Origin of the sequence: Pedobacter boryungensis (genome assembly GCF_013204825.1) — a bacterium.
Lineage (GTDB): Bacteria > Bacteroidota > Bacteroidia > Sphingobacteriales > Sphingobacteriaceae > Pedobacter > Pedobacter boryungensis.
Genome location: NZ_JABMKV010000005.1, coordinates 1 through 57,671 on the forward strand (window position 1 = coordinate 1; position 57,671 = coordinate 57,671).

Consider the following 57,671-nt stretch of genomic DNA (forward strand, 5'->3'; position numbering starts at 1 on the left):
TTAAGCCCGCCAGAGCCGATGGTACTGCAGTAACATGTGGGAGAGTAGGTCGGTGCCAGATCCTAAAGAAGCCCTGTAGCTAACGCTGCAGGGCTTTCTTGTTTTATTAAAATCCAATAATAAATAACTCTTACTCACACTTCCTTGGCTATCAATCGATGTAATTCAAATAGCTATGTTTTTGTTAAATTTTTGTTAAAATCTATCAAGTAACAATCATAAAAATTTTAAAACTGTATTATTGTAAATTACGTTAATCTTAAAAAAGCATTATGGCCATGAAATTGAAGATTAGTTTATTTTTTGTATTTTTTATCTCGATAAGTGCTGGCGTTTTTGCTCAAGATAAAAATGTTATACTTCCACCAAATTGGTTTAATCTTGACTTAGTATCTAATGGATATTTTGGTATAAGCACTGATAAAGCATATAGTGAATTACTAAAAGATAAAAAACCTAAGCAGAAAATTATAGTTGCAGTAATAGATGGTGGTACGGATATTAACCATGAAGATTTAAAAGATGTTTTATGGACGAATACAAAAGAAATTCCAGGTAATGGAATTGATGATGATGGTAATGGTTATATAGATGATATCCACGGCTGGAATTTTTTAGGCTCAAAGAAAGGTAATCTTGCATACGATAATTTGGAATTAGTACGTATTAAAAGAAAATTTGAACCTAAATACAGGTCTACCATTATGACAACTGTGTTAGATAGTATAGAAAAGAAGGAATATGCACTTTACAAAAGAGTACAAGCAGATTTTGGAAAGAAATATGAAGATGCAAGTTCAACTTTTCCTATATATATTCTAATTAAAAAGGTTATGGATTCTGTGGCATTGATTAATAAAAAAGATATACCGTCCTTAGAAGATATAGAAAAGTATAAAGCCGATGATGAGACAGAAGAATATGTAAAGAAAATAATTAGGAAAGGCAGTAAGGATGAAGGAAGTATTGAGAAATTTTATACTGCTATTAAGAAGGGATATGAAGAATTAGAAGTTATGTTAAAATATAACTTAAATGTGAATTATGACCAACGTGCTGAATTAGTGGGTGATGATTATTCAAATTCCGAACAACGTATTTATGGAAACGCAGATGTTATAGGACCAAAGGCTGATCATGGAACTCATGTTTCTGGAATTATCGGTGCCAATAGAAGTAATGGGCTTGGGATTTTGGGTGTCGCAAATAATGTAAGTATTATGACGATTAGGGTTGTACCCGAGGGTGATGAACGGGATAAGGATGTAGCAAATGGAATTCGTTATGCTGTTGATAATGGTGCAAGAGTAATAAACATGAGCTTTGGTAAAAGTTATAAGTGGGATAAGAAAGCTGTAGATGAAGCAGTAAAATATGCAGAATCTAAAGGCGTATTACTAGTGCATGCAGCGGGTAATAACAATAAAAATAACGACATTGAAGATAACTACCCTAATAAATATTATGATAGTCCGGAAGCTATAGCCTATGCTAATGCTAATCAAAAAACCGATATTTCGAAGTTTATACCACCGAAATCAGATGGGATTATGAATGGACAGATGAGTAGGAGACAAGACCCATTTTTGAAACCAAAACCATTAGATTCTGCGAAATTTAATTTACCGCACGCAAATAATTGGATTGAAGTAGGTGCTAGTTCTTATAAAGATGATGATAATTTAAAAGCATCTTTTTCTAATTATGGTAAAAATAATGTTGATGTATTTGCACCAGGTTTTATGATTAACTCTACTGTACCTGGATCAAAATATGAAGAATATGATGGTACAAGTATGGCAGCTCCGGTGGTTTCAGGCCTTGCAGCTTTAGTTTTGAGCTATTATCCAGAACTAAATCCAACGCAGTTGAGAGATATTATTATTAAATCTGTCACAAAAGTTGATCATAAGATTAAATATAAAAATGAAAGAGATGAAAACATTAGAGTTCCATTTTCGGAGATTTGCGTAAGTGGAGGTATTGTTAATGCATACAATGCGTTAAAATTGGCAGCTTCTTATCAACTTTCAAAATAGCTATAAAAAAGTCTAATTAAACCCTTGATTAAATAATCAGGGGTTTTTTGTTTATATCATTTTAGGTATAATTGGTAACAATTTAGTGATTTATTTAAAACGAATTTTGTAAAAAGGCCCTTTACGAGAGGAAGATCAGCTTTTTATAATTTTATTCATGTTGTTATAAAGAAAGGTTAGAATTTGACATTAAGCCATCGTTCTATTTTAAAGTCTATTCCATAACACTCAAACTAAATCCATTAGTGAATATGAAAAAAGTCTATTTAAGTTTATCAATTGGATTTTTAACTTTCAGTTGTTTTGCACAAAAAATGCCTGATGTGCAAATGTCGAATATGAATGCTCCAGCTATTATTAAAATAGATGGAAAAACATCAGAATGGAATAATTCTTTTGCAGCTGAAAATAAAAGAACAGAATTATTTTATAGCATAGCTAATGATGATAAGAATTTGTACTTAGCTGTTAAGGCATCTACTGTAGCAGCTAGTAATAAAATTATGATTGGCGGAATAACATTTCTTATAAATAAAGAGGGAAAGAAAAAAGAAAAGGATGCAATAACTATAACATATCCTTTAATTGTTCGTGCAAATAGAGTACAAGGTGGAAGAGGTGGGCAAGGACAAAATAGACAAGTTGGTGGCCAAGGTGGCTTTCAAAATAGGTTGCAACAAAGTACGCAACAACGCGATTCCATTGCATTGGTTTTGCATAAAAGTCAATTAGCAACTGTAAAAGAAATAAAAATATCAGGGTTTAATGCCATAACAGATTCATTGATCTCAATTTACAACGAATATGGAATTAAAGCAGTGGCATCATTTGATCAAAAAGGGATGTATAATTGTGAATTCGCTATTCCTTTAAATCTACTTGGTTTATCTGTTAATGATAATAAAGAATTTGCTTATCAAATAAAGGTCAATGGATTTACTAATACAAATTTAGGTGGTAACGGTGGAGGTAGTTTTGGCGGCAATGGTGGGGGATTTGGTGGAAGAGGTGGTGGTTTTGGAGGTGGGAATAATGGAAGTAGCGGGCAAGATTTGATGAGTGCTACCGATTTTTGGGGTAAATACAGTCTTGCAAAATAATCTAATTTATAAGCTCTTAACCATCTATTATGGCTCATTTTTATCAATGCCGTTCCTTTGTTATTCTATTTTTAAGATTAACTCTTTTGATTTTTTTAACAATTTGTAGCACTAATTCATATGCTCAAACACCTAAAAAAACAAATACACCACCACCTCCAGTATTAATTCGTGAAATTAGCGGAATAGTTAAAGATACCACAGATGTTGGATTGCCAAGCGCCACTGTACGTTTAACTTCTGATAAAGATACATTGGTAATAAGCACTAATCCTGATGGGATTTTTGTATTTAAAAATGTAAAATCAGCTACTTACACTTTAACTATAAATATGTTAGGTTATAGTCCTTTGGTTGGTAAATACAAGCAAAATGATGCAATACCTAGGATTGTTATGGATCCGATTATTTTAAAACCTCAATCCAATACTTTAAATGCGGTTGTAATTAATGGAACGCCTTCTATTACTTATAAAACTGATACTGTAGAATATAAAGCGAGCGATTATATTGTAAGAGAAAATGCTACGGTTGATGAATTATTGAAAAAGATGGAAGGCATGGAGGTTGGTACAGATGGTACACTTGTACATCAAGGAACTGCTGTAACAAAAGCTAAAATTAATGGTAAAACGTATTTAGGAGGAGATGTATCTACGGCTATTCAGAATTTACCAGCAGAAATTGTAGAAAAAATTCAGGTGGTAGATGATTATGGAGATCAGGCAGCTAGAACAGGAATTAAAGATGGTGATCCGGAAAAAATTTTAAATATCGTTACACGTGCTGATAAATCTGTTGGTAATACAGCTAATATCGCTGCTGGTGCTGGGAATAATGAAAGATATGAAGGTTCTGTATTTGCAACAAGATTAAATGCAAACCAAACAATAGGTGTTAATGCTAGAATTAATAATACTGTAAACGGAGTAGCAAATAGCGGAAACAACGGTGGTGGTAATGGTGGTAATAACGGAGGTGGTGGAAGAGGCGGTAATGGTGGTGGTGGAAACTCATCAGATGGAAGTGGAGGAACTACAAATAATGGGAATACTGCTTTTTCTTATCGTGACCAGTTAAGTAAAAAAGTTAAAATTAATACTAATTATAGGTATAATTTTAGTGATGTCAATTCGCTGAATAGTAGCATCTCTCAAATTCCAAGTTTATTGGGCAAAACGTTCTCAACAAATGATGGATCAAATGATAACAATACAAAATCACACAATTTGAGTTTTGAATTAGAAGCCGATTTGGATAGTGCAAATTTTTTAAGAGTTAGTCCAACATTTAATTATTCATCTACAGTTTCAGGTAGCCAATCGTTCAATACTCAAAAGTTTATTGCAACAAATCCAACATCAACAAACCAGTCATTTCGCCAAGATCAGACTGGTAAAAATACAAGCGCAAATACAAGGCCTAATTACGGAGTTACAGTTTTTTATCAGCATATCTTTAAAAAGCCAAGAAGAAATATATCTCTACAAGTTAGTTTAAACAATAATGATCAAGAAGCAGAGCAGGAGCGCAATTCACGTATACTTTATTATGATGGATTATCTGATGTTGTGCTTAAAGATTCATTGGTACACCGAATGGTTGATAGGGATAATTTAACAAAAAATTATAGAGGAAGTTTGACTTTTGCTGAACCATTAACTGCAAATACACAATTGGAGTTTAATGGGCAAATTAATTACAATGGTTACGATAACACCGCTATAACGAGTAATATTTTTGCAAATGGAGATAAGCAAATCGTAGACTCATTAAGTAATATATATGATTACTCTTTTACACAAACACGCTTGGCTTTAAATTACCGTTATGGTGTTTCAAATGCTTCTAAAATTAGGTTTTCATTAGGTTTAACTGCAGTTCCGGGAGTGCTTAGTGGTACTAAAGCAAGTTTAGGGACATCAACTCATAGAACCAGCTTTAACCTAATTCCTATTGCCCGTTTCCAATATTTGTGGTCTAGACAACATAGTATCCAAATCAATTATTCTGGGAATGCTTCTGAACCTACTTTTGATCAGATCCAACCTGTTAGAGATGTGTCAAATCCACAAAATCCTATAGTTGGTAATCCAAATCTTAAAGTAACATTTAATCACTCTATCAACACTAATTATAATAACTACATCGCTAATTCTAAGTTAAATTATTCGGTAAATGCCAATGCTACATTTATAGAAAATTCTGTGGTAAGAAATGTAGTGCAAATTATTGATGCCTATAATAGTAAGAAAAATGAAACTCGTTATGTAAATATTAATGGTGTGTATCGTATAAATGGAAATTATTCTATTAGTAAACAACTTGATAACCGTAAATACAATCTTACATTAAATGGTAATGCAAGCTATAATCATGGTGTTTCAATGAGTGATAACAAGGAAAATATTACGACAACTTGGCGATTTAATGAACGCTTTGGGCCAAGAATTAATCCAACTGAATGGTTAGAGGTTAATCCTTTTGTTTCGTATGATTATACAAAGTCGAATAATACTTTGGCTAGTTCAATTGATAGTAAAACAAATACACTGGCATTTAATATTGATGGAAAAATTTACATGTGGCAAAGCTTAATTTTCGGATATAGCGCCAGTAAAAACTATGTGAGCGGAATAAATGCAAATATCACAAATAATCCTTTAGTAATTAATGGATATTTAGAAAAGGAATTCTGGAAACGTAAAGCGAAATTTACTCTTCAAGTATTTGATATCTTAAATCAAAACAATTTTGTGAATAGAAATATTTTAGATAATGGTGGTATTATAGATACAAAATCAAACTCACTTAGCAGATACTTTATGCTTCGTTTCAGTGTACGTTTACAAAAATGGAGTGGGATTAAACCTCGTAATGGAAGGCAAATGATGAGAAGAGGAGATGGAAGTTTTAATTAAAATCTAAATTTCTTGAAAAGATTTAATAGTGCTGTTTTAAATAATTTCCAATCTTCTCTTATTCCTGTATATATAACTTAATACAATAGTCTTTTAGAGGGTATATTTTTCTATTATTTGTCTTGTTATATTCGAATATGTACCTTTTAGGAGCTATGGTGCAATCTTTTCTCTATTTTAAGTTTTAATATATATTAATCCTATCAGCCTAAAAGATGATTGGATGGAACTTTGTGTTGCTCTAATTTTGGATGTGATAAGTTATTGATCATATCATTTATGAAATTAGAATTAGAATATACATGTCTTAAGGTTAAGGATGTTGAGGAAGCGGTAATATTTCTTAAGAGTATATTAGACCTTGAGTTAGAAAATGTAAACGATCTTCAAAAAACTATATTGGTTACTAATAGTAATCATAAAATTGAATTGCAGGAATGTATTGATCACATTGAAAATCAGCAAGTTTTGTTGTTAACTAAAGATTGCATCCAAGATTTCTATACGTTAAAAAGTAGAGGCGTCTATTTCGTTACAACGCCTGATTATACAAGTTTAGGTTTAATGGCTGAATTTTTAGATTTATATGGGAATAGTTATCGATTGCTAGAAGAACGCAATTATAAACTTAATTGAAATGAGAGTTTATAAAGAATTAATTAATAAAAATCTAATTGTAAGTCATACAACATATAAGGGTGAAATAGATATTAGTGAAGAAAACTATAGCTTTAAAATCATATTTAATGGTTATCAAGATTTTTTAATTGGCAATCGTGAAATTAGGCTTTATCCAGATAGTTTTGTATTGTTAGCTCCAGGTACTAAATGTATAAGTAGAGTAGATTTGAATGAACAAATTAAAACTCTTTCAATTTCGTTAACCCAAAATTTTGTAGAAGATTTTTTGAGATCAAGTCATATGAATTCAAATTCTCTAAACACTTATAAAAAACAGCAAAATCAGCTACCCATCCAAACAATTTATCCTCTTAAAGGTGATATGTGGTTCACTATAATTAATTTAAAAAATCAACTTATAAGAAGTGAATGTAGTGAGCAATTGGTTAATGAATACCTTTCGCATTTATTAATTAACTATTATAGACTTTACTACCAAGAAGTTCAGCAGAAATTTGATAATCTAAATTTTGTTAGAAGTACTACAAAAAGTGAGATATTTAATAGGCTAATATTAGCAAAGGAATATATCAGCAATAATTATAATAGAAAATTTAAAATTGAAGATGTGGCTGTTGCGTCCTGTTTATCGACAACACATTTAATGCGAACTTTTAAGCTTGCATATGGATTGTCTACGTATGAATATTTAACACAGGTTCGCCTTAGTAGATCACAAGCCTTATTAAGGACTGGAAAATATTCAATAAATGAAATTGTGATGCTTGTAGGTTTTGAATCAGTAAGTTCGTTTATTAGCTTGTTTAAAGCATCATTCAATCATACTCCTTTAAAATTCAAAAAGCTTTTACAACAAAAATCATCAGCATAAAAGCATTAGTATAATTTTTCCTTAAATAGAATATTGAGAATGGTGTTCTGGAAATATTTTAGATAAATAAAGCCACTTACCTTTGATTATTGAATTCGCATAATTTTTAGTACAGGTTATATCACGGATTCAATGTTAGTTAGTTATTTAATAGCAGTAAGCTTCCAGGATTGGGGTTTACTGCTTTTTTGTTTATAGGATTCCATTATAAATGGTTTTTAAATAAACATATATTATTAACCCAATCGAAATTTTAACTCCTTGAAATAGATTATTTAGTAAATGGTGTTCTACGAACATTTTACATTTTGCTTTCTGCCTAATTTGCTAAATGGACAGAAATTCATCTGTCTTTAAAAACTAAAATCTAAGCTATGAAACAAAAATTACTATTGTTAATGGTAATGTCTTGTTGGTTATTTAATGTGGCTTTAGCTCAGCAAATAACCATTAAAGGTAAAATTACCGATTCGGAGGGTGCTCCAATTCCTGGAGCAAATGTTAAAGTGCAAAACACACAAAAATTTGCAGTATCAGATTCAGAAGGTGGTTACGTTATTAATGTACCTAATGGATCTACTGCTTTAGAATTTTCATTTATTGGTTATGTTTCTCAAACCAAAACTATTGGTACGTCACGTACAATTGATGTTGTATTAGTTGGAGATTCTAAGAGCTTAGATGTGGTTGTGGTTACGGCGGTTGGAATAGAAAAGAATAAAGCTTCTTTAGGTTACTCCGCAGTTATTATAAAAAACGAAGATTTAACTAACGGTAAACAAACCAATTTAATCAATGGTCTTACGGGTAAAACACCTGGTGTGCAAATTGGGCGCTCAAGTGGAGGTGTAAATACTGCTACACGTATTACAATGCGTGGTACTAGATCTCTACAAGGGGAAGGACAGCCATTATTTGTGATTGACGGTATGCCAATTGATAATTCTGCTTCACAACCTTCATCAACTTCGGCTAATCAAGTAGATGTTGGTAATCGCATAGGTGATATTAATCCTGATGATATTGAATCGGTTACTATACTTAAGGGAGCTAATGCAGCTGCATTATATGGCTCTCAAGGGGTTAATGGTGCTATTGTAATCACAACAAAGACAGGTAAGGATGCTGCAATGCGTAACAAAAAGTTAGAAATTAATGTGGTTTCTACTTTTCAAATGGATAAAGTGCAAAAACTTCCAGAACTACAAAATGAGTTCGGTTCAGGTTACGAAAATGGTACTGGAAATCCAGCAATTTATGATGAGATTGAGAATACTAATTGGGGGCCTAAGTTTGATGGTAAAATGGTTCAATCTGGACCAACTTTGGCAAATGGACATACATTAATGATTCCTTATAGTGCAGTTTCTGACAATGCTAAAAACTTTTTCAATACAGGTACTAATATCCAAAATTCAATTTCATTTCAAGGTGGTAATGAAAAAGGATCATTTTACGCGTCACTTTCTGATAATCAAGTTAAAGGAGTTGTTCCAGAAGACAAGTTTAGAAGAAATACTTTTAAGTTTTCTGGTTCAACTAAATTAGCTAACAATTTTAATGTAAATGCAAATGTTAGTTATAATAAAAACCTAACAAACACATCATTTGTAGGTACCGGAAATAATAGTGTAATTAGTGATGTTTTAAATGTAAGTCGTCAAATAAATCTCGCAAATTTTAAAGATTGGAAAAATTATGAGTTTGCTACCACTCAAGGGTTTTTTAATGGGTACCAGCCAAATCCTTATTATGCAATAGCTAATAATAGATTTTCAGATAATTTGGACAGGTTTTTAGGGAGCTTGCAAATGGGCTATGCTCCAACAAATTGGCTTAATGTAACTTGGCGTTTAGGAACAGACTATACTTCTACGAGAAGAAAACAAACTTTTGAAAAAACTGTTTTCGGAACTGGTCAACGGCCAACTGCAACTCCAGGAGCGATCATAGAAGATGCATTTTCTAACAGAATTATGAATTCAGATTTATTATTAACTTTCAAAAAAGATCTTTCTAAGGATTTTAATGCAACTTTAATTTTGTTAAATAACATTCGTCAAACGGATACACGTAATTTAACGGCTTCTGCAAGTGCAATATCCACTCCAGGCTTTTTTAATCTTTCTAATCGTGTTGGTGAGTTGGGCGGTTCAGAAACCATCAATAAAAAACGCTTAATTGGATGGGCAGGTGATTTGACTGTTGGCTACAAAGAATACCTATTTTTAAATGGAACTTTAAGGAATGATATTTCATCAACTCTTCCTAAAGATAACAACTCATATTTTTATCCATCTACAAGTATAAGTTTTATTCCAACTGAGGCTTTTTCAGCACTTAAAAATAATAAAATTCTTTCTTATGCTAAGTTAAGAGCAAGTTTTGCTAAAGTTGGTTCTGATGCTAACGCTTATAGTTTAGTGCCTACATTTGGTGCTGCTGCTGGCTTTCCATTTGGTTCCTTAGCCGCATTTACATTGTCAAATACCACACCTAATCCTACACTTAAACCAGAGTTTACCACTTCTTATGAAATAGGAACTGAATTATCATTCTTAAAGGATAAAGTCGGAATAGATTTTACGTACTATAGCACTAGTACAGATGGACAAATTATAAATATTGGTATTCCAGCTGCTTCTGGATTTACTGCTGCAACAGTTAATGCAGGAGTAGTTACAAATAAAGGGATTGAGGTTGCTTTAAAAGGAAATCCGTTTAGAAACCGTGATGGTTTTTCTTGGAACTTCACTGTGAGCTATACACACAACGTTAATGTAGTAAAATCTTTATATCAAGATTCGAAACAATTATCACTCGGTACTGGAGATCCAGTTCCTACTGCTATTGTAGGTCAGCCAATATCTTTATTAGGTACAGCTTATTTACGTGATCCACAGGGAAGAATTGTAGTTGATGCTGTCTCTGGCTATATTAAATTAGATCCTAAATTAAAAAATTTAGGCCAAGTAAATCCAAAGCATATTTTAGGATTTAATAATACATTTTCTTATAAATCATTCTCGTTATCTACAACATTTGATTACAGAACTGGTAATGTGATTTATTCAGGAACTAAAAATACTCTAACCTTTACAGGATCTTCTTTAGAAACAACTAAATATGGTCGTGAAGCTTTTGTGTATCCAAACTCAGTAATTGAAACTTCACCAGGAGTTTTTACGCCTAATACAACAGTAAAAACCCGTAGTGGTAATTTTGATTTTTGGTACGGTAATTTTAATAGTTTTGCAGAATCTAGTATAGTTGATGCTGCTTTTCTAAAATTAAGAGATGCATCTTTTAGTTATCAATTACCAGCTAAATTGTTAAATAAAACACCATTTGGTAAAGTAAGTTTGGCAGTATCAGCGGCTAACATTTTACTTTGGACTCCAAAATCTAATGTTTACATCGACCCTGAAGCTAATATTTTTGGCACAAATAATTCACAAGGGAGAGAGTTTACTTCAATTCCCTCTACAAAAACATTTGGTTTAACATTAAATGCTACATTTTAGTATTAATAAATAATTTAATAATATGAAGATTAAATATATAAAAGGAATAGCCATGTTATCGCTTATGTTTGCGGTAACAGGTTGTGAAAAGAATTTTTTGGATATCAACAGCAATCCCAATATCCCTACAACAACAACTCCAGAACTTGTTCTACCTGCTGCTCTAACTAATACAGGAGCGGCTGTGAATAATAATTTAAATGTACTTGGAAACTTGTTGACAGGAAATTGGGGTCAATCTCCTGATTTCTTATTTTATCAACCCCAAGAAACATATCAATTAACCCCCAATACATATGATGCTGTTTGGACTTCTATATACGCAGGTGGTTTAAATGATTATAAATATGTAGAAAATCAAGCAATTACAACAGGAAAGAAAAATGCTATTGCAATTTCTAAAATTATGCAGGCATATAATTTTCAATTACTTGTGGATACTTGGGGTGATATTCCATTTTCTGATGCTTTAAAAGGTGCCGCAGGAACCACACCTAAATATGATAAGGCTGAAGATGTTTATGATGGAATTTTGGCGATGATTGATGCTGGTATTGCAAGTATAAATACTGCAGCAGGAGCAGATAATCCATCAGCATCAAGTGATATTATGTTTGGAGGATCAAATGTTACCACTGCAATGGCTAAATGGTTAAGATTTGCTAATACTTTAAAATTACGTGTTTTATTAAGGCAATCCCTAATTCCTTCTCGCGCTACTAAAGTAGCAGCAGGTTTTGCAAGTTTAGCAGGTCAGTCCTTTTTAAATGCAGGAGAGAATGCAGGAGTTAATCCGGGCTATATTAATCAAGCAGGTAAATATAATCCATTATATGGTCAAATAGGGTTTAATGTGGCTGGTGCTGAAACTTCTAACTATCAGGCAACTAGAGCTAATAAGTATGCAGTAGATTTTTTATTAGCAAATGCAGATCCTAGGATTAGTTTGTTGTACAGGGCAGCTGTAAAACCAGTAGATCCTTTAGCAACTTATGTTGGTGTATATCCAGGAACAACCGCAACACCTACAACAAAAAAAGACAATTATTCTGCAGTCGGTGCTGGTGTCTTACCCTCAAGTGCGAATAGTGGTTTTTCTAAGTCAGCTTATTTATTAACAGCTGCAGAAGGGTTCTTTTTGCAAGCAGAAGCTTATTTAAAGGGATATCTTCCTGGCGGTGCTGCTGCAGCCCAAACAGCTTATCAAACAGGTATTGAAGAATCATTTAAACTATTAGGTTCTACAGCAGCTGCAGCAAATACCTATTATACAAGCTCAACTCAACCATTAGTTAACTGGGTAGCTGCTACTACAGCAGGAAGTCAATTTGAAGCCATTATTACTCAGAAGTGGATTGCCAATAATGGATTTAATGGTAACGAAGCTTGGGCTGAATATCGTCGTACTGGCTTCCCAACTAATATTCCTATTGGGTTAAATAATTCTAGTGGTGGTAAATTACCATTGCGTATGCCTTATCCACAGAATGAAATGTCAACAAATGGACCTAATGTGCCTGTAATTAATATATTTACAGATAAAATTTTCTGGGAGAAGTAAAAGTGCTCAATAATTAAAAAGCCTGAAATCTGTTAAGATTTCAGGCTTTTTATTAAAAATATGATTTAGATTTTCATAGCCACGGGCTGGAAGTTTATTGTTTTATAACATATATATTGTGCATTTGTAATTAATATAAAAACAAATTAATGGAATTATGTATGATTTCTATACCAGTAAAAATCTTTCTAAAGTTGCCATTAAATTACTTCCTATATGCATTGCCATTGGGGTGTAAATAGATTTAGTATAATATCTAGCATAGCCATATAAACAAGCATCAACAAAAACCTGACAAATGCCTACATTAGATTCTAAAGTATTCTCATAAGTAAAGCTATGTGAAAGTACAAAGCTAATAGCTTGTACAAATATAGCCACATGAATATTTAGTTTTTTGTTCAGCTTGCTTAAAAGAATACCTCTAAATACAAGTTCTTCAGCAATGGGTGCTAATATTACTGCGCCCGTAATTCTAATAATAGAAATTAGAAGTTCGTGTCTCCATGGATTGATATTAACTAATCCACTGCCAAAAAGAAGATATTCCGTGATCACAGCAAACATTATGAAACCTAAAACAATAAAAATTGCTGTGCTGATTTTTGTAGGTTTTTGAAGAAGAAAATCTTCAGATTGCACTTTCCCTCTTTTTTTAAGTATAAACATCAAAGCAATAATTCCAATAAAGGGTAACACTCTAATTAGAGCGCTTTTTAATTCAGTATCCATTATATTATTTAATTAGGAAATATTACATTCTATTATCGCCATTCGTATACAACGGCTTTTATAATTTGCTTACAAGCAATTTCAGTTAAATCAAAACGTTCTTTTAATAAATTCAAAGTAATCTCTTCTCCTAAACACAAATCATACTTGCTCCAATTTTTATAATCGGCGGCAACTTTCCATATATTTTTAAAAAGTGTTAATGCATCATTTTCTAAATGATGAGAAATATAAGATTCGAATTTCCATGGCATATGCCAAGTTTGAAAGGTTAAAACAGTTTCTTCTATTTTTTTAAGAGCTGATTTATGATTCATTTGCTAGTCCTTAAAGGTGATATTGTCATTTAATTCTGCTTTTAAAATTCAAATTCATTCCTTGATTTCAATTATTCCTAATAAAAATTAATTATAAAGCTTAGGAATTAGCTTAAATCAAGCACTTTAATATCTATCTATTGAATTCGACGCTTTAAAAAGCTTTTACTATTCTTTTTGTCTAAGTTATTGTTAAAAAGAATGTTAGATATACTCTTTTAGGATGAAACCACACTACGAAATCTTAGCTAATTAAGTGAGCAAATGGAATTGTAGATAAAAATTTAAACCACTAAAATCAAATGCATATATTTTATTCTTTGGTTTTTTTCTTCTGCATGTTTTGATTTCTTCTTGTAGGAAAATTACTTCGCATTTAAGTCGGGAGGCTTTGCGTTGAAGGAAAAGTCTTTTGATTTAAAGGAATTTGATATTTCTAATCGAGAGATATACCAAAATCTAAATTCTTTGACCTATTATGCCCTGTTTGTACTGTTTTTATATTAATTTAATAAAATTACGCTATTAAATCCTTTGCGTACCAACCTATTTAATTGTTTTAGTGAATTTTTAGAAATTATGAGCAGGAACAATACATTCTTTTTAACTCAAAAACCGCTAATAACTGATTATTAGCGGTTTTGTAATTTGTAGCGGGAACGAGAGTTGAACTCGTGACCTCAGGGTTATGAATCCTGCGCTCTAACCAACTGAGCTACCCCGCCAAATTAAAATAATAGCAAATGTTGAATACTATTTTTTAAAGAGTTGCAAATATAGAATAAATTACTTTTCTTTAGAAACAAATAATAAAAAATAGTCCATTATTTTTAGAACAGAGGTGTTTAAGGATGTCAGAAAAGAAAAAATTTACATTAGAATATGAGTTGAGATCATCTCCCCGTATATTATTCAGTTTTATTAGTGAACCAAATGGCTTATCGCAATGGTTTGCTGATGATGTGATTTTTAGAGATCAGGTTTACACTTTTACTTGGGATGATGAGGTGCAGAAAGCAAAACTCCTTAGCATAAAGGAAAATAAATTAGTGAAATTTAAATGGCTTGACGATGATCCTCATTGCTATTTCGAAATGGAAATTGTACAAGATGAGTTAACTAATGACGTGGCTTTATCTATTACAGATTTTGCTACTGATGAGACTCGTGCAGAGAGAACACAAATTTGGGACAATCAAATCACTTACCTGCTTAGTGTAATTGGTGCCTAAATTTTCGTCGGCTTTGCCTATCTTTGCATATTGAAAAAGATACATTTATTACTCATAAAGGCATTCATTAGACCATTCATTGTCACTTTTTTTGTGGTGATGTTTATTCTATTAATGTTTTTCCTGTTTAAGTATGTAGATGACTTAATAGGAAAAGGGTTTGAATGGTATACCATTGCAGAAGTAATGATGTATGCTTCCGCTTCAAACGTAGCAATGGCATTACCACTTTCTATTTTGCTTTCTTCTATCATGACGTTTGGTAGCTTGGGTGAAAACTACGAACTTGTAGCTATTAAATCTGCTGGAGTATCTTTACAAAAGGCAATGCGGCCATTATTTGTATTAATCATTGGTCTTTCGATTGCATCGTTTTTATTTTCTGATTATATGCTTCCTAAAGCCAATTTAAAATATGGCTCTTTGCTTTGGGATATGCGTAATAAAAAGCTTTCCTTTTTAATTAAACCAGGAGTTTTTAATAATAGCATACCTAATTATGCTATGAGAGTTGAACGTAAAGGCGAAGGAGCAGTAGACTCCTTATACGGTATTATGATTTATGACCACACAGGAGGTAATGGAATTCCAAAAATTATTATGGCACAAAAAGGAAGAATGGCCAAAACCAGTGATGGTAAATACTTAGTGCTAAAATTAGTTGATGGCGTTAGGTATGAAGAAACTAACGGGAGCGGAAGTTCCTCGTATAATCCTCGTCAGGCTTTTAACAGAATGCGTTTTAAGCAAACTGAAGTGAAATTTGATTTTTCTAGTTTTAAAGGTTTAAGTCGTACTCAGGAAGAAAGTTTCAAAAACAATGCACCGATGCTTAATTTGAAAGAACTTTCTCATCGAGAAGATTCTTTAAGTAAATCATTAGACAGTGTAAATAAAAGCACAAAAGTTAATGCAGGGAGTTATTTTAAACAAAATAATTACCAAAAGGGATATAGTAAGATGAAAGCACCGGCAACTATTATCACAGGTTCTATATTGAATGTTATTCCAAAAAATCAACGGTTACAAGCTTTGCAAAATGGACTTGAACAGGCTGAAACTATTAAGCAGGTTGTGAGCAATCGTATTTTAGAACATAGTCTTCGTGAAAAGGAAATTATAAAAGCACGTATTGAATATCAAAGGAAATATACCTTAGCTGTTTCATGCTTACTTTTGTTTTTTATAGGCGCACCCTTAGGGGCAATCATAAGAAAAGGTGGACTAGGTTTGCCTGTTGTGATTGCGGTTGTGTTTTTCTTAATCTATCACATTATTTCTACAGTAGCAGAGAAATCTGCAAAGGAAGGTTCATTAGATCCTATTTTTGGCATGTGGACGGCTATATTAATTTTAACTCCTTTAGGTATATTTTTAACTTATAAAGCAACTGTAGATTCTGCTTTATTTGACATCGACTACTATAAGCAGCTTCTTGCCAACCTTTTTAAGCGTAAAAGCCATAAAAATTAGATTAAGAACATTTTTTCTAGTTCGTATTCCTTTACTTATTGATGATATTTTATGCGAAATTATTGCTAACAAAGGTTGTAACTTTGCAAAGTGAAACTATAAGGGAATAATTGCCCTAAATAGGTTATTGATACATATAAAATGAAAATAAAATTAAATACAATAGACGAAGCTCTTGAGGATATCAAAGCTGGTAAAATAATTATAGTGGTGGATGATGAGGATCGTGAAAATGAAGGGGACTTTATCACGGCGGCCAGAAATGTAACACCAGAAGTAATTAATTTTATGTCTAAGTATGGAAGAGGATTAATCTGTGCTCCATTAATTGAAGATCTTTGTAACGATTTGAAATTAGACTTAATGGTGCAAAATAATACAGTTTTACATCAAACACCATTCACCGTATCGGTTGATTTAATTGGGCATGGATGTACTACAGGTATCTCTACACACGATAGAGCTAAAACTGTGCAAGCGTTAATCAATCCAGATACTAAACCAGAAGATTTAGGTCGACCAGGTCATATTTTTCCTTTAAAGGCAAGAAGAGAAGGGGTGTTGAGAAGAACCGGTCATACAGAAGCTACTATAGATATCGCTAGGCTTGCAGGTTTTGAACCAGCAGGAGTTTTGGTGGAGATCATGAATGAAGATGGTACTATGGCTCGTTTGCCTGATTTAGTACATATCGCTGCTCAGCATGAGCTTAAAATCATTTCAATTAAAGACCTTATTGCTTATCGCCTTGCAGCAGAAAGCTTAATTAAAGAAGAAGTTACCGTAAATCTACCAACTCAATGGGGAGATTTTAAAATGACTGCTTATACTCAGCTTAGTAATAATGCTACGCACTTAGCTATTAGCAAAGGAGAGTGGGCGGCTGATGAACCTATTCTTGCTAGAATTCACAGTTCATGTGTTACCGGTGATATTTTTGGTTCTTGTCGTTGTGATTGCGGACCTCAATTGCATGCTGCTTTTCAGATGATTGAAAAAGAAGGGAAAGGAATTGTTGTGTATATGAACCAAGAGGGAAGAGGAATTGGCTTGATTAATAAATTGCGATCTTATAATTTGCAGGATGCTGGTTTTGATACCGTTGAAGCTAATATAGAGTTGGGCTTTAAGGGCGATGAACGCGATTATGGTGTTGGTGCACAAATATTAAGGGCACAAGGTGTAAGTAAAATGAAATTGTTATCTAATAATCCAACAAAACGAGCAGGGTTAATTGGTTACGGTTTAGAAATTGTAGAGAATATACCAATTGAGATTGAGAGTAATAAACATAATGAGACCTATTTAAAAACTAAACGTGATAAAATGGGTCACCACATTATGAAAGGTTAGGCAAATAGATGGGGCATATAAATAAAAATCCAAAGCTTATTTTCGCTTTGGATTTTTTTTGCTTTCGTTCATAATCGCTTCTTTATCAAGCTTCTCTTTTGCTTTCTGCGCTTCTTTTTTCTTCTGATCTCTACGATATTTACCGCTTATTTTTTGTAGAAATTCTTTAAATGAATCAAATTGTTGACTATAAATTAATCCTAAAGAAGTAACGTTAGCATTTGGATCTACACCTGGATTAGCGAATATGCTTTGTTGTGTTGGTGGTTTGTTAGCTAATTTACCCACTAATGTTCCATCTTTTTTAATTAAACCTAGAATTTCTACCTCTTTACCAACATTGTCTTTGAAAAGACCAATTGAATAATCAGTAGAGCTTTTTGTGTTGTCTACAATTCCAGCGTTTACTATAATTCTATCATTAAAAAATTTAAACGAGGCACTTGCTTCATTAAATGATTGAACGTTGATATCAACAAAATTTAAATTCAGTGAAGAAAGTAGGTTATTAAATTGATTAAAAATCAATTCTGTAGCAGTACTTGTTCCTACCGAACTTAATTGCTGACCTATATTTGCTTTACCAGTTCCAGGTGCAAAACGACGTTGAATAATTAAGCTTAATGCTTGTGTATTCAAATTGTCTCCATCATTAAAATAAGCTTGTAATTCATCTTTAACTGCCGGATTTGTAGGGAAGAAGATGTCTAGTTTAATATCTGGTTTCAATAGAAGTCCTGATAAACCCATCTCAACTTCAGTTTGTACTCGTTCGCTTGCATTGCTACTTGCATCTCGATTAGCTGCAGTATACAAATCACTCAAACTAGCCCGTAAAGCATATATTGCTTTTAAGTTAATTTGAGCATTACTTGGATTTCCTGTCCAGCGTATGGTACCACCTTGGCGAATATCCAAACGTTTGTTAATTACTTCCTGTGCAGTAAAATCAAAGGTTCCAGTTTCTATAATATAGTCGCCTTTCATTTCGAAATCGCCTATGCTATTGATATTTAGTTCTAACTCTGCATTACCTTTTCCACTTAATTTACCCAATATGGTATAGATATTCGCGGTACTATTCGGGTCAACTTTAAGTTTAAAGTTCATGGTTAAACCATCGAAACTTGTTTTTCTCTGAATAACTTGGGTAGTATCTTTACTTACAAAGGTGATAAAATCCTTTTCAGAAACTGTTTCAGAGCTATTTAATGGTAAATTAAATACTGTTCCTTTTTCTGTTTTTGCGTCAATATCGATAAACATTTTATTGGTTGGACCTTTGAACGAGAAATTGCCTGTAGCATAAGCCTTTCCATAATAAACAGAATTATCTTTTGATGTGGTATTTAGTGCCATGAAATTAGTAGCAACTAAATCTACCTGTATATTTGGATTGTCAATATTATTTAAATCAACAGTGCCATTTGCTATAGCTTCATTACCATCTACATCTTGTAATACCAAATCATTTATGGCAATTACACTATTATTTACTTCAACTTTGTCATTTAAAGTATAGGCAGTTTTAAGATAGTTAACAGTTACCTCGCCTTTATCAAATGATACATCTCCATTTATTGCGGGTTTATTAAAAGAACCTTTTACTGTTAAATCTGCAGAAATATTTCCTTTTAAATTGGAAACTAGTTTCTTAACAAAAGGCTCTAGAACTGTTAATTTACTCTCGTCTAGCTTAATATTGAGATCGATCTGTTTTTCTTTTAAGTCTAAATTTCCAGTTAATTTAAAAGTCTCTTTATCATCTGTTATAATTTGAGTATAGATGTTGGCAAGGTTAATACTTCTGTTGTAAGAAGAAGTATCGGTTAACTTACCAATATACGTGTCGTTAAAATTAAGAGAATCGATTTGTATGCTATCCGAAATTCGAGGTGAGTTAAGAATGTTGTATAGCTTTGTTTTACCATTGATGTGACCTGCCATCTTCAAGCCCAAGGTTTTTACAAATGGATTTAATGTTTTAAGACTGAAATTTTCAAAACCCACAACTAGTAAATCTTTTGGATCATTCGACACAATCCCGTCTACTTTTAATAGTTGTTTATCCTTACTTAAGGAGAAATTATTAATCTCAGTTTTGCCATTGTTGAAACTGATTCTAACTTTTTCTTGTATCATCCAATCTTCATTGTTGATTTTTAAATTGGATGGTAAAACACTGATTTTAGCTGTGGTATCTCCAGCAAATTCAATCAATCCGTTTAAATCCAATTGATTGGCATCGTCGGCATTAGATAGTTTTACGTTTAGAGAAAGGCTATCATTTCGCAGAACATTAGAAATGTTCACGTTTTTGATATATAGACTATCGTTCAGGTCAACCCTGTCCGAGGTGATAATCGCTTGTAATTGTTTTGAAGTAGTGTTTTCGTCGATAATAATATTGCTCGCTTTAATTCCTTTATAAATTAAGGTTTTTATACTTCCATTTAACGTTGCTATATTATTTCTCGAATCAAAAGATCCGATAAGCAAAGCCTGATCTTCAATTTGTAAACCTGGCACTAAAAGTTCGGCAATTGGTTCAAATCGTTTAATCTTTAAGTTAAAATTGAAAATTTGCGTATTGTATTTTATAATGTCTGTTTTTATAGATGGCACATAGGTTTTAGCAATTGCTTTATAGTAAGAAACAATTGTATTTAGATCATATTGACCTTTTATACTAGCATCTAAAATATCAGATTTAATTGTTAAGCTTCTATCTATTCCAATGCCATTTGCACTTAATTGAACAGAATCAATATTGTAAATACCTTTTTTATTATTTAATCTTATTTGCTGGATTAATAGATTTCCTTGAATGTTATCTAAATTATTGCCTGAAAAGTTAGTGCTAAATGTAGCATCTACTTTAAGTGAATCTTTATATAATTTTAACGTTTTAAGTCGAGCATTTTTTATAGATGCATTAAAATTGAAAACAGGTAATTTAGGATTTAGGTTTACGCCACCATCGAAGACTAATTGAACATTTTTATCATTTATTTTAAGATTTCCATCAAAATATTTTTTATCGAATGTGCCATTAATAGTTACGTTTCTATACCGATAACCATTGAAATCGATATATGTTACTTCACCTTTTAATTGTTCTGTTAGTCCTTTTATTTCTATTCCCTTACCTTTTACATATAGTGCAGAGGTAATTTTTCCTAAACTTTTTTCATTTAGCAACTCACCCAAATTAAAATCAAAAGTTTTAACATTTCCAGAATAAGAAGGAACATCGTTCTTATCTATCTTCATGTTAACATCAGATTTAAATCTCCCTAGCTTTGTTTTAAATTCGCCATAGGCGATGAAATCATTCTGAAAACCTGTAAATGATCCGTTGAAGTTAATATTGCCAAATTTATTCACGATTACTGGAATAGATTTCATTTGTTTTCCTGTAATGTCTGTCAAAATTCCTTCTAAATCCTTTTTGTTAGTGCCGGCCATTTCAATCTTCATATCCATAAAAGTTTGTTCCCAATCTGGCAAACCCTTTAGTGTGAAATCTCCTTTAATATAAGTGGCTTTTCCTGCTTTTAATGATAGTTTTTTTGCTCGAAGGTCATTTACATACCCTGAAATTTGTCCATCAATATCGATGTCTAATTTCATCTTTTTTAAAGCCGGAGTAAAATACGAAATGTCGTTAGAGGAAATATGGCTATCTTTAAAGTTAGCTTTCATACGCACTTTATTTACGTAATCGTTAAAGTCTCTAAACCTGCCAAACTTCATTTGGAAATAATTACTTAGCCGCGTTTGATTGGTAACCAGCATTAGATTTTTAAGTTCTATTGCATTCGTATCAATAGAGGTAAGTGCCGTTAAATTTTTAAGATAGAAACCGCTTTTTTCCCTAAAAGTTAAGTTTTTGATGTTAGCTTGAATGACATGCTCTTTTGTATTAAGTTTTTCAAAAATGCCATTTAGTTTACTCAAGCTAATGTCATCAAAATTAATTCCCTTAATCAATGTGTCTTTCTTTAGGTTTTTATACTTAAAAGCAACATTATTTAATATAATTCTATCGAATAGAAATTGAAATTTCTTTCTCTTAGGTCTGTTTTTTGGAGCAGGGCTATCAAAGTAGTCTATTATAAAATCAAGGTTTGATGACCCATCTTGATGATCTTTTAAAAAGAATGATCCATTATTTATCTGGACTGTGTTTACGTCTAAAATTCTTTCTTTTAAGGATAATTTGTTTAGATCTACTAAAAACTTCGGAAAATTAGCTAATGTATCTTTTTGTCTATCTAGGACAACCAAGTTTTCTAATACGACAGATTTAAAAGGTTTTACGTATAATCCGCCGATAGAAACTGTAGTCTTGAGCTCTTTAGAAAGATAAGCAGCAGCTTTTTTTGCAACAAATGTTTGTACAGGTTTAAACTGAAGAGAAAATATGACAATAGCAAGCAATAATATTATTGATGCAACAACCCAAAGCAGTATTTTTAATAGTTTTTTAATAATTTTGTAGCTTAATAATAATAAACGTGTCTATAATACTTGCCATTGAATCTTCTTGTGATGAAACATCAGTTGCCGTTTGTAACAACGGCAAAATTACTGCCAATGTTATTGCAAACCAAACAATTCATGAAAATTATGGAGGGGTAATACCAGAATTAGCATCAAGAGTTCATCAACAAAATATAGTACCTGCTGTTCAACAAGCGTTGTCAATTGCTAAAGTTAACAAAAATGACTTAAACGGAGTTGCTTTTACACAAGGTCCGGGTCTATTAGGGTCTTTATTGGTGGGTGTATCATTTGCTAAATCATTTGCCTTAGCACTAAATTTACCTTTAATTTCTGTAAACCATATGCAAGCGCATATATTGGCTCATTTTATAGATGATCCGAAACCGAAATTTCCTTTTTTATGTTTAACCGTTTCTGGTGGCCATACACAAATAGTATTGGTAAAAGATTATTTTGACATGGAAATTGTAGGTGAAACGTTAGATGATGCAGCAGGTGAAGCATTTGACAAAACAGCCAAAATTTTAAACTTGCCTTATCCAGGAGGACCATTAATTGATAAACATGCTCAGCAAGGAAATCCTTTAGCATTTAAATTTCCTGAACCACAAATACAAGGACTTAATTATAGCTTTAGTGGATTTAAAACTGCAATTTTGTATTTTATAAGAGACAGTCAAAAAGAGAACCCTTTATTTGTTGAAGAAAATTTAGCAGACATTTGTGCTTCTGTTCAATATAGCATTATAAATATATTATTGAACAAATTGAAAAAGTCTGCTAAACAATATAATATTAAAGAAATTGCAATTGCCGGTGGGGTTTCAGCAAATTCTGGATTAAGGAATTCGTTATCCCAATTGAAAGATAGTTTAGGCTGGAACGTATACATTCCGGCTTTTCAATATTGTACGGATAATGCGGGAATGATTGCTATTGCTGGTTACCAGAAATTTTTAGCTGGCGATTTTGTAAAACAGGATGTTTCGCCAATGGCGAGAATGAATTTTTAATAATTAAAATATGGGAACAACGAGTTATATCTTTTTTGGTTTATTACTAATTCCATTAATCATTTTTTTAATCTGGGCAATTAAGCAAGATAAAAGAAGAAATTATCTGGGTTTATTCTTTTTAGTGGTAGGGGTAATTATTGCTATTTATACCATTTTAAGGTTAGATAAAGATTTTATGGAAAATAATACGCAAGTTGTTCCAAAATCATCAAGCTTTAAATAAATAAAAAAGGAGAATTTTTCAATTCTCCTTTTTTATTATGATGATTTAGTTTTTGAGCTTATAGTTTCTCTTCTAACTTTTCGCCTGTTACCTCAACTCTTATTTTTGCTTCAATCTCATCAGATAACTCTGGATTATCTAGTAATAATTGCTTAACTGCATCTCTTCCCTGACCTAGTTTAGTTTCTCCATAAGAGAACCAAGATCCAGCTTTTTTAATAATATTGAAATCTACACCTAAGTCGATAATTTCTCCTGTTTTAGAAATACCTTCGCCAAACATAATGTCAAATTCAGCTATACGGAAAGGAGGCGCCACTTTATTTTTAACGATTTTCACTTTAACTCTATTTCCAGAAACCTCATCAGAATCTTTAATTTGTGAAGTTCTACGGATATCTAAACGTACTGATGCATAGAATTTTAAAGCGTTACCACCAGTTGTAGTTTCCGGGTTACCGAACATTACGCCAATTTTTTCACGTAATTGATTGATGAAGATACAGCAACATCCAGTTTTAGCAATTGTTCCAGTTAATTTACGTAAAGCCTGGCTCATTAAACGAGCTTGTAAACCCATTCTGCTATCGCCCATTTCACCTTCAATCTCTGCTTTTGGTACTAAGGCTGCAACCGAGTCAATTACGATTACATCAATTGCACCAGAACGGATTAAATTATCAGCAATTTCTAATGCTTGTTCACCATTATCTGGTTGCGAAATCAAAAGATTATCTACATCTACCCCTAATTTTTTAGCGTAACCTTTATCAAATGCATGCTCTGCATCAATAAATGCTGCAATGCCTCCTTTTTTCTGTGCTTCTGCAATAATATGTGTGGCTAAAGTGGTTTTACCTGATGATTCTGGTCCATAAATCTCTATTACACGACCTTTTGGAACGCCACCAATGCCTAAGGCAATGTCTAAACTAATAGAGCCTGTAGAAATCGAATCGATTGCTTCGACAGCAGCATCACCTAGTTTCATAACGGAACCTTTACCGTATGATTTTTCTAATTTATCTAAAGTTAATTGTAGTGCTTTTAATTTTTCTGCGTTTGGGTTCATTTCGTAATTCTCTAAGTAAATAAATATATGTATCGGCTAATAATCTAACATTTGTAATGCTAATAACTTTAGCAAACATATTAATTTAAATTTGATTTATGCAAATAATATTTAAAATATTTTAATAAATTTATCAACATGGCTAATTTATTTAGTTTTGAAGGTCTTTTCGAAATATTTGCAGAAATGGGCTATTTCGCAAATGCTGCATTTCGGACTTCTTGCTACGCACACATAGCGTCCATGTAAAATTAACCAATGATGTGCCATTGCAATAGTATGCTCTGGTAAATGTTTTACTAAATCTTTTTCAACTGCTAATGGGGTTTTCCCATTCGTTAACCCAATTCTATTAGCAACTCTAAACACATGTGTATCTACCGCCATTGCTGGCGCATCGTAAATTACAGAAGCGATAACATTTGCAGTTTTCCGACCAACACCGGGCATTTTTTGTAGTTGATCAATATCTGATGGTACTTCATTATTAAATTCATTAACCAACATATTAGCCATCCCCACTAAATGTTTAGCTTTATTATTTGGATAACTTACACTTCTAATGTAATCGAAAACTAAATCTGGTGTAGTTTCTGCAAGAGCTTTTGCATTTGGGAAACGCTGAAAAAGGGTAGGGGTAACCTGATTTATCCTTTTATCGGTGCATTGAGCTGATAAAATAACGGCAACCAATAGTTGATATGGATTATTGTAATGTAATTCTGTTTCAGCGTTAGGTTGTTTAGTAGAAAAGTGAGACACAAAAAGCTGATACCGTTCTTTTTTAAGCATGAACAAATATAAGTATAGGCTACAAATTGCCAATAAACAAATGCTAATAAAAAAGCCCGCTAACTCAGTGCTGGCGGGCTTTGCTTTTTGTAAATTACTTCTTTTTACTGTAAGCTAAAATCCTATTGATGACTTCATCAGATGGATTTTTAACTAGCTCATTCAGTTTAGATTTGATGCTGTTGTAAAACAGTTCATCTTGTTGATCAGTTTCATCGGCAACCTTTTCCACAAGTTGGGTGTTAAGAGAATTTACAAAATTTGTTGAAGTAGAGGTTTTTGTCATACGCAATTAAACATTTAGAAATATAATTTAGTTTTTAAATCTAAACGCAATTGCATACATATTATTTTATAAGCGAATTAAATTATTTCACTATTCCAAATTAAATTTTTTAAAATGCCTTTTTGAGGATAAATGCTAGCTTTTCCTTGATTGCGGATACTTAGATATAATGTTAAAATAAAAGTTTATTAATTATAAACCTCTTTGCGATGTTACTTCTTTAACATTCATCATTTTACGCAGATTGCTTAAGGCATAACGCATTCTACCCAATGCAGTATTAATGCTTACATCTGTTAAATCGGCAATTTCCTTAAAGCTCAAATCTGCATAATGGCGCATAATTAACACTTCTTTTTGCTCGTCTGGTAAAAGATGAATCATTGCTCTTAAATCTGCATGTGTTTGCTCACGTAACATTCTATCTTCTGTGCTTTCTTCAAGAATTTGCAAAAGATTAAGCACATCTGTGCCATCAGCACTTGTAATTACTGGTGCACGTTTTTCACGGCGGAAATAATCAATCACCAAGTTATGTGCAATACGCATCACCCATGGTAAAAATTTACCCTCTTCATTATATCTGCCACTACGTAAGGTATTAATTACCTTGATAAAAGCGTCTTGAAAAATGTCTTCGGCTAAATACTGGTCTTTTACCAATAAATAAATAGATGTGTATATTTTGGATTTATGTCTTCGCAGTAATTCTTCTAAAACAGATTCTTCTCCGTTTAGATATAATTTCACCAAATCCTGATCACTGTGCTGTTGTAATTTCATAGGAGTGCGTATACTAAAAGTCTTCTCTTTTTATTGAAAATTAAATAATAAAGTAGCTTTTTAATCTATAGCGTTTCTCCTGTTTTAAGATGGTGGTTTCTAACTTGTGTGAGTTACAATTCCAAAAGACGGATTTTTTTTTGATAATACAACAATAAATGTGTTAAAAAATGTAAAATTTTGTAAAATAGTACTAATATAGAGGTAGGTTGAAACCAAATTCGTAAATTTGAGGTTGTAAAATAGTATAGCTACACAGGCGGTTCATGAGTAAGGAAATAGAGAAAGATCCACACAAAAACATCATAATTAAAGGGGCAAGAGTACACAATCTTAAAAATATTGATGTTGCCATTCCTAAAAACAAGTTGGTTGTAATTACTGGTATGTCTGGGTCGGGTAAATCCTCTCTAGCATTCGATACTTTATACGCAGAAGGACAAAGGCGCTATGTAGAGAGTTTGTCATCTTACGCTCGTCAATTTATGGGCAGGATGAACAAACCAGATGTTGATTATATTAAAGGCATTGCACCAGCCATTGCAATAGAGCAAAAAGTGATTACTTCTAATCCACGTTCTACTGTAGGCACATCAACAGAAATTTATGATTACTTAAAATTGCTTTTCTCTAGAATTGGAATTACTTATTCTCCAATTTCAGGAGCAGTAGTTAAAAAAGATACAGTTACCACAGTAGTAGACTTTATTATAAGTTTAGGAAATGATGCAGTTGTTACCATTTTCTGTCCGTTACATCCTCATAACAATCGTTCTGTTAAAGAAGAATTAGCAGTATTGCTTCAAAAAGGTTTTTTGCGAGTTTACTTTAATGGTAAAATTGCGAAGATTGAGGATTTATTAGAAGATCAGTCGGTAAAGGATATCGAATTAACAGATTCTGAAACCATTCGAATTTTAATAGATCGTATTGTTGTTAACGATGAAGATGAAACCTTAAGTCGCATTGCGGATTCTGTGCAGACTGCATTTTTTGAAGGTAAAGGCGATTGTTTTGTAGAACACGATGGGAAACAAACCTTCTTTTGCGACCGTTTCGAACTAGATGGGGTAAAGTTTGAAGAACCAACTCCTAATTTCTTCAGTTTTAATAACCCATATGGTGCGTGTAAACGTTGCGAAGGTTATGGAAATGTAATTGGCATTGATGAAGATTTAGTAATTCCTGATAAAAGCAAAAGTTTATATGATAATGCTATTGCTCCTTGGCGTGGTGAAAAAATGGGCGAATGGTTAAAGAGGTTTATTAAAAATGCTGATAAATTCGATTTTCCAATTCATCGCTCTTATAGCGAACTAACTGAAAAACAACAACGTTTAATTTGGACAGGCAATAAGTACTTCTCTGGTTTAGATGATTTCTTTAAAGAACTAGAAGAACAAACTTATAAAATACAATACCGTGTTATGCTTTCGCGTTATCGCGGAAAAACAGTTTGCCCAGATTGTAAGGGAACTCGTTTACGTAAAGATGCATCATATGTAAAAATTAATGGAAAGTCTATTTTGGATATGGTGTTAATGCCTTTGTCAACCATACTTCCATTTTTTGAAAAATTAACGCTATCAGAAACTGAGATTAAAATTTCAAAGCGCTTATTGGCAGAAGTTACAAGTCGGGTTTTGTATTTAAATAATGTTGGTTTAGGCTATTTAACTTTAAATCGTTTATCTAACACGCTGTCTGGTGGAGAAAGCCAACGGATTAATCTAGCAACATCATTAGGAAGTAGTTTAGTTGGATCGGTTTACGTATTAGATGAACCTAGTATTGGCCTACATCCTAGAGATACTCATAAGCTGATTGAAGTTTTAACATCACTTAGAAACGTTGGTAACACTGTTTTGGTGGTAGAACACGAAGAAGAGATGATGAAAGCTGCAGATCATATTATTGATATAGGTCCAGAAGCTGGTACACATGGTGGAAACTTAGTGTTTAGCGGTACTTATGAAGAAATCATTAAAGATGATAAATCATTAACAGGTAGATATCTAGTTGGTAAGGAAGAAATAGCTATTCCGGAGAAAAGAAGAACTTGGAAAGACCATATCTTAATTAAAGGGGCGAGAGAGAACAACTTAAAAAATATTGATGTAAAGTTTCCCTTGGGGATTTTTACCTGTGTAAGTGGTGTTTCTGGTTCTGGAAAAACTAGTTTGGTGAAAAAAATCCTTTATCCTGCTTTGCAAAAAGCTATAGGTAATTATGCTGGAGAACAAACAGGAAGTTATGATGGTATTTTTGGTAATATAGATTTGGTTAGCCAGGTAGAAATGGTAGATCAAAATCCTATTGGACGTTCTTCGCGTTCAAATCCTGTCACTTATGTAAAGGCCTGGGATGATATTAGAGCTTTATTTTCGGCTTTGCCAGCTGCAAAAGCAAGTGGATTAAAACCTGCAGCATTTTCTTTTAATGTAGAAGGCGGTCGTTGTGATACCTGCCAAGGAGAGGGTGAAGTGAAAATAGAAATGCAGTTTATGGCTGATATTTATTTGCCTTGCGAAACTTGTGGAGGTAGAAGATTTAAACAACAGGTGTTAGATATCACTTATCAGGATAAAAACGTAGCCGATATTTTAGATTTAACTATAGAACAAGCTGTGGATTTCTTTGCGAAAGAACCTAAAATCTTGCAAAAACTAAATCCTTTGGTAGATGTTGGTTTAGGTTATGTGCATTTAGGCCAATCGTCAAATACATTAAGTGGTGGTGAAGCACAACGTATAAAATTAGCTTCTTTTTTAATCAAAGGGAACAATGCACAAAAAACAGTATTCATATTTGATGAACCTACCACTGGCTTACATTTTCACGATATTAAAAAGCTGTTAAAAGCTTTAAATACATTAATAGAACAGGGGAATACAATTTTGGTTATTGAACATAATATGGATATGATTAAGTGTGCTGATTGGGTAATAGATATTGGGCCAGAAGGTGGTGATAAAGGCGGGCATGTGGTGTTTGAAGGGATACCTGAAGATTTGAAAAATGCTAAAAATTCTTATACAGGCCAATTTTTAAAAGCACATTTAAAGTAAATGATTAGCACTAGGTTGTAATTTTTACATCCTAGAATTGTCTAACAGCTAAATACTAATATCTAAACACTAAATGTTATCTTAGCAAACTATGCTCTTTCTTACCTTACTAATAGGCATATTATTAAATGCAATGGGTTATATCCCTCCGGGAAATATTAACCTTACTGTGGCGCAGCTAACCATTAATAAAGGTATGCGTCAGGCATTGTACTTTATACTTTCATTTTCTTGCGTAGAAGTATTTTTTACCTTCGGAATGATGCGTTTTGCCCGTTGGGTATCGAGTGATGTTAATCTTGATTCAAATATTAGCGAAGTAAGGTTAGGTACTTATGTGGATGCTTTCATGATATTGCTATTTATAGTAATGGGAACAATTACATGGATAAATCGTAAAAAAGTTCCTAAAACAAAAGAAGATAATAGGAGTAGAAAAGGAAGTGTGTTTTATGGCATGTTACTGGGTGTTTTAAATCCTGTACAAATTCCTTTTTGGTTATTTTTTGGCAATTACGTAATTCTTCACGAATGGATTCGCACAAATTATTTATCCTTAGTAATTTTTAGTTTAGGGTCTGGTATGGGGTCTGCTTTGGCTTTGTATGGGTATGCACACTTTGCAAAGTACATTCAAGAGAAGTTTGCATTAAGTAGCCATCTCATCAATCGTTCAATAGCTTTATTTCTTTATGCATTAGCTTTGTATTTAATTATAAAGCAGGCTATAATTTATTTGGGATAAGCATTAGTTCGCTTATAATACATTTATATTGTAGTATCCTATTCTTAAAATTGCAGGAACAATAGGTATTAACGTTGATATCTCCAGTTTAAAGATTTTCCTTCTGTTAACCATTCTATTGTTGTTGCTAGACGCTTTAGTTTGGTTGCTTCAGTTTTAGCAGAAGTAACCCATTCTAAATATTCTCTACGGTGCGATGGACTAAAGTCTTCAAAAGTTTGTTTAGCCTTTGGGTTTTTATTTAATTCATCGGCAAAATAAGCTGGCATTGGAATTTCTGCCTTTGGCGTAATTGTCTTTTTAACTTTTGTTCCTTCCTCATTCAGTTTTAATGCCTCTAAAATATATTCTGTCAAAATTTTAGGATCAGGTAGATCTTGTATTTTTTCTATTCTACCAGTAGTACCCATTGCATCCTTTTCAAAAACCTGATAAGGATCTTTCATCAATGAAGCTTTCCAAAAGCCAAATGCACAGTGTGATTTAAAACCAGCCATTGAACAAACAGTTCCCTTATAATCAAAATGAGGAAATCCCCATTTAATAGTTTCATTAATTAAAGGAGATGTTTGATGGACTAAATTTCTTAAATGTGTTAAAATAGGTTGTGCAAATGCGGCTGATTTTTCAATGTAAGCATCTACGCGTTTATCATATTGTTCCATTTTATTAACCGTTTAATTTCCATATTTTTTCAGCCTTGCGACCAATTAACCAAAAAGAAATCGCTAATACCGAAAAGAATAATGCTTTGTGCCAGCTATCCCAGAAGTATTCGAAATAACGGGTATATAAATTTAAAAATAAAAAAGTAATCCCAAATTCTCTGGCAATTTCATCGTGGTATTTTAAACCTATAAAAATGCTAATTACGCAACATACAGCAGATATAATTGCCCAATAAAATAAAGAAATCTGTTTTACTGTATACCATTCCTCCAGTATGCCATAGTTACCAAAAATAGAAAGTAACCATAGCGATACGAACAGATAAGCCATGCCGCTGATATAAGTAGTAGAAAAGAAATAATCGAGCTTCTTTTTGTATTTAAGTAAGAAAGAGCCTGCGGTAAGTACTAAGCCAAATAATACAAACCGTAGGGGATAATTTAAGCCCATAAAATACCAACTCCATTTAGATAAATACCCAGTTTCTGTGCCAAACCATGCACCAAAAGAAAGTAAGGTGAAAACCCAAATTAATCTAGATTTAAATGTATACGCTAAAATTGCATACACCATAACGGCTATTAAAATTAAAATGGAAAAGTGATTGTTGCCACTGTGCAATGATTTCCCAAAATAGGCAATGGCATTTGCAGTGAGCATTACTGCTGTAAGGATAAATGCTTCGTTACTAAATATCAAATCAGGCTTTAACTTTTTTCTCCTAAACCCAACTATAAATAACCAGGCTGCACCTACAGCAGACACTAAGCTAATGATAATGTTAGGCGTATTATAAAGTTTATTAATATAGCTAAGTAAGGTTTTATCAATTAACAAAGCACCAAGAGAAATAACCCCACAAGCCATTGCAATCCAAAAAGAGTATTGGGCAAGCCTTCTCCAGTCGAATTGCTTAGACTCATAACTTTTGCGAAGCTTTTCTGCGGTAGCTTCTGGGATAAGATTTTCACTTTGCCAATGATCAATCATCTCCTCTAAAAACTCACTCTTTTCCTGATCTATTTTCTTCATCAAGTACTAAGATAATTAATCACTTCCTTAATCTTCTTATGATTTCCAACAATCCAAATTACATCACCATTGTCAAACACAAAATCGGAGGATGGGTTTAAGATTTTATCAGTTCCTCTTTCTATTCCCACCACTAAGGCTTGCGCTTTTTCTCTAATGCCAGCATTTCTAATACTTTGTCCGTAAACTGACGAATCGCTATTGACAACCACTTTTTGCAATGTCATTTCCTTATCGGGAAATGTGTTTTCGCTTATTTCGGGTAAATCTACTTCAAGCAAAAGCTTAACCGATGCTAATTGATCATCGGCGCCAATTAAAAGTAGTTTGTCATTAGGATAAAGCCTTTCATCACGTCCTGGAGTAGGAATTGTATTTCGTCCTCTTTCAATCAACGCAATATTTACACCATATTTCTCTCTAATCATTAATTCTGCCAATGTTTTTCCAACAACTTCAGATTCTGGTGAAACTTTTAGTTCTGTTAAGTGTGTATCCCATGGCAAAATATGTGGTGTTCTATTTTCTCTGGCATTTAAGTTTAACATAAACCTATTTTCTAGTTTGGTATAAAATGATTGCAGTTTTCTGGAGAAAATAACCATAACCAAAATAACAAGTGTTAATGCAATTACTGCAGCTATCCAGGTATCAAAAAACTCATACATCAAAAAGCCTACAAAGAAAATCCCTAACAAAATTCTAAACACTTCAATAGCGATTAGAGGTCCACGGGTGTATTTTTTATTTAACCATAAATGTGAGTAAGCAGTTCTTTGTATCCTTCTAAGTGATAAAGCCCATAAAAATGGAGCCATCAGAATAAAGGAAATAATTACACTAATAATAGTGGCATTCGAGCCAATATCTAACCTATAGGCTATAAATGGATTTAGAAACCTTGCCGCCAATAAAATGATAGAAATGATAATTACAGAGTGGATAATAGTATTAAATATATACGATCGCAGTAATATTCTCCAATCGCTCAGCGTTGTGATGCCCTCGGTACTAGAACTATACCTTTCAATAGCATTAAGCCATTTTTTCGGTAATCTGTTATTTAGAAAGTTATAAAATGGTTCGGATAGTTTAATTAAATATGGGGTTGTAAAAGTAGTAATCGCTGCTGCGGCTACTGCAATAGGATATAAAAATTCGCTCGTTACTTTTAAGCTTACACCCAAAGTTGCAATAATAAAAGAAAATTCCCCGATTTGAGCTAAACTCATACCTGCTTGTACGGAAGTTTTAAGTGGTTGTCCCGCTAATAATGCACCTAAAACGGTAAAGAGAATTTTTCCGAATATGATAATCAACGTAATTAAAAATATAGGCATTGCATATTCAATTAACACACTCGGATTAATTAACATACCTACCGAAACAAAAAATATAGCGGCAAATAAATCTTTAACAGATTTTGTTAAGTGTTCTATACGCTCTGCTTGTGTAGTTTCTGCTAGGATAGAACCCATAATAAATGCACCTAATGCAGGGGAAAACCCAGCTTTATCTGCTAATAAAACCATCACTAAACATAATGCTAATGAGACGACCAACATGGTTTCATCATTCATTAATTTTTTGGTGGCCTTTAAAAATGTGGGTATTAAAAATATGCCGCCTAAAAACCATAACACTAAGAAGAAACTTAGTTTTAGGATGGATTTAATCATTTCTGGACCTGCAGCTTGCTGACTAACTGCCATTGTAGAAAATAATACCAATAATAAAATAGCGACTAAATCTTCTACTATCAATACGCCGAATACTAAGCCGGCAAACTTTTTATGTTTAATGCCAAGTTCTTCAAAGGCTTTAATGGTAATCATAGTAGAGGAAATGGAAATAATCCCGCCAAGGAAAATACTATCCATATTATTCCAGCCCATTGCTATACCAATTAGATAACCAGCAAGAATGATAAAAAGAACTTTAACAATAGCTGTAATTGAGGCAGAACCGCCAACTTTAACTAATTTTTTAAAACTAAATTCTAGTCCTAGACTAAATAATAAGAAGATTACGCCGATTTCGCCCCAAATCGTGATGCTTTTGTTATCACTTACAGTTGGGATAATGTTAATATGCGGGCCAACTAGTAATCCGGCAATAATATAACCTAATACAAGAGGTTGTTTAATTTTTTTAAATAGGAGTGTAGTTACTCCAGCGGCGGCAAGAATAAGGCCTAAATCGGCGATTAATACAGGTAAGTGAATCATAAAGTATATTTTTTTGATGAATAATTTTAATGCTGATTGGAGCAAAAAGAATTACCAAAAAGTATGCTTCGGAAATAGACAATTGAAAATAAATTGATAACTATAATTTACTTTGCCTTTAAATTTTTTTATGGATTGTATTGGTGCAAACAAAATCATTAAGTAGCTATAAAGAAATCCTATAGTACTTATGAATGTAGGTTGTTGTATAGTGTGATGAATGCGATTGACGTGTTCTGAAAATGGTTCCTTACGTAAGGAGCTGATTTCCTTTTTGGCAAGAACATTAACTTTATCTAAAATGAGCGTAGTCTTTTTATTAGATTTTTGAACGATTTCAATGGCCGAATTATCCATTGCTTTAGCAGTAGATAAATAAAAACAAGACACCATTAAAAACGCAATAAAAAACCTCATTGCTTTAAATATAGCAAAAATAATCGGTTTTTGAATGCTTTAAGCCAGTATTACAAATTTTGAATGTCTTTAAAAAAGGCTAAAGTATCTTCCTTATCTTGATGCAATTGAGTGGTTAGCGCTTCTAAACCAGTAAATTTCACATCATGACGCAAGAATTTTAAGAAGTTCATTTTAATGGTTTGTCCATAAATTTCACGATTGAAATCGAAAATATTTACTTCAATATTACGAGTCATTCCATTTATGGTTGGGCGTTGCCCGATATAGGCCATGCCTTTGTAAGTTATTGAGTTATGGGCTTCCTTTTCATCCAACATTTCAACAGTTACAGCATAAATCCCATCACTTGGAATGAGCTTGTAGGTTTCTTCTACAAAAATATTAGCCGTAGGAAATCCAATTGTTCTGCCAATCTTATCGCCTTTAATTACAGGTCCACTTATAGAAAAATGATAGCCTAAATAAGTTTCAGCTAATGCAACATCTCCATCTAAAAGCGCTTTACGAATTTTGGTAGAGCTTACCGCCACATCATTAATGTCTTGTTCAGGTATTTCTTCAATCTTATAATTGTATAAGGCAGCGCATTCTTCTAATTCTTTCATACCACCCATTCTATCCTTGCCAAAGCGATGATCATAACCTACAATAATTTGTTTAGTGCCAATAGTATCGACCAAAATATTTTTAATGTATTCGTTGGCGCTTAGGTTAGAAAAATCTCTAGTAAAAGGGGTAATAATTAAATGATCCACACCTAAGTTAGCTATGATTTCTGCTTTTTCTTTAATGGTATTAATTAGTTTTAAATCTTGATTTTCAGGATCAATGATCATCCGCGGATGCGGAAAAAAAGTTAAGATTACGCTTTCACCACCAGAAGATTTTGCTAATTCGCAAAGACGTTTTATAATTTTCTGATGCCCATAATGTACACCATCAAAAGTGCCGATTGTAACTATGGCATTATTCAATTTTTTAAAATCAGAAAGCTGATGATATATCTTCAAAACGTATTTATTAATGTAAAACTTGTCGTTTGACAACGCCTCCCTTAAGATCTGCAATTTGTTGTTGTACTACAAAAGCATCAGGATCTACTTGTCTAATCTCAGATTGTAACTTGCTCATTTCTAATTTGGTTACAACTGTATAAATAATATCAATATCTTTCTTTTCTAAATATCCACCTTCACCCTTATACACCGTAACTCCTCTTTTCATGTTGTTGATAATGAAGTGTTTGATATCATCATTTTTTTCTGAAATAATAGTAACGCCTGTGTAAGCCTCTAAACCATTCACAATAAAATCGACAGTGTTTGAAGCAGAAAGATAGGTTAGGATTGCATAAAGTGCTGTTTCGATATTTAAAAAATAAGCTGCAAATGCGAAAATAATAATGTTTAAGATGAGGATAATGTTACCTACCGTTAACATGCTATTTCTACTGATATATAAGGCTAGTACCTCTGTTCCGTCAATTACACAACCACCTCTCATGGCTAATCCAATTCCGCCACCCAAAAAGAAGCCGCCAAAAAATGCAATCAATAATTTGTCATGCGTAATCGGATTAAAAGGCAATACAATTAATGCTAAGGAGAGCATAGCAATAGCAATTGAGGTTTTTATAGCAAAACCTTTTCCTATTTGTTTATATCCCATTATAATAAACGGAATGTTAATGATAATAATGAGATAAGATAAATTCCAGCCGGTTAATGCTTTAACCAATAGAGAAATACCAGTAACGCCACCATCTATAAAATGACTTGGTAATAAAAAACTTTTAAGTCCGAAACAAGCAGATATTACACCACAAATAATTAGAGCTCCTTCTTTTATAAATCTGGTATTTTTATTTTTGATGGTTTCCATAGTTTAAGTGCTTTCAGTTTCTCGTTTTTCTTCTCTTTTATTACGAAGATACTGAACCAAATCTGCTACTTCAAATGCATTTTTTAATAAAAAGTTACCACTGCGAGTACGGGTAAGTTTAGATAAGTAAGCTGCGTTATTTAATTGCTTGCCAAAATCTGAAACCAATGAGCGAATGTAAGTCCCTTTACTACACACAATTCTAAAGTCGACCTCAGGTAGGGCAATTCTAGTAATTTCAAACTCATTTACAGTAACATGGCGTTTGCGCAATTCTACTTCTTCTCCTAACCTAGCCTTCACATACAGGCGTTCGCCGTTTACTTTAACTGCAGAATGTGCTGGTGGATATTGCTCAATATCACCTTTAAAAGGTTCGGTAGCAGCATAAATTTCTTCTTCCGTTAAGTGATTGATAGGGAAATTTGCATCAACTTCTGTTTCCATGTCGAAAGACGGAGTGCTTGCGCCTAAAATCATGGTGCCTGTATATTCTTTTTCTTCTGCCTGAAAAGTATCGATTTGCTTAGTTAATTTCCCAGTACAAATAATCAGTAAACCAGTAGCTAAAGGATCTAATGTGCCAGCATGTCCAACTTTTAATTTTAAAGGTTTCAACGAGTTTCTAATCTTGCCAACCACATCAAAAGATGTCCATTTGTAAGGCTTGTTTATTAAAAGAAGCTCGCCTTGAGCAAAGTCGAAGTCAGGAAATTGTAGGTTTTTGTTCTCCAAAGCTTAAAATTAGTTTTGAATGAAGCATAGAATGATTGATATCATTCTATGCTTCATTCATTCGATCATTAAAATGCAAAGCTACGGTTTAAATAATAGAGAGTTGATGTCCTGATAAAATCAATGCGATAATAGCTAATCCAACTACAATTCTATACCATCCAAATAATTTAAAACCGTTTTTGTTCAAATAGCCAATAAAACTTTTAATTGCCAATAGGGCGATGATAAAAGCTACTACATTTCCAAAAGCTAAAATTTGTATTTGCTCATGAGAAATAGCATGTCCTTCTTTATAAAAATCTAATAATTTTTTACCTGTTGCGGCAAACATGGTTGGTACTGCTAAAAAGAAAGAAAACTCAGCCGCTACTTTTCTGCTTAATTTCTGGCTCATACCGCCAACAATACTTGCACCAGAACGAGAAACACCTGGTATCATAGCTAAGCATTGAAAAAATCCAATTTTTAGTGCAGTAAGATAATTGATTTCCGCTTCTTCGTTTATTGTCGGATGATTAAACCATTTATCAACGAACAATAAAATAACCCCTCCAATTACTAATGAAATTCCCACTGTAAGCGGACTTTCCAGCATTTGATCGATTTTATCACTTAATAAAACACCAAAAACTGCTGCGGGAATAAAAGCAATAACTAATTTAATATAGAAGTTAATGCTTTTAAAAAACCTTTTGAAATACAATACAACTACCGACAGAATAGCGCCTAATTGTATGCAAATGGTAAATAATTTCACAAATGGATCTGAAGCAATACCCATTATAGATGAACCTATAATCATGTGCCCAGTCGATGAAACTGGCAAAAATTCAGTTAATCCTTCAATAATGGCAAGGATTAGGGCTTGTATAAAATTCATTTGCCCTTATTTTTTTAAAACAGCATAAATGCCAAATGCAAAGCCAAATAATACAACCATTGGTGCTATTAAAGTTCTTCTTACATCATAGATGTCACCTGAGGCGCCCATCATTAAAATAAAGCCAACTACAACAATAGCAATGCTAATTAATAATAACTGATAGTTCTTTTTTGTAAAAACCAATTCTGTTTTTTTATCCTGTTTTACAGGAGCTGATTGTTTTTCTGCCATTATCTATATAGATCGTAAATTTTTAAACGTAAATATCTGCTTACTGCAAATAATGTACTCATCGAGGTAATAAAAATACCAATGGCAATCATGCCAATTAATACGAAACCAAATTCAGTATAGTTTCTTAAAATTAATATTTCGGGTATTTCCTTTTGTGCATAGTATAAAAGCCCAAGCAAAATAATAATTGCAATAAAAGAGGCAATTAAACCGTGTAATGCAGCAACTAAAATGAAAGGCTTTCTAATAAAGTTTTTAGTAGCACCCACTAACTGCATACTTTTTATTAAAAAACGTTGCGAGAAAATTGCTAGTCGGATAGTGTTATTAATTAGTGCAACGGCAATTACTAATAAAATAATTGCAAAGCCTAACACAATTAAACTGATGGTGCTAATATTTTTATTCACCATATCAATTAAAGAACTCTGGTAAATCACTTCCTTAACAATTGGGTTCTTTTCTATATTCTTTTTAAGCGCATCTATGCTTTGGTTATTTGCATAATCTGCTTTTAAATAAACGTCAATAGTAGAAAGTAATGGATTATAGCCTAGAAAGTTCACAAAATCTTCGCCTAAATCTTTGGTCAAGTTATGTTGTGCAACTTCTTTATTTACGTATTGAGTTTGTTTCACCACAGTATTAGCATTTAATTCCTTCTGGAAAGCTAAAATGTCGGTTTCTTTAGCACCTTCATCAACAATAATGTTTAAAACAATATTCTCTTTTACATAATTGGATAAGTTTTTAGCATGAACCAAAATCAAACCCAACATACCTAACATTAGTAAAACCAAAGCAATACTAAAAATGGTAGAGATATAAATGGTTTTTGTCTTCTTAGAAGCTTCGCTTACTTCAAATTCTTCCATGTATTTATGTTTTTGTTTCTGCGAAAATAAAGAAAGATAAGCAAAAACGTAAATAAATGGCTTTTTGTTTTTGCATCAATGCTAAATTTAAGGAAAGCAAATTAGTAAATTTTGCATCAATAAGCGGAGGCTTAACATTATTTAACTTTTATCTTCATTAATGCTGATGTTTATCATTCTTACCTATTTTACATATGGTTTGCTCCCAGTTTGCTCCTACATTCCTCCTAGAAAACCGCGTTTGAACAGAACAATACCAGAACAAACCTAGGAGAAGTCTAGGAGAAAACTACTTTTTCACTGACAAATGCGGACATTTTCGGACAACTTCGGACATTCGGCGTCTTTGCTTTTTTATGTAGATTTTTCTTCCAAGATTTGGAATGTAAAGTTGATGCAATTGCACAGAATAAATTTCAATTTATAGAAACCATAGTGGTTCAAATCCTAACCTATTACCTAAGTCTATAAGGGTTTAATTAACAAATTGAGTTACAAACACCCTCTTCAAAAAGCGAGATGGCGTTTTTTATTCTTTGCACTTCAAAAACAGGCTTAATTTGCTTATTTTCGCAAACTATTTAAGAAAGAGGAATTTAATGGATTATCAATTTGCAGCCATAGAGCAGAAGTGGCAAAAGTTTTGGGCAGAAAATCAAACATTTAAAGCAGAAACCAATTCAAATAAGCCAAAATATTATGTGTTAGATATGTTTCCTTATCCATCTGGAGCAGGTTTGCATGTTGGACATCCACTGGGCTATATTGCTTCAGATATTTTTTCGAGATATAAAAGATTAAAAGGATTTAATGTTTTGCATCCAATGGGATATGATTCTTTTGGATTGCCAGCAGAACAATATGCCATTCAAACAGGTCAGCACCCTGCAATTACTACTGAAGCTAACATTGCAACGTATCGTCGCCAATTAGATCAAATAGGTTTTTCATTCGATTGGAGCAGAGAAGTTCGTACCAGTGAGTCATCTTATTACAAATGGACGCAATGGATTTTTATGCAATTGTTTAACTCTTGGTACAATCTAGAAACAGACAAAGCAGAAGATATTACCACATTAATTGAGAAGTTTAATGCCGCAGGTAGTGCTAATGTAAAAGCAGTTTGCGATGAAGATGTAAAAAACTTTATGCCAAGCGATTGGGCAGCGTTTACAGATGAAGAAAAGCAAGTTGAACTATTGAAATATCGTTTAACCTATTTAAAGGAAAGTACCGTGAATTGGTGCCCGGCCTTGGGTACTGTTTTAGCTAACGATGAAGTTAAAGATGGTTTTTCTGAACGCGGAGGATATCCTGTAGAGCAGAAAAAAATGATGCAATGGAGCATGAGAATTTCTGCCTACGCAGAAAGATTATTGCAAGGCTTAAATACAATTGATTGGCCAGAACCAGTTAAAGAAATGCAACGCAACTGGATTGGTAAAAGTGTGGGTGCAAGTGTAATTTTCCCTATAAGCCTCACCCCAACCCTCTCCGCAGGAGAGGGGGCTGATAATTACGGTTATGAAACTGCAGATCCGCTATTATGGGAAATTTTAAAAACTAATGCAAGAGTAAATAGGGTTAATCAAACTGAAGCTGAAGATACACTTTGGCAAAAAATACGTAATAATCAAACTGGTCATAAAATTAGAAGGCAACATCCAATAGGAAGTTACATTGCTGATTTTATTTGTTTAAATAAAAGATTAATTATTGAGGTTGATGGTGGATATCATTTAGAAATTCAAGAAAATGATAAAATTAGAACAGAAGCACTAAATCAATTGGGTTTTGATGTTATTCGTTTCTCAAATTATGAGGTTTTAAGTGACATCAATCTTGTTAGTGAAAAAATAAAAACTGAACTTGAAGGCAGACCAGATATTGCTACTAAAAAGGTAAGCAATTTGTCCTCCCTCTCCTTTGGAGAGGGCCGGGGTGAGGCAGGGATAGAAGTATTCACCACCCGTGTTGATACCATTTTTGGCGTTTCATTTATTGTTTTAGCTCCAGAGCACGAATTGGTTCAGGCTTTAACTACAGAAGCACAGAAAGAAGATATAGAAAAATATATTGCGCAAACTAAAAAGAAATCTGAATTAGACCGCATGGCGGATACGAAAACGGTTTCGGGTGCATTTACAGGAAGCTATGTGATTAATCCTGTTAATAATGAGTTAGTGCCAATTTGGATTGCTGATTATGTTTTAGCTGGTTACGGAACTGGTGCAGTTATGGGTGTGCCAAGTGGCGATCAACGTGATTGGTTATTCGCTAAACATTTCAATTTGCCAATCATCCAAATATTAGATGCCCAAAAAGATATTGAAGTAGAGGCAGATCCAACTAAAGAAGGAAGATATATCAACTCTGATTTCATTAATAATTTAGGTTATAAGGAAGCAATTTCTTATTTAAATCATTGGTTAGAAAGAGAAGGAGTTGGAAAGGCAAAAGTAAATTACCGTATGCGTGATGCTATTTTTGGTCGCCAGCGTTATTGGGGAGAACCAATTCCAGTTTACTTTAAAGATGGTTTGCCTTATTTAATTAAGGAAGAAGAATTGCCATTGTTATTGCCAGAAATTGATAAATATTTGCCAACAGAAAGTGGAGAACCTCCTTTAGGGCGAGCAACCGATTGGAGTTACGAAAAACAATATGAGTACGAACTTTCTACCATGCCAGGTTGGGCTGGAAGTAGCTGGTACTGGTACCGTTACATGGATGCGCAAAATGAAAATAAGTTCGCCTCAAAAGATGCCATTGCCTATTGGAAAGATGTAGATTTATACATTGGAGGTTCTGAACATGCAACCGGACATTTGTTGTACAGCCGTTTCTGGAATAAATTCTTAAAAGATTTAGGTTATGTAAATGAAGAAGAACCTTTCAAGAAATTGATTAACCAGGGGATGATACAGGGTAGAAGCAACTTTGTGTATCGAGTTGTTGATGAAGAAGGGAAGGGAACAAATACCTTAGTCTCATACGGTTTAAGAAAAGACTATAAAACTTCTGCTTTGCATGTTGATGTGAATATTGTTGAAAATGAAATCTTGAATGTCAATAAGTTTAAAGAGTTTAGACCAGAGTTTGCCAATGCAGAATTCATTTTAGAAAATGGCAAATACATTTGTGGGGTAGAGGTTGAGAAAATGTCTAAATCAAAATTCAATGTGGTAAACCCTGATGATTTGATTAAGAGTTACGGCGCAGATACTTTGCGTATGTACGAGATGTTTTTAGGTCCATTAGAGCAAAGCAAACCTTGGAATACCAATGGGATTGAAGGTGTATTTAAATTCTTGCGTAAATTTTGGCGTTTATTCCATAATGAAGAATGGGTTTTCCATGTAGATGATTCAATTCCTACAAAAGCAGAATTAAAAGCTTTGCATAAAATCATTAAAAAGGTACAAGATGATGTAGAACGTTTTTCTTTCAATACATCAGTTTCTAGCTTTATGATTGCAGTAAATGAATTAACTGATTTGAAGTGCAAAAATCGTCAAGTATTAGAAGATTTAGTAGTTGTCCTTTCTCCTTATGCACCTCACATTTGCGAAGAATTATGGTCGTTGTTAGGCAATACAGATTTATCAAATACCCCATATCCAACATTTAATCCAGCTTATTTACAAGAAGCCGAGTTTGCCTATCCAATTTCAATTAATGGTAAAATGAGAATGAACTTAAATTTAAGCTTAAGTTTAGAACAAGATCAGGCTACCGAAATTGTTTTAGCAAATGATCAAGTACAAGGATATTTAGAAGGTAAAACACCTAAGAAAATCATTTTTGTAAAAGGTAAGATTGTGAATATTGTAGTTTAATAGCCCACCCAACCCTCCCCAAACGGAAGGGCTGAGCAAAGTAGAATATGAGCCGCAGATTCGCAGATTTACACTGTTAGTCTGCGGCTTTTTTTGTGTAATAAAATATTTTTCACATTCGTTGTGATATTTCAGACCTTGTTGCGATTAATAGTGAAAGACGATTTAATTGATGCAACACAATCAACAAGAATTCTTAGAAATTATTGAGACTAATAAGCGGCTCATATTTAAAATATGTAACTCTTACTGCCAAAATGCGGATGATCGTGAAGACTTGGCTCAAGAAATCATATTTCAATTATGGAAATCGTGGGGAAGTTTTACTAACGAATACAAGTTATCTACTTGGATGTATCGCATTGCATTAAACGTTGCCATTTCATTTTATAGAAAAGAGCAAAAAACAACAAACACAATTCTAATGGGCGAGGAACACTTGATAGAAATTAGTGATGACAATTTGGAAGAAGGATTAGAAGCAAACTTAACTGCATTGCAAAAGTTCATCAACGAATTAAAGCCTTTAGATAAAGCATTGATGTTATTGTATCTAGAAGAAAAATCTCATAAAGAAATGGCTGAAATTATAGGAATTACTTCCACCAATGTGGCCACAAAAATTGGAAGAATTAAAGAACAGCTTAAACAAAAATTTTCAGCTCAACATTAATTAACATGGAAAATATAGAAATCATCAATCTTTGGAAACAATACGATGAAAAATTAGAAAAATCACTTTCTTTAAATAAAAAAATTATTACCGAATTGCAACAGCAAAAAGCTAAAAATGCGCTTAGACCGGCAAGAAATTATAAAATTTTGGTAGTTTTTATAGGGATTGTTTATTCAGCTTTGGTAGGCTACTTTTTATACCATCTAATTCCATTTGCTTCTATTTTTGTTAATTTATCAATAGGTATTCATTTGTTAATAATGGTTATTGCTGTTGGTATGTACATTAGGCAATTGGTGCTAATAAGTGAAATTGACTGTAGCGAAAACATTTTACACATGCAGCAAAAAATGGCAAAACTGCAAAGCTCAACCTTAAAAGTAATTGGAATTTGCTTTTTACAATTTCCAGTATTTGCTACTTGGAATATTCGTTTAGAACTTATAGAAAAAAATCCTCTAGCGTTTTGGCTTGTTCAACTACCAGTAATATTGTTATTAACCTACATTGGTATTTGGTTTTACAGGAATATTAATATCAAAAACATGGATAAAAGATGGTTTAGGATGATCTTTTACGGTGTTGAATGGAGTGCGATCATTAAATCAGGTAAATTTTTAAAAGAAATAGAGAACTTTGAAAAAATCTAGTAGGCCAGGAGGAATTTCCATCATACATTTCACCGTCAAAAAATAGTCGTTCGCCGTCAAATCATTCCTGATGGTCTAAAATCTCTATATAAACATGTAACAAAAGCTACTTTTGTTAGACTAAGAACAAACAAATAAATAACACAATGAAAAGAATTCTACTTTTAAGTATAGGTTTAATCTTCATGTTAAATGCTAAAGCTCAATTTCCTGGAATGGGAGGTGGGCAAAAAGTAACTGTAACAGGTCGTATTAACGCAATTATTTTAGACTCATTAACAAATAAACCAGTTGATTATGCTACTGTCTCTTTATTGAAGGTAAAAGATGGCAAGGCTGTAAATGGTGGTGTAACAGATGAAAAAGGTAAAATCGTTTTACAAAACGTTGCACCAGATGAGTATAAATTAACCATAGGTTTTATGGGTTATAAAACCAAAACAATACTTATAAAAACTACACCAGAGAAACCAGATTATAACGTAGGTTCCATTAACTTAAGTTCTACTGCAAATACTTTAAAAGAAGTGAGCATTGTTGGGCAAAAAGCGGTGGTAGAAAATAAAATTGACCGTTTAGTATACAATGCGGAAGCTGATGCTACAAATGCGGGTGGAGATGCTACTGATGTTATGCGTAAAGTGCCAATGCTTTCTGTTGATATTAATGGTAATGTTCAATTACGTGGAAGTTCTGTTCGTGTTTTAATCAATGGAAAACCTTCTGGTACAATGGCAAATAGCGTAGCTGATGCATTGAAAATGTTGCCTGCAGATCAAATTAAAAGTGTAGAAGTAATTACAAATCCATCTGCTAAGTATGACGCAGAAGGGTCTGGTGGTATCATCAATATTATTACTAAGAAAAGCAATGCAGAAGGTGTTAGTGGTAGTGTAAATGCAACTACAGGAACACGTCAAAATGCTGGTGCTTTCAATTTAACTGCCAAAACAGGACGTTTTAGTGTAAATACTGCTTTAGGAACTCAAATCGCATATCCTCAGGAATCGAGAGTAGTATTTTTTAACCAAACCACTGCAAATAATGTAACTACTGGTGTTCTTCAAGATGGTACTTCGGACTGGACAAGACAAGCTTATAACGGTAGCTTAGGTTTAGATTATGATTTTAATGCCTATAATAACATCAGTACCAATGCTAAGTATACTCGTTTTTATAATGGCGGACCAGGGTCATCGGCCATTTTTAATAACAATACTCCATCAGGTAATATTATAAGCAGTACTGATATGAGTAATGGAAACTTAGATTGGAACATGGATTATAAGTTAACCACCAAAAAGCCAGGAGAAGAGTTTTCTATTTCTGGTCAATTAACCACTGGTAAAAATACCAATGAATTTGTAAACGACTATAAAACTGCTTCAGGTACACCGCTAAGCTATATTGCAAGTAATAATGTTGGTGAAAACAAAGAGTATACCGCTCAGACAGATTATATCTATCCTTTTAGTAAAACTGTAACTTTCGAGGCAGGTGGTAAAGCAATTTTTAGAAATATTCAAAGTCAATATGGTGCAGGTCAGGATTTTGATTACACTCAAAATGTAGGTGCAGCTTATAGTACAATAGCTTTTAATTTAACAAAGAAAATACAGTTTAAAGGCGGTCTAAGAGCAGAATACACTGATATTAGTTCTACTGTTGGTAAAAATGATTATTTCAATTTATTCCCTAGTGCAATTCTATCACAAACCATTAAGGGTAAAACAACGTTGAAATTAGCATACAATCGTAGGGTTCAGCGTCCAAGTTTAGCATACTTAAATCCATTTTTAAATAAAAGTAACCTAAGTTTCGATTTTCAAGGAAATCCAGATTTAGCACCAGAGTTAAGTGATAATTTTGAGTTTGGTTATTCTACTTACATCAAAGGGTCGATTATTAATGCATCTATTTTCTATCGTAATACACAAAATATTATCGAGGCACTTAATAAAAATGTAGGCGGTAGAATTTTATCAACTTTTGAAAACGTAGGTACAACAGAGAGTTATGGTTTTAACTTATTTGCATCTTACAATCCTCTTCCAAAATGGACATTGATGAGTAATATTGCTATAAATACGTATGAAATTAAAAGTAGACCAGATATTCAAGGAATGAATGAAGGGACATTTTTAAACTATAATTTCTTTATGCGTTCTGCAAATTCATTTAAAGGTGGTTGGAGTTTAGAGCTTTTTGGTGTGTTGAACTCACCTCGTTATACTTACCAAAGTAAAACGGAGCCTATGGTATTTTATGGTGCGGCAGTTAAAAAAGACATCCTTAATAAAAAAGGAACAATTGGTTTAAATGTTTTAAATCCATTTAAACGTGATTTACATATTGAAACAGTAACACAAGGCGAAAACAACTACCAAAGCCAAAATATCTACTATCCTTTACGCTCATTTGGTTTAAACTTTAGCTACAAATTTGGTAAGTTGAAATTTACTGAGAAAAAGAAAATCAAAAACGATGATATTAAACAAGACCAAAACCAACAAGGTGGTCAAATGGGTGGTGTGCAACAATAAAATATAAATACTGCTGAATGTAAAAGCCTCTGCTATTTTTTAGCAGAGGCTTTGTTTATTTATAAGCTCTGAAATCTAACCCATGAAAAATAAATTAGAAATAAAATATGATTGGAAGTATATTCGCTTTTAAACTCTAATAACTAACGCTATCAGCAAATGAAATTTTCAGAAGATCTACAAAAACTAATACCTTTCGGCTATCTTTTTTTAGTTGTAATGGGGATATTAAAAGAAAGCGTTACTTTTTATCAATTAGGAATTAATATCCTAAAGTACTCTACCATCATGGATGTTTTAATTAGTCCAATTGCCACTCTTACTACTCATCCGATTACATTTTTTACGATAGTGTCAATTTTTGTCTCTTGTTATTATTTACCCTCAATTTTATATAAATACGATCATAAAAAGTGGGTGAAGAAAATGTTCGAATTAAAACATACTAAAATAGATTTACCAGAGGTGGAAATAAAAAAATACTATTTCCTTGTTTCCATTAAAAGTTTAGCTGTTGGATTATTGTCTGTGTATTTAGGCTATGGCTTGGCAGAAGGATTTTTTGTTTCTAAAAGAATAAAAAATGGAGACTTAAAATATGATTACCTACTAAATTATACTAGCGGAGAGAGCGAGCAAATTTCACTTATTGGCTCAAATAGCGTGTATTATTTTTATCTTTCTAAAGGAAATAAAGATATTAAAATTGCTCCAGTTGCAGCAATAAAAAATATCGAATTAACCAAAAATAGAATGTTTAATGATAGTAAATAAATTTTGTTTAGTTGTTCATCAAATTAATTAAAGATGAACACAATACTACTTTTTCTTCACTCGTTTCAAAATCATTAAACTTAATGGATTAATAGGATAACCGCTAATGTTGTTTTGCAACATTACCACTACTTGGTCGTATAAAACAGGAACAACCGAAGAGTACTCCATTACCATATTATCCATTTTATAGTAAAGCTCATATCGTTTTTTTGGGTCACTTTCAAAATAACTTTGTTCGAATAATTTATCAAATTCATCGTTAAAATAACCAGTGTAATTTGGTCCAAACGGAACTTTATTCTTAGAGTAAAATACAGATAAATAATTTTCGCCATCTGCATAATCGGCTATCCACGAACCTCTAAAAAAGTTCACTTCATTCTTCGCCATCATATCACGTAAACTTGAATTAGGACTAACATCAACTTTTACTTTTATTCCAATGTTATTCAATTCACCCTGAATAAATTCAATTAAATCTTTGTACGTGGTAGAGGTGCTCAATGTAACTTCAGGCATCCCTTTGCCATTTGGATATCCTGCTTCCTCTAATAATTTTGCTGATAATGCAGGATTATAGTTGTAGCCTTTTACGCGTGTGCTGTCAAAACCGGGCATCCCTTTGGGTATAAAGCCCGCTGTTGCAGGAGTTCCAACACTATTTCTTAAGTATTTGATTAATTTTTGCCTGTCAATTGCATAATTAATTGCTTGTCTAACTTTTTGAAATCGCAAGGGAGAGTTTTTTACTATAATTTTAGATGTGTCAACTAAAATGCCTACGTATTCTGTACACAAATAAGGACCTTTAAATAACTGAAATTTTCCTTTGTATTTACTCGTCATTTTACCGCTTTTGGTCAAAATATCATCGCGATAACTTCCATCCACACTATTAAAGAAATCAAGATCTTTTTTAATGAAATTCATGAAAGCACTTTGTTTATCGGTAATAAAAGTGACTTTAACAGCATCCAGGTAAGGCAATGGCGTATTACCATCTTTTTCCCAATAATGCTCATTTTTAACTAGGACTAATATTTCATCTTCTTTCCAATACTTAAATTTAAATGGTCCAGTACCTACTGGATGACTTCTAAAATCTTTGCCATAATGTTCAACCACTTCTTTAGGTACAACAGAACAATATTGAGCGGTTAATAAATTCATAAAAGCGGGGAAAGGTTTTACCAATTGAATTTGAAAAGTGGTGTCATTTAATGCCTTAAAACTGTTAGCATCTTTCACTTTATCGCTAAAAATCCATCCGCCCGATGAGGCAACTTTAGGGTCGATTAAGCGGTAAAAACTGTACGAAAAATCTGAAGCCACGACTTTTCTACCTTTTCCATTTTTAAACAAAGGATCATCTTGGAAATAAACATCGTCACGTAGATTAAATGTATACGTTAATCCGTCTTTAGACATTGTCCAACTTTTAGCAATACAAGGAATGGTATTTAAGTCTTTATCTACTTGTACCAATCCATTAAACAATTGGTTAATCATCCAAATGGCATTTTGGTTACGAGCAAAAGCAGGGTCAAGAGAAGTTACATTTTGATCTAGATTAATATTGAAAACTTTTTTACCATCATTATCTGTTTTTCCCTTACAAGAAACAATCGCCAATAAGCAAAAAATCCAAAATATGTTGTTTATAATTCTACGCATCGATTTAGGAATACTATTTTTGTACAAATTAAATAAATAAATTAGATGTCTTTTTTAAATGAGCTTATAAATAGTGAAAATGATGAAATTTTACGCGAAGAATTGCATGATCGTATCGATATTGTAACGCATAAAATTAAATTCATGGATAAAGTGCCTGTAGTTTGTTTAGATACTTTCAACATGCAAAGCTTAGTTTTGGTAGATGAAATTAATGCTGCTGGAGGCATACTAGAAACAGAGATTTTAGGGGCAGTTTATATTATTTATTACCAACCAGGTAAAACATTAAATGATTTAATGCGAGAAGTGCCGGCATTATTGGATCCAAGCTGGCCAGCAGTAAAAAACGGACGAATTATTTTATTGAATGATGATGTAAATAAATTACGCACTCCTACAAATGCTGTAATGTTAATAGAAGACTTTGCGGAAATGCTACACCCTGGGTTTTTTATTTTTGGGTATGAAGGTGATAAATGGATTAGGTTTAATACTTAATAAACTTATCCATTTGCTGATTAGTAAATTTCAGTGTATCTGCTTTAAAAAACTGTGCATTTTCATCAAGCTCTGTTTTAATATCAGGAATATGCAAGCGCAAAGGCATTACGTTTAAATGTAAATAGGCACAAACACCGTTAAAGTGCTCAATGCCACGAATATTTCCATATTTACCTGATGAAATTCCTACTAAACATGCTTTTTTATCGTAAAAACTATCTGGAAATGCACATGCATCTATAAAGGTTTTTAATACACCAGGATAACTTCCATTATACTCAGGAATAATGAATAAAAACTTAGTGGTTTTGGTAACTAATTCATGTATTTTTTCAAATTCCTCACTTCTTTTTCCATATAAGTCCTGACCAATAAAATTTTCTGGTAAATCTTGTAAGTCCAATAACTCAGTTTCTAAGCCCTTTTCTGCGAGTTGTTTCTGATAATATTGTGCAACTTTTAAGGTATTGCTTGCTGGTCTATTTGTACCAGATATAATGGTAATCATACTAAAATTGTTAATAAGATGTTTAAAACACGTAAGCCATTCATACTAATATTATGATTTAGTTTGTATCTTAGCTAATTGTTAAAAAGTGCTTTTTTTATACAAAAATAGCATTTTTTCTTAGCTAATTAGTGTAAAATACAGCCATACTTTATTTTGGCGATTTTTTAAAAAGATAGATGAGTAAAATTATTGCTTTAGCAAACCAAAAAGGTGGTGTAGGTAAAACTACTTCGTCAATAAATTTAGCAGCCAGCTTAGCTGTTTTAGAGTATAAAACACTTTTAGTTGATGCAGATCCTCAGGCAAACTCTACCTCTGGTATTGGATTCGACCCAAGGAATATTAAAAATAGTATTTATGAATGCATTATTAACGATGTTGATCCGTTAGATGCAATTGTGAAAACCGAGACGCCTAATTTAGATTTATTACCTGCGCATATTGATTTAGTAGGTGCAGAGATAGAAATGATCAACCTAACCAGCCGTGAATATAAGATGAAAGCGGTTTTGGAAAGGGTAAAAGATCAATACGATTTTATTATTATCGATTGTTCTCCATCTTTAGGTTTAATTACGATTAACTCTTTAACTGCTGCAGATTCGGTTATTATTCCTGTACAATGTGAATATTTTGCATTAGAGGGTTTAGGGAAATTACTGAATACCATAAAAATTGTACAAAATCGTTTAAATCCAGAATTAGAAATTGAAGGAATTTTATTGACAATGTATGATGTAAGATTACGTTTATCTAATCAGGTGGTAGAAGAAGTAAAAACTCATTTTCAAGATTTGGTTTTCGAAACCATTATTCAGCGTAATACCCGTTTAAGCGAAGCACCGAGTTATGGCGTTTCGGTAATTATGCATGATGCAAATTGTAAAGGAGCTATTAATTATTTAAACTTAGCTAGAGAGATTGTTCGTAAAAACGGGTTAGTAACCGAAGAACAAGATGTAAATACGGCAACCATATAACTTATATAGATGACATCTTTTCAGCGAAAAACAGGTTTAGGAAAAGGATTAAGTGCGCTTTTAGATGATACTGATTCGGTTCATCCTCCAACAAATGGCAATGATACCTTAGATCAAACTGCACAAATTGGTAGTATTAGTCAGGTAAATATTAATGATGTGGAAACCAATCCATATCAGCCACGTACAGAGTTTGATCAGGTTGCACTAAACGAATTATCAGAATCAATTAAAGTACAAGGTTTAATACAACCAATAACCGTTAGAAAAAACGGAAATAAATATCAATTAATTTCAGGTGAACGTAGATTAAGAGCTTCAAAATTAGCTGGTTTAACACAAATACCTGCATATATTCGCAGTGCGGATGATCAGCAAATGCTAGAAATGGCATTAATTGAAAATATCCAACGTGAAAACTTAAATGCAATTGAAGTTGCATTAAGTTTCCAAATGATGATTGATGAATGTAATCTAAAACCAGAGCAACTAGGTGAAAGAGTTGGTAAAAACCGGACTACGGTTAGTAATTATCTTCGCTTATTAAAACTGCCACCAGTTATTCAGGCATCAATCCGTGATGGTAAAATATCTATGGGTCACGCTCGTGCTTTAATTAGTGTTGAGGAAGAAGCAAAGCAATTGTTCATCCACCAAGAAATTTTAGATAAAGGTTTATCGGTCCGTAAGGTAGAAGAATTAGTTCGTAGCATCCACCATGTGCAAATAAAACCTAAAGCTAATCCTGTTGGTGTTTCTTTCGAATATCAAAAATTACAAAATGATTTAGCTTCTAAATTCGCGACTAAAGTGAAATTAAAAGTTAAAGAGAATGGTAAAGGTGCAATAGAAATTCCATTTGTCTCTAACGATGATTTGAGTAGAATTTTAGAACTTTTAGATTGGTAATGCGAGCCCTATTGCTTTCATTAATGGTATTGTTAACTTTTGCTTCGGCAAGAGCGCAAAATCCTGTTGTTAAAAAACCAATAGACACCATACAAAACAGAGTTGATACTATAAAGCCAGCTCCTTATATAAATAAAGGTAAAATTGCTGGCAAAAAAGCATTCCATAGATCTTTAATATTTCCTGGTTTAGGTCAAATTTATAATTATGGGTTGGTTGTGGACGATGTTAAAAGTGGAGCAGTAAAAGGAAATAAAGTTGCACAAAAATTATATATCATTGGTAAAATAGGGGCTATATATGCTGGTGGTACTTTATTAGTCATGTCGTATATAGATAATAATAAAAATTATCGCCTGTTTTTAGATGAGTTACAATATAGAAAGCTGCATAACAATGCTCCAGATCCAGAAAACGGTTTAGCGCAGTACACAAATACGGATGCATTGGTAGTCGCCAAAAACATTTACAAGCGTAATCGCGAAGTTGTATTAATATCGCTAGTTGGTTTATATGGTTTAAATGCCTTAGACGCTTACATTACAGCAAGATTAAAATATTTTAATGTAGATGATAATTTATCCTTTAAAATTTCCCCATCATTGATAAATTCAAATACAATGTATGGTTACAACCCTGTTGTTCCTGGATTGAAACTCACTATTAAATTATGAAACTAATATTTGATTTAAAGATAGCTTCAACTTTAAATATAAATCGAGTTTACGAGTTCATTATTTCAAATGAAAACTGTAATTCAAACATTAATAACTTATATCAATGAAAATAGCATTATTAGGTTACGGTAAAATGGGCCAAATTATAGAACGTTTTGCTTTAGAAAGAGGGCATGAGGTTGTGCTGAAAATTAGCATCGATAACTTAACAGATTTTACGGTTGATAACTTATCAAAAGCCGATATAGCAATAGATTTTAGTGCTCCAGATGCTGCAGTTGATAACATTTACAAATGTTTTGAGGCTCAAGTTCCTGTGGTTGTAGGTACAACAGGATGGTATGGTAAATTACAAGAAATTAAAAATGATTGTCTAAGTAGTAACAATACACTACTTTATGGCTCTAACTTTAGTGTTGGAGTAAATCTTTTCTTTCATTTAAATAAAGTATTAGCAAAGCTGATGAATAATTATCCTGCTTACGAAGTACAAGTAGAAGAAATACACCATACACAAAAATTGGATGCGCCAAGCGGTACAGCAATGACCATTGCCGAAGGGATTATCGAAGAGATAGATCGTAAATCAGAATGGCTAAATGAAGTGGTGGGTGCGCAAATACCTGATGTAATAAAAAATGAACAATTATTAATCGAATCGCATAGAATAGAAAACGTACCAGGTACACATACGGTAGTTTATAGTTCTGAAGTGGATGAGATAGAAATAAAGCATACTGCACATAGTAGAGCAGGTTTTGCGTTAGGTGCAGTAATAGCTGCAGAGTGGTTACAAAACAAACAAGGCTTTTACAATATAGCTGATGTTTTTAATTTTAATTCCTAAAATATGAGTTGGAAATTCTGGCAAAGAAATAAAAGTGCCGAACCAAAAAAGAAGAAAACTAAAACTAGAGAATGGACTGACGCCATTATTTTTGCGGTAGTTGCCGCAACTATTATTAGAGTGTTTTTTATTGAAGCTTATACCATTCCATCGGGCTCGATGGAGAGATCTTTATTAATCGGAGATTTCTTGTTTGTAAGTAAAGTAAACTATGGCGCTCGTATTCCTATGACACCAGTTGCCTTTCCTTTCGCACATCATACCATGCCACTAACAGGCACAAAAGCATATTGGGATGGTGTTCAATGGAAATATAGAAGATTACCTGGATTTCAACATATTAAGCGCAATGATGTAGTTGTTTTCAATTTCCCAGAAGGAGATACCGTAGCACTTGACGCTCAAGATGATAATTACTACCAAATGCTATTAAGAGGAGAGACTAGAACACAGATATATGCAAATCATACTATTGTAAGTAGACCAGTAGATAAACGTGAAAACTTTATTAAACGTTGTATCGCTATAGCTGGGGATACTGTGAGCATGGAGAACGGCTTGGCTTCCGTAAATGGAAAAAAAGTGCCTTTAGAACCAACGGGATGGTTTTATTATACCATAGAATTTAAAACTTCGGATATAAATATGAGGTTGTTCCAGGATATGGGTTTTAAAACTGCAGAAACAAATGTGCCTACAATTTATCAGTTTGAAGGAACACCAGCCATGATTGCAGAACTTAAAAAATCGGATTATGTGAAATCAATTACGGAGAATGTAGCTGTAAAAGGGGATTTCGATAAAGCCATTTTCCCTCATGATAAAAATAGAGGTTGGAACTTAGATAATTATGGGCCAATCATTGTACCTAAAAAAGGCTGGACAGTAAAAATGGATAGCGTTACCATGCCATTGTACGAAAGAAGTATTCGTATTTATGAAGGTAATAAATTAGAAAAAGTTGGGAATGATTGGATATTGAATGGAAAAAAAGCAACAGAATATACATTCAAAATGGATTATTACTGGATGATGGGTGATAATCGCCATCAATCAGCAGATTCACGTTATTGGGGTTTTGTTCCTGAAGATCATATAGTTGGTAAAGCCTTATTTATTTGGATGAGCTTTGATAGTGAAGGTTCTTGGTTTAGTAAAATCCGTTGGAATAGAATTTTTAAGGGTATTCACTAAAACATAAAATAGATATAAAAAAGACCTCGACTAAATCGAGGTCTTTTTTTTGAATTGAGTTATCATTACTAACTTAAACCTTCTACACCAAGTTTAATAGCTAATTCATTTAAATCGTTTACCACAACATCAATAATTGGAATACCGTTCACCTTTCTTTCTACCTCTGCTTCTGCTTCCGGTTCACCTGGTATAATTACTTTTTGCGACGGATTTATAGTTTTTGCACTTTTAAAACGTTCAATCCAATTATCTAAATGGTTTTTAAAATCATCTGCAGGGCGAAAACCATCTACACGCATAGCACCAAAAAAATGACCAATCCCTTCACCAACAGGATTTGCATTAGGCTCTAAAAATGCTACAAATGGAGGAACCCAAGGTCCATAATTAGCTCCGGAAAGCACAGCTGATAAAATATCTACTGTCGCACTTAATCCATAACCTTTATGACTGCCGTGATCTTTATCACTACCTAAAGGCAACAACGAACCACCATTTTTTAGTTCATTTGGATTAGTTGAAGAATTTCCTTCATTATCCTGTACCCAGCCATCTGGTATTTCCTTATTTGCTCTTTGAGCGATTTCTAATTTTCCATTTGCAGCTGCTGCGGTTGCCATATCAACTACAACTGGCGGATATTTTCCAGCAGGAAAAGCATAACACATTGGATTGGTTCCCAACAAACGTTCATTTGCATAGGTAGGAGCTACTAGTGGACTAGCGTTGGTCATGCTAATACCAATCATATCTTTTTCTACCGCCAATAACGCATGATATCCAGCAATACCAAAATGATTAGAATTTTTTACAGCCACCCAACCGCTACCAAATTTTTCTGCTTTTTCTATCGCTACTTTCATTGCAAATGGAGCAACAACCAAGCCTAATCCTCCATCTCCATCTACAGTTGCTGTAGTTGGGGTTTCATAAACTACCTTAATATTTGGCGTAGCGTTAATTCTTTTCTTTTCCCATAAACGCACATAACCACTTAAACGAGCTACACCATGAGAATCTATCCCTCTTAAATCAGAGCGAATTAAAACATCTGTTGCTAATGTTGCATGCTCATGAGAACAGCCCATTTTTTTAAATATAGAATAGGTGAAAGATCTCAGCTTTGCTTCTGTAAAAGTTATAAAGTTCATTTTTGTTTAAGTTTGTCGCATCAAAAAATCGGCGATTATGATGGAAGTAGAAGTGTAAAATCTCCGCCCAATGGTTGAAAATTTTCTATTAACGAGGATAAAAAGTCATCACCATAGTTTACATACATCGGAGCAATGTTTAACACTCTTTCTTGTAGTGTACCCATAGGGAAAAGTCTATTTTTTACATTTTCAATTTGTTTTAAAGAAATCTCATGCTTTCTTTTTTCAGCTCTAAATAGTTTCTTTTCTAAATTTTCTAGCAAATGATTGGTCTTGGTTTTTGCAGAATCAGCTGAGCTTTCTAAAGTTTTATCAACTTTAAAAGAATGCTGTTTAATTTGATCAAATGCTGCTTGTATTATACTTATTTCTTCAGTTAAACTTAAATTAGATGCGCTATTATTTTTTACCCATGTTTTTTGTAATTCATCGATTGAAAGAAAAGCATCTTCTAATTTAAAACCTAATTTATGTAAATTCTCTGCACTACGTTTATCAATTAACAAAGCCGAATTACGCAACAATAACACAGGGAAATCTGTTTTATAAAAATCAAAATTAGCTTTCAATTGCATCCAATAGGAAACTTCGGATCCTCCGCCAATATAGGCGATATTGGGCAAAATTACTTCTTGGTATAACGGACGCATAATTACATTCGGACTAAATCTTTCCGGATGATTTTCAATCTCTTCTAGTAATTCTTCTTTCGTAAAACTGATTTCCGTATGGTTAACCGTATAATGATTGCCTTTTTCTATGATTCGTTCACGAAGATTATCTATCAAGTAGAAGAAATTAATTTCTCTACCATTAACTTGTGCTTTATATCCTTTTTGCGCTAATTGTTCAGTAGTTTTTTCAGTTAAATGAGCACTATTCTGTTCAGTAATATCTTGTTTAATAATAGAACTGAATTGTCTTTTCAGTTTTGCATCGTCGGCGTTAATTATTACTAAACCATAATTTTGAAATAAACTATTCACTAGAACGCGAGTTGCATCCGCCAGATTATCGTTTGTTAAATAAGCATTTTCAACTAATTTGGCTAATTTTTTTCCGTTTTTGCTAATTCCTAAATATGCTTTATATGCTCTTACAGCTGCCTCAACGGTTTTTGTGCTGAGTCTTCCGGTTGCACCATTCGTTTGTTGTATCCAACTAATATTTTTTTCATCAACACTTACATGATTGATTTCTTCAAAATCATGATCTTCAGTTGCCATCCAATAAATAGGGACAAAATTCTTTTCAGGATAAGCAATTTTAAGCTCAAGCGCTAAATTTATTGTCGTTACAATTTTATAGATGAAATATAAAGGTCCAGTAAATAAGTTAAGCTGATGACCAGTAGTTATAGTGAAAGTATTTTCATCTGCCAATAAATTAATATTATGATTTACAGATTTATTCGTTTTTACGTTTTGATATTGCTGATTTAAAACTTCAACTAACTCGGATCTATTTCCTGTGAAATTTCTGTTGTCGACAGCTTTTTTTAAACCATCAATATC

At 32.8% G+C, this 57,671-nt stretch carries 46 protein-coding genes and 1 tRNA gene (1 of these 47 running past the window's edge); 25 read left to right on the forward strand and 22 right to left on the reverse strand.

What is annotated here, in order from left to right; genetic code table 11:
* Positions 1 to 278: 278 nt before the first annotated feature.
* The 7 genes from HQN85_RS15115 to HQN85_RS15145 all read left to right on the forward strand — a co-directional run bounded on the left by HQN85_RS15115 (position 279) and on the right by HQN85_RS15145 (position 12,658).
* Positions 279 to 2,039 (forward strand): S8 family peptidase, encoded by a 1,761-nt coding sequence (locus tag HQN85_RS15115; RefSeq protein ID WP_246249846.1) that lies wholly within the window; start codon positions 279 to 281, stop codon positions 2,037 to 2,039.
* 251 nt (positions 2,040 to 2,290) lie between these two features.
* Positions 2,291 to 3,139, forward strand: coding sequence for a hypothetical protein (locus tag HQN85_RS15120; RefSeq protein ID WP_173273823.1), 849 nt, complete (start codon positions 2,291 to 2,293; stop codon positions 3,137 to 3,139).
* 86 nt (positions 3,140 to 3,225) lie between these two features.
* Positions 3,226 to 6,060, forward strand: a complete 2,835-nt coding sequence (locus tag HQN85_RS15125; RefSeq protein ID WP_246249848.1) for a TonB-dependent receptor — start codon at positions 3,226 to 3,228, stop codon at positions 6,058 to 6,060.
* A gap of 279 nt (positions 6,061 to 6,339) precedes the next feature.
* The gene (locus HQN85_RS15130) at positions 6,340 to 6,696 is read left to right on the forward strand and encodes a VOC family protein (protein WP_173273827.1); all 357 of its coding nucleotides are present in this window, start codon (positions 6,340 to 6,342) and stop codon (positions 6,694 to 6,696) included.
* A 1-nt stretch (position 6,697) separates the two neighbouring features.
* Positions 6,698 to 7,573, forward strand: coding sequence for an AraC family transcriptional regulator (locus tag HQN85_RS15135; protein ID WP_173273829.1), 876 nt, complete (start codon positions 6,698 to 6,700; stop codon positions 7,571 to 7,573).
* 374 nt (positions 7,574 to 7,947) lie between these two features.
* Entirely contained in the window at positions 7,948 to 11,097 is a 3,150-nt protein-coding gene (locus tag HQN85_RS15140; RefSeq protein ID WP_173273831.1) for a SusC/RagA family TonB-linked outer membrane protein, read from the forward strand.
* Positions 11,098 to 11,119: 22 nt separating this feature from the next.
* Positions 11,120 to 12,658, forward strand: coding sequence for a SusD/RagB family nutrient-binding outer membrane lipoprotein (locus HQN85_RS15145; RefSeq protein ID WP_173273833.1), 1,539 nt, complete (start codon positions 11,120 to 11,122; stop codon positions 12,656 to 12,658).
* Positions 12,659 to 12,826: 168 nt separating this feature from the next.
* On the opposite strand, the gene HQN85_RS15150 is transcribed toward HQN85_RS15145, so the two are convergent.
* The 3 genes from HQN85_RS15150 to HQN85_RS15160 all read right to left on the reverse strand — a co-directional run bounded on the left by HQN85_RS15150 (position 12,827) and on the right by HQN85_RS15160 (position 14,432).
* Positions 12,827 to 13,390 carry a CPBP family intramembrane glutamic endopeptidase gene (locus HQN85_RS15150; RefSeq protein ID WP_173273835.1) on the reverse strand — a complete coding sequence of 188 codons (564 nt, stop codon included), beginning with the start codon at positions 13,388 to 13,390 and terminating at the stop codon, positions 12,827 to 12,829.
* A gap of 32 nt (positions 13,391 to 13,422) precedes the next feature.
* Positions 13,423 to 13,707 carry a hypothetical protein gene (locus tag HQN85_RS15155; protein WP_173273838.1) on the reverse strand — a complete coding sequence of 95 codons (285 nt, stop codon included), beginning with the start codon at positions 13,705 to 13,707 and terminating at the stop codon, positions 13,423 to 13,425.
* Between the two features lie 651 nt (positions 13,708 to 14,358).
* Positions 14,359 to 14,432 (reverse strand) — tRNA-Met (locus HQN85_RS15160).
* A 126-nt stretch (positions 14,433 to 14,558) separates the two neighbouring features.
* Between HQN85_RS15160 and HQN85_RS15165 the strand changes: the two genes are divergently transcribed.
* The 3 genes from HQN85_RS15165 to HQN85_RS15175 all read left to right on the forward strand — a co-directional run bounded on the left by HQN85_RS15165 (position 14,559) and on the right by HQN85_RS15175 (position 17,765).
* Positions 14,559 to 14,939 (forward strand): START-like domain-containing protein, encoded by a 381-nt coding sequence (locus HQN85_RS15165; protein ID WP_173273840.1) that lies wholly within the window; start codon positions 14,559 to 14,561, stop codon positions 14,937 to 14,939.
* 30 nt (positions 14,940 to 14,969) lie between these two features.
* The gene (locus tag HQN85_RS15170) at positions 14,970 to 16,412 is read left to right on the forward strand and encodes an LptF/LptG family permease (RefSeq protein WP_173273842.1); all 1,443 of its coding nucleotides are present in this window, start codon (positions 14,970 to 14,972) and stop codon (positions 16,410 to 16,412) included.
* 141 nt (positions 16,413 to 16,553) lie between these two features.
* Positions 16,554 to 17,765 (forward strand): bifunctional 3,4-dihydroxy-2-butanone-4-phosphate synthase/GTP cyclohydrolase II, encoded by a 1,212-nt coding sequence (locus HQN85_RS15175; RefSeq protein ID WP_173273844.1) that lies wholly within the window; start codon positions 16,554 to 16,556, stop codon positions 17,763 to 17,765.
* A 36-nt stretch (positions 17,766 to 17,801) separates the two neighbouring features.
* Here the strand turns inward: HQN85_RS15175 and HQN85_RS15180 are convergent, their stop codons facing one another.
* The gene (locus HQN85_RS15180; protein WP_246249850.1) at positions 17,802 to 22,208 is read right to left on the reverse strand and encodes a translocation/assembly module TamB domain-containing protein; all 4,407 of its coding nucleotides are present in this window, start codon (positions 22,206 to 22,208) and stop codon (positions 17,802 to 17,804) included.
* Positions 22,209 to 22,285: 77 nt separating this feature from the next.
* Between HQN85_RS15180 and tsaD the strand changes: the two genes are divergently transcribed.
* Both tsaD and HQN85_RS15190 read left to right on the forward strand, forming a co-directional pair.
* The gene (gene tsaD, locus HQN85_RS15185) at positions 22,286 to 23,287 is read left to right on the forward strand and encodes a tRNA (adenosine(37)-N6)-threonylcarbamoyltransferase complex transferase subunit TsaD (RefSeq protein WP_173273846.1); all 1,002 of its coding nucleotides are present in this window, start codon (positions 22,286 to 22,288) and stop codon (positions 23,285 to 23,287) included.
* Positions 23,288 to 23,297: 10 nt separating this feature from the next.
* Positions 23,298 to 23,513, forward strand: coding sequence for a hypothetical protein (locus HQN85_RS15190; RefSeq protein WP_173273848.1), 216 nt, complete (start codon positions 23,298 to 23,300; stop codon positions 23,511 to 23,513).
* Positions 23,514 to 23,571: 58 nt separating this feature from the next.
* Here the strand turns inward: HQN85_RS15190 and recA are convergent, their stop codons facing one another.
* The 4 genes from recA to HQN85_RS15210 all read right to left on the reverse strand — a co-directional run bounded on the left by recA (position 23,572) and on the right by HQN85_RS15210 (position 26,446).
* Positions 23,572 to 24,585: a recombinase RecA gene (gene recA, locus HQN85_RS15195; protein ID WP_173273850.1), complete on the reverse strand. Its 1,014-nt coding sequence runs from the start codon at positions 24,583 to 24,585 to the stop codon at positions 23,572 to 23,574.
* Positions 24,586 to 24,732: 147 nt separating this feature from the next.
* Entirely contained in the window at positions 24,733 to 25,377 is a 645-nt protein-coding gene (gene nth / locus HQN85_RS15200) for an endonuclease III (protein ID WP_173273852.1), read from the reverse strand.
* Positions 25,378 to 25,471: 94 nt separating this feature from the next.
* Entirely contained in the window at positions 25,472 to 25,663 is a 192-nt protein-coding gene (locus tag HQN85_RS15205) for a hypothetical protein (RefSeq protein ID WP_173273819.1), read from the reverse strand.
* A 192-nt stretch (positions 25,664 to 25,855) separates the two neighbouring features.
* A complete protein-coding gene (locus HQN85_RS15210) occupies positions 25,856 to 26,446 on the reverse strand; it encodes an RNA polymerase sigma factor (protein ID WP_173273854.1) in 591 nt (196 codons plus the stop codon).
* Positions 26,447 to 26,712: 266 nt separating this feature from the next.
* On the opposite strand from HQN85_RS15210, the gene uvrA reads away from it, so the two are divergent.
* Positions 26,713 to 29,514 carry an excinuclease ABC subunit UvrA gene (gene uvrA / locus HQN85_RS15215; RefSeq protein ID WP_173273856.1) on the forward strand — a complete coding sequence of 934 codons (2,802 nt, stop codon included), beginning with the start codon at positions 26,713 to 26,715 and terminating at the stop codon, positions 29,512 to 29,514.
* Between the two features lie 91 nt (positions 29,515 to 29,605).
* A complete protein-coding gene (locus HQN85_RS15220; protein WP_173273858.1) occupies positions 29,606 to 30,259 on the forward strand; it encodes a LysE family transporter in 654 nt (217 codons plus the stop codon).
* 68 nt (positions 30,260 to 30,327) lie between these two features.
* Here the strand turns inward: HQN85_RS15220 and HQN85_RS15225 are convergent, their stop codons facing one another.
* The 10 genes from HQN85_RS15225 to HQN85_RS15270 all read right to left on the reverse strand — a co-directional run bounded on the left by HQN85_RS15225 (position 30,328) and on the right by HQN85_RS15270 (position 39,219).
* Entirely contained in the window at positions 30,328 to 30,924 is a 597-nt protein-coding gene (locus tag HQN85_RS15225) for a YdeI/OmpD-associated family protein (protein ID WP_173273860.1), read from the reverse strand.
* A gap of 4 nt (positions 30,925 to 30,928) precedes the next feature.
* Positions 30,929 to 31,960 (reverse strand): DUF2157 domain-containing protein, encoded by a 1,032-nt coding sequence (locus HQN85_RS15230; RefSeq protein ID WP_173273862.1) that lies wholly within the window; start codon positions 31,958 to 31,960, stop codon positions 30,929 to 30,931.
* Positions 31,960 to 34,188 (reverse strand): cation:proton antiporter domain-containing protein, encoded by a 2,229-nt coding sequence (locus HQN85_RS15235; protein WP_173273864.1) that lies wholly within the window; start codon positions 34,186 to 34,188, stop codon positions 31,960 to 31,962. The genes HQN85_RS15230 and HQN85_RS15235 overlap by 1 nt, the downstream gene beginning before the upstream one ends.
* A gap of 51 nt (positions 34,189 to 34,239) precedes the next feature.
* Entirely contained in the window at positions 34,240 to 34,605 is a 366-nt protein-coding gene (locus tag HQN85_RS15240; RefSeq protein WP_173273866.1) for a hypothetical protein, read from the reverse strand.
* A 50-nt stretch (positions 34,606 to 34,655) separates the two neighbouring features.
* Positions 34,656 to 35,618, reverse strand: coding sequence for a bifunctional riboflavin kinase/FAD synthetase (locus HQN85_RS15245; protein ID WP_173273868.1), 963 nt, complete (start codon positions 35,616 to 35,618; stop codon positions 34,656 to 34,658).
* Positions 35,619 to 35,628: 10 nt separating this feature from the next.
* A complete protein-coding gene (locus HQN85_RS15250; protein WP_173273869.1) occupies positions 35,629 to 36,489 on the reverse strand; it encodes a YitT family protein in 861 nt (286 codons plus the stop codon).
* Between the two features lie 3 nt (positions 36,490 to 36,492).
* The gene (gene truB, locus HQN85_RS15255) at positions 36,493 to 37,224 is read right to left on the reverse strand and encodes a tRNA pseudouridine(55) synthase TruB (RefSeq protein ID WP_173273871.1); all 732 of its coding nucleotides are present in this window, start codon (positions 37,222 to 37,224) and stop codon (positions 36,493 to 36,495) included.
* An 88-nt stretch (positions 37,225 to 37,312) separates the two neighbouring features.
* Positions 37,313 to 38,107, reverse strand: coding sequence for an undecaprenyl-diphosphate phosphatase (locus HQN85_RS15260; protein WP_173273873.1), 795 nt, complete (start codon positions 38,105 to 38,107; stop codon positions 37,313 to 37,315).
* Between the two features lie 6 nt (positions 38,108 to 38,113).
* Positions 38,114 to 38,341, reverse strand: coding sequence for a DUF3098 domain-containing protein (locus HQN85_RS15265; RefSeq protein ID WP_173273875.1), 228 nt, complete (start codon positions 38,339 to 38,341; stop codon positions 38,114 to 38,116).
* On the reverse strand, positions 38,341 to 39,219 hold the full coding sequence (locus HQN85_RS15270; protein ID WP_173273877.1) for a cell division protein FtsX: 879 nt from the start codon (positions 39,217 to 39,219) through the stop codon (positions 38,341 to 38,343). Before HQN85_RS15270 ends, HQN85_RS15265 begins: the two co-directional genes overlap by 1 nt.
* A gap of 599 nt (positions 39,220 to 39,818) precedes the next feature.
* On the opposite strand from HQN85_RS15270, the gene leuS reads away from it, so the two are divergent.
* From leuS to HQN85_RS15295, 5 genes are all read left to right on the forward strand, one after another.
* Positions 39,819 to 43,058, forward strand: a complete 3,240-nt coding sequence (leuS, locus tag HQN85_RS15275) for a leucine--tRNA ligase (protein ID WP_173273879.1) — start codon at positions 39,819 to 39,821, stop codon at positions 43,056 to 43,058.
* 172 nt (positions 43,059 to 43,230) lie between these two features.
* Complete coding sequence (locus tag HQN85_RS15280; protein WP_173273881.1) at positions 43,231 to 43,731, forward strand: RNA polymerase sigma factor; 501 nt, start codon at positions 43,231 to 43,233, stop codon at positions 43,729 to 43,731.
* 5 nt (positions 43,732 to 43,736) lie between these two features.
* Positions 43,737 to 44,384: a hypothetical protein gene (locus HQN85_RS15285; RefSeq protein ID WP_173273883.1), complete on the forward strand. Its 648-nt coding sequence runs from the start codon at positions 43,737 to 43,739 to the stop codon at positions 44,382 to 44,384.
* A 146-nt stretch (positions 44,385 to 44,530) separates the two neighbouring features.
* Positions 44,531 to 46,927 (forward strand): TonB-dependent receptor domain-containing protein, encoded by a 2,397-nt coding sequence (locus HQN85_RS15290; RefSeq protein ID WP_173273885.1) that lies wholly within the window; start codon positions 44,531 to 44,533, stop codon positions 46,925 to 46,927.
* Positions 46,928 to 47,086: 159 nt separating this feature from the next.
* Positions 47,087 to 47,701, forward strand: coding sequence for a hypothetical protein (locus HQN85_RS15295; RefSeq protein ID WP_173273887.1), 615 nt, complete (start codon positions 47,087 to 47,089; stop codon positions 47,699 to 47,701).
* A 45-nt stretch (positions 47,702 to 47,746) separates the two neighbouring features.
* Here HQN85_RS15295 and HQN85_RS15300 read toward each other — a convergent pair whose 3' ends face one another.
* A complete protein-coding gene (locus tag HQN85_RS15300) occupies positions 47,747 to 49,378 on the reverse strand; it encodes an ABC transporter substrate-binding protein (protein ID WP_173273889.1) in 1,632 nt (543 codons plus the stop codon).
* Positions 49,379 to 49,423: 45 nt separating this feature from the next.
* On the opposite strand from HQN85_RS15300, the gene HQN85_RS15305 reads away from it, so the two are divergent.
* Positions 49,424 to 49,879 (forward strand): ABC transporter substrate-binding protein, encoded by a 456-nt coding sequence (locus tag HQN85_RS15305; RefSeq protein WP_173273891.1) that lies wholly within the window; start codon positions 49,424 to 49,426, stop codon positions 49,877 to 49,879.
* Here HQN85_RS15305 and HQN85_RS15310 read toward each other — a convergent pair.
* A complete protein-coding gene (locus HQN85_RS15310; protein ID WP_173273893.1) occupies positions 49,869 to 50,390 on the reverse strand; it encodes an NADPH-dependent FMN reductase in 522 nt (173 codons plus the stop codon). The genes HQN85_RS15305 and HQN85_RS15310 overlap by 11 nt on opposite strands.
* A 179-nt stretch (positions 50,391 to 50,569) precedes the next feature.
* Here HQN85_RS15310 and HQN85_RS15315 point away from each other — a divergent pair, with 179 nt between their 5' ends.
* The 5 genes from HQN85_RS15315 (at position 50,570) to lepB (ending at position 55,000) form a co-directional block, all read left to right on the forward strand.
* Positions 50,570 to 51,373 carry a ParA family protein gene (locus HQN85_RS15315; RefSeq protein WP_173273895.1) on the forward strand — a complete coding sequence of 268 codons (804 nt, stop codon included), beginning with the start codon at positions 50,570 to 50,572 and terminating at the stop codon, positions 51,371 to 51,373.
* 9 nt (positions 51,374 to 51,382) lie between these two features.
* The gene (locus HQN85_RS15320) at positions 51,383 to 52,282 is read left to right on the forward strand and encodes a ParB/RepB/Spo0J family partition protein (RefSeq protein WP_173273897.1); all 900 of its coding nucleotides are present in this window, start codon (positions 51,383 to 51,385) and stop codon (positions 52,280 to 52,282) included.
* A complete protein-coding gene (locus HQN85_RS15325; RefSeq protein ID WP_173273899.1) occupies positions 52,282 to 52,956 on the forward strand; it encodes a DUF5683 domain-containing protein in 675 nt (224 codons plus the stop codon). The genes HQN85_RS15320 and HQN85_RS15325 overlap by 1 nt, the downstream gene beginning before the upstream one ends.
* A gap of 106 nt (positions 52,957 to 53,062) precedes the next feature.
* On the forward strand, positions 53,063 to 53,806 hold the full coding sequence (gene dapB / locus HQN85_RS15330; RefSeq protein WP_173273901.1) for a 4-hydroxy-tetrahydrodipicolinate reductase: 744 nt from the start codon (positions 53,063 to 53,065) through the stop codon (positions 53,804 to 53,806).
* 3 nt (positions 53,807 to 53,809) lie between these two features.
* Positions 53,810 to 55,000: a signal peptidase I gene (gene lepB, locus HQN85_RS15335; RefSeq protein WP_173273903.1), complete on the forward strand. Its 1,191-nt coding sequence runs from the start codon at positions 53,810 to 53,812 to the stop codon at positions 54,998 to 55,000.
* Between the two features lie 68 nt (positions 55,001 to 55,068).
* Here lepB and HQN85_RS15340 read toward each other — a convergent pair whose 3' ends face one another.
* Both HQN85_RS15340 and bshC read right to left on the reverse strand, forming a co-directional pair.
* Complete coding sequence (locus HQN85_RS15340; protein WP_173273905.1) at positions 55,069 to 56,154, reverse strand: Ldh family oxidoreductase; 1,086 nt, start codon at positions 56,152 to 56,154, stop codon at positions 55,069 to 55,071.
* Positions 56,155 to 56,189: 35 nt separating this feature from the next.
* Positions 56,190 to 57,671 carry the 3' portion of a bacillithiol biosynthesis cysteine-adding enzyme BshC gene (gene bshC, locus HQN85_RS15345; protein ID WP_173273906.1) on the reverse strand. It continues 108 nt past the right edge of the window, so only the last 1,482 of its 1,590 coding nucleotides appear in the window; the start codon falls outside the window, past its right edge — the gene reads right to left on this strand; the stop codon is at positions 56,190 to 56,192.

Bases quoted from the DNA above. Each gene is read 5' to 3' on its own strand.
- HQN85_RS15115 (WP_246249846.1), top strand. From the start codon at position 279: ATGAAATTGAAGATTAGTTTATTTTTTGTATTTTTTATCTCGATAAGT.
- HQN85_RS15120 (WP_173273823.1), top strand. From the start codon at position 2,291: ATGAAAAAAGTCTATTTAAGTTTATCAATTGGATTTTTAACTTTCAGT.
- HQN85_RS15130 (WP_173273827.1), top strand. From the start codon at position 6,340: ATGAAATTAGAATTAGAATATACATGTCTTAAGGTTAAGGATGTTGAG.
- HQN85_RS15135 (WP_173273829.1), top strand. From the start codon at position 6,698: ATGAGAGTTTATAAAGAATTAATTAATAAAAATCTAATTGTAAGTCAT.
- HQN85_RS15140 (WP_173273831.1), top strand. From the start codon at position 7,948: ATGAAACAAAAATTACTATTGTTAATGGTAATGTCTTGTTGGTTATTT.
- HQN85_RS15145 (WP_173273833.1), top strand. From the start codon at position 11,120: ATGAAGATTAAATATATAAAAGGAATAGCCATGTTATCGCTTATGTTT.
- HQN85_RS15150 (WP_173273835.1), bottom strand. From the start codon at position 13,390: ATGGATACTGAATTAAAAAGCGCTCTAATTAGAGTGTTACCCTTTATT.
- HQN85_RS15155 (WP_173273838.1), bottom strand. From the start codon at position 13,707: ATGAATCATAAATCAGCTCTTAAAAAAATAGAAGAAACTGTTTTAACC.
- HQN85_RS15165 (WP_173273840.1), top strand. From the start codon at position 14,559: ATGTCAGAAAAGAAAAAATTTACATTAGAATATGAGTTGAGATCATCT.
- HQN85_RS15175 (WP_173273844.1), top strand. From the start codon at position 16,554: ATGAAAATAAAATTAAATACAATAGACGAAGCTCTTGAGGATATCAAA.
- HQN85_RS15190 (WP_173273848.1), top strand. From the start codon at position 23,298: ATGGGAACAACGAGTTATATCTTTTTTGGTTTATTACTAATTCCATTA.
- recA (WP_173273850.1), bottom strand. From the start codon at position 24,585: ATGAACCCAAACGCAGAAAAATTAAAAGCACTACAATTAACTTTAGAT.
- nth (WP_173273852.1), bottom strand. From the start codon at position 25,377: ATGCTTAAAAAAGAACGGTATCAGCTTTTTGTGTCTCACTTTTCTACT.
- HQN85_RS15205 (WP_173273819.1), bottom strand. From the start codon at position 25,663: ATGACAAAAACCTCTACTTCAACAAATTTTGTAAATTCTCTTAACACC.
- HQN85_RS15210 (WP_173273854.1), bottom strand. From the start codon at position 26,446: ATGAAATTACAACAGCACAGTGATCAGGATTTGGTGAAATTATATCTA.
- uvrA (WP_173273856.1), top strand. From the start codon at position 26,713: ATGAGTAAGGAAATAGAGAAAGATCCACACAAAAACATCATAATTAAA.
- HQN85_RS15220 (WP_173273858.1), top strand. From the start codon at position 29,606: ATGCTCTTTCTTACCTTACTAATAGGCATATTATTAAATGCAATGGGT.
- HQN85_RS15225 (WP_173273860.1), bottom strand. From the start codon at position 30,924: ATGGAACAATATGATAAACGCGTAGATGCTTACATTGAAAAATCAGCC.
- HQN85_RS15230 (WP_173273862.1), bottom strand. From the start codon at position 31,960: ATGAAGAAAATAGATCAGGAAAAGAGTGAGTTTTTAGAGGAGATGATT.
- HQN85_RS15235 (WP_173273864.1), bottom strand. From the start codon at position 34,188: ATGATTCACTTACCTGTATTAATCGCCGATTTAGGCCTTATTCTTGCC.
- HQN85_RS15240 (WP_173273866.1), bottom strand. From the start codon at position 34,605: ATGAGGTTTTTTATTGCGTTTTTAATGGTGTCTTGTTTTTATTTATCT.
- HQN85_RS15250 (WP_173273869.1), bottom strand. From the start codon at position 36,489: ATGGAAACCATCAAAAATAAAAATACCAGATTTATAAAAGAAGGAGCT.
- HQN85_RS15260 (WP_173273873.1), bottom strand. From the start codon at position 38,107: ATGAATTTTATACAAGCCCTAATCCTTGCCATTATTGAAGGATTAACT.
- HQN85_RS15265 (WP_173273875.1), bottom strand. From the start codon at position 38,341: ATGGCAGAAAAACAATCAGCTCCTGTAAAACAGGATAAAAAAACAGAA.
- HQN85_RS15270 (WP_173273877.1), bottom strand. From the start codon at position 39,219: ATGGAAGAATTTGAAGTAAGCGAAGCTTCTAAGAAGACAAAAACCATT.
- leuS (WP_173273879.1), top strand. From the start codon at position 39,819: ATGGATTATCAATTTGCAGCCATAGAGCAGAAGTGGCAAAAGTTTTGG.
- HQN85_RS15280 (WP_173273881.1), top strand. From the start codon at position 43,231: ATGCAACACAATCAACAAGAATTCTTAGAAATTATTGAGACTAATAAG.
- HQN85_RS15285 (WP_173273883.1), top strand. From the start codon at position 43,737: ATGGAAAATATAGAAATCATCAATCTTTGGAAACAATACGATGAAAAA.
- HQN85_RS15290 (WP_173273885.1), top strand. From the start codon at position 44,531: ATGAAAAGAATTCTACTTTTAAGTATAGGTTTAATCTTCATGTTAAAT.
- HQN85_RS15295 (WP_173273887.1), top strand. From the start codon at position 47,087: ATGAAATTTTCAGAAGATCTACAAAAACTAATACCTTTCGGCTATCTT.
- HQN85_RS15300 (WP_173273889.1), bottom strand. From the start codon at position 49,378: ATGCGTAGAATTATAAACAACATATTTTGGATTTTTTGCTTATTGGCG.
- HQN85_RS15305 (WP_173273891.1), top strand. From the start codon at position 49,424: ATGTCTTTTTTAAATGAGCTTATAAATAGTGAAAATGATGAAATTTTA.
- HQN85_RS15310 (WP_173273893.1), bottom strand. From the start codon at position 50,390: ATGATTACCATTATATCTGGTACAAATAGACCAGCAAGCAATACCTTA.
- HQN85_RS15315 (WP_173273895.1), top strand. From the start codon at position 50,570: ATGAGTAAAATTATTGCTTTAGCAAACCAAAAAGGTGGTGTAGGTAAA.
- HQN85_RS15320 (WP_173273897.1), top strand. From the start codon at position 51,383: ATGACATCTTTTCAGCGAAAAACAGGTTTAGGAAAAGGATTAAGTGCG.
- HQN85_RS15325 (WP_173273899.1), top strand. From the start codon at position 52,282: ATGCGAGCCCTATTGCTTTCATTAATGGTATTGTTAACTTTTGCTTCG.
- dapB (WP_173273901.1), top strand. From the start codon at position 53,063: ATGAAAATAGCATTATTAGGTTACGGTAAAATGGGCCAAATTATAGAA.
- lepB (WP_173273903.1), top strand. From the start codon at position 53,810: ATGAGTTGGAAATTCTGGCAAAGAAATAAAAGTGCCGAACCAAAAAAG.
- HQN85_RS15340 (WP_173273905.1), bottom strand. From the start codon at position 56,154: ATGAACTTTATAACTTTTACAGAAGCAAAGCTGAGATCTTTCACCTAT.